The organism is Actinomadura sp. 9N407 (assembly GCF_044326315.1).
Classification (GTDB): Bacteria; Actinomycetota; Actinomycetes; order Streptosporangiales; family Streptosporangiaceae; genus Spirillospora.
In genome coordinates this window covers 1-55,394 of the sequence record NZ_JBIRAW010000050.1, presented here as the reverse complement: position 1 = coordinate 55,394, position 55,394 = coordinate 1, and the positions used below count along the sequence as shown (strand labels likewise).

The window sequence follows — 55,394 nt, the reverse complement described above, 5'->3', positions numbered from 1 at the left end:
TCTGCGCCGGCACGAGGAGAAGGTGCGGCGGCAGATGGCCGACCTGCAGGAAGCGCTGGACGTCATCCATTGGAAGGTCGGCCTGTACGCCGACCACCTCGCCGCCGGCTCCGCCGGCGAACTGTGGCGCGACGGACCGGACTGCACCCCGGCCGATCAGACTCCCTAGCCGTGTGAGGCGGCGCCGGTCAGGCGGGTTCGATGAGCTTCGCCATCGCCCGCAGTCCTTCCAGCACGTCGGCCGAGGTGGGGGCGGAGCCCGGGGGAGCGCTGAGGCACTGGATCATCACGCCCGACAGCAGCGCCGTCTGGATCATCCCGAGGGTCCGGGCGGAACGTTCGGTGACCGCCTCCTCCGGGACGCTCTCCAGGATCGCGGCCATGCCGCGCCATCCCTGATCGATCCCGTCCGCGAGCTGCTCGCGTAGCTCGGGCTGCCGCTGCGCCTGCATGAACAGCTCGACCGTGGCCAGCCACAGGTCCGGATGCTCGGCGAACTGCTCGATCAGCCCGTCCCACATGCGCTCGAAGCCGCGCACGGCGTCGTCTCCGGCTCCGGGAGCGAGCGCGCGGCCGAGGCTGTCGCCCCACTCGTCCAGGAGGCCGAACAGCGCCTGGCTGAGCAGCGCCTCCCGCGACCCGTAGTGGTAGCCGATCGCGGCCATGCTCACCCCCGCCGTGGTGGCGATGTCGCGGACGCTGGTGCGGTCGTAGCCCTTCTCGCGCAGGCACCGCTTGGCGCCGGCGAGCAGGTCCTCGCGGTTTCCCATACGCGGCAACCTACCACCGGATTGGCACGGACGCCTTAGGCGAACGTCTTAGGCGTTCGTCTTGCGCGATCGTGCAAATCCTGGTTAGAGTCCTGCTCGTCGCTTGATCGACAAGGTCTGGCCAATAGGGCCCTGACCAGCAGGGCCTGACCAACTGGGAGAAGGACATGAAGAAGATCGCGCCGTTGGGCCTGGGGCTTGCGCTGTCCGCGCTGCTCGTACCGTTCGCGTCCGCCGTCCAGGCGGCTCCCGACCCCTCGGTCGTGGTCACCGCGAAGGGCGCCGTACGCGGCACGGTGGGGTCGGGGGTGCGGTCGTTCCAGGGCATCCCGTACGCCACGGCCGCCCGCTTCGACCGGCCGCGCCCGGCCGCCGCGTGGACCGGTGTACGGGACGCCACCGCGCCCGGCAAGGTGTGCGCGCAGCCCGCCGGATACCCGATCGGCAAGCCCAGTACCGACGAGGACTGCCTGAACGTCAACGTCACCGCGCCGGCGGGCAAGCGCGGGAAGTCGCCGGTCATCGTGTGGATCCACGGCGGCAGCATGATGTACGGGATGGGCGACCTGTACGGCCCGGATCGGCTCGCCCGTGGTGGTGCCGTCGTGGTGTCGATGAACTACCGCCTGGGCGTCACCAGCTTCCTGACCCACCCGTCCCTGAAGGAGTCGGGCGGTCTCGCGCTGGACGATCAGCGCGCGGCGCTCGGCTGGGTGCGCCGGAACATCGGGGCGTTCGGCGGCGACGCGGGCAATGTGACGATCATGGGCCAGTCCGGCGGCGGCTTCGGCGTCTGCGGCCATCTGGCGTCCCCGGCGTCCGCGGGGCTGTTCCAGCGGGCGATCCTGCAGAGCTCCCCTTGCGACACTCCCGGCAACGCCTCCCGTACCAGGGCCGAGGCCGACGCCGAAGCCGTGGATGTGATCAAGAATGCGGGGTGCGCGAAGCACGCCGACGTGGCGGAGTGCCTGCGCAACGTCGGGATCGAGAAGCTTCTGGAGGCCTACGGCACCGACCGTGAGCCGCGCCCGGTCAGCGGTACGCCCGAGCTGCCGCTCCCGGTCGACGAGGCTCTGCGCACGGGCCGCTTCAACCGGGTCCCCGTCCTCATCGGCGTCAACCACGACGAGGAGAACGGGATGATCCTCGGCCAGGAGCTGGCGACCGGCGAACCCATGCCGGCCCAGGAGTACGAGCGCGAGATCAGGAAGGAGCACGGCACGCGGGCCCACGCCGTACTGAAGCGCTACCCGCTCGGTGCCTCGGCCGGACGGACGCTGGCGAAGGTGAAGACCGACTCGGTCTGGTCGGCACCGACCCTCGACACCGCCCGCGCGCTGTCACGCTGGACTCCCACCCGGATGTACGAGTTCGCCGAGCAGGACACCCCCTGGTTCAAGGGCTACCCGGCGCCGAGCTTCCCCGCCGCCGCCCAGCACATGGCCGAACTGCCGTACATGTTCGACCTGGCCCTGTTCGACGAGCTGACGCCCCGGCAGGCCCGGCTCGGTGACCGGGTGATCGGCGCCTGGGTGCGCTTCGCCGCCACCGGCGACCCCAACGGCGGCGGCGAGAACGCCTGGCCCCGGCTGCGTGACCGTGGCCAGCGCGGATGGCACGTACAGTCCCTGACCTCCGGCGCCTGGACGCGCGCCGACTACGTCAAGGACCACGAGTACCGCTTCTGGAACACCGGCAGGCGCTGACCCCGCCCGGGGATCACTTGGTGAGGTCGGGCCCTTGGGAGTCGAGGCCGTGGGACGGGGTGACGGTCAGGGCGTCGGCGGCCTCGTCGAGGTCGACGACCACCTCGTCACCGTCGCGGATCTCGCCGGACAGCAGCGCGCGGGCCAGCTTGTCGCCGATGGCCGTCTGGACGAGGCGGCGCAGCGGCCGGGCCCCGTACAGCGGGTCGTAGCCGGTCATGGCCAGCCACTCGCGCGCCGCCTCCGTCACCGTGAGGGTGAGCCGGCGGTCGGCGAGGCGGAGCGCGAGGCGCTCGACCTGGAGGTCGACGATCCGGGTCAGCTCGCTGGTGGAGAGGGCGTCGAAGAGGATGACGTCGTCCAGGCGGTTGAGGAACTCCGGCTTGAACGCGGCGCGCACGGCGTTCATGACGGCTTCCTTCTTGGCGCCGTTCTCCAGCGTCGGGTCGACCAGGAACTGCGATCCGAGGTTGGACGTGAGGATCAGGATCGTGTTCCGGAAGTCGACCGTACGGCCCTGGCCGTCGGTGAGGCGGCCGTCGTCGAGGACCTGCAGGAGGATGTCGAACACCTCCGGGTGGGCCTTCTCGACCTCGTCCAGCAGGACGGCACTGTACGGGCGGCGCCGTACGGACTCGGTGAGCTGGCCGCCCTCCTCGTAGCCGACGTAGCCGGGAGGGGCACCGACGAGGCGGGCCACCGAGTGCTTCTCGGAGTACTCGCTCATGTCGATCCGGGTGATCGCCCGCTCGTCGTCGAACAGGAACTCCGCCAGGGCCTTGGCCAGCTCGGTCTTGCCGACGCCGGTGGGGCCGAGGAACAGGAACGAGCCGGTCGGGCGGTCGGGGTCGGAGACGCCCGCGCGGGCGCGGCGGACCGCGTCCGAGACGGTACGGACGGCGGTCTCCTGGCCGATCAGGCGGTGGCCGAGATCGTCCTCCATCCGCAGCAGCTTGGCCGTCTCGCCTTCGAGGAGGCGGCCGGCGGGGATGCCCGTCCAGGACTCCACCACGTCGGCGACGTCGTCCGGGCCGACCTCCTCCTTGACCATGGCGTCGCGGTTCTCGTCGTCGGCCTGCTCGGCCGCCTCGTGCAGCTGCTTCTCCAGGGCCGGGATCTCGCCGTACGAGAGGCGGGCGGAGGTCTCCAGGTCGCCGTCGCGCTGGGCGCGCTCGGCCTCGCCGCGGAGCTGGTCGATCCGCTCCTTGATCTCGCCGACCCGGTTCAGCCCGGCCTTCTCCTGCTCCCACCGTCCGACCAGGGCGTTCAGCTGCTCCTGGCGGTCGGCGAGGTCGCGGCGGAGGCGTTCGAGGCGCTGCTTAGACGCCTCGTCGGTCTCCTTGCCGATCGCCATCTCCTCCATCTTGAGGCGGTCGACCGAGCGCTGCAGCTCGTCGATCTCGACGGGACGCGAGTCGATCTCCATCCGGAGCCGGGAGGCCGACTCGTCCACCAGGTCGATGGCCTTGTCGGGCAGGAACCGCGAGGTGATGTAGCGGTCGGACAGGGTGGCGGCGGCGACCAGGGCCGAGTCGTTGATCTGGACCTTGTGGTGCGCCTCGTACCGGCCCTTGAGCCCGCGCAGGATCGCGATCGTGTCCTCGACGGACGGCTCGCCCACCATGACCTGCTGGAACCGGCGCTCCAGGGCGGCGTCCTTCTCGATCCGCTCGCGGTACTCGTCCAGCGTCGTCGCGCCGATCATCCGCAGCTCGCCGCGGGCCAGCATCGGCTTGAGCATGTTGCCGGCGTCCATCGCGCCCTCGGCCGCGCCCGCGCCGACGACGGTGTGCAGCTCGTCGATGAACGTGACGACCTGGCCGTTGCTCTGCTTGATCTCGTTCAGGACGGCCTTGAGCCGCTCCTCGAACTCGCCCCGGTACTTGGCGCCCGCAACCATCGCGCTGAGGTCCAGCGAGACCAGCCGCTTGCCGCGCAGCGACTCGGGGACGTCACCGGCGACGATCCGCTGGGCCAGCCCCTCGACGACGGCGGTCTTGCCGACGCCGGGCTCGCCGATCAGCACCGGGTTGTTCTTGGTACGCCGCGACAGCACCTGGACGACGCGGCGGATCTGGGCGTCGCGGCCGATCACCGGGTCGAGGCGGCCCTCGCGCGCGGCGGCGGTCAGGTCGACGCCGTACTTCTCCAGGGCCTGGTACGTGTCCTCGGGGTTCTCGCTGGTCACCCGGGCATGGCCGCGGACCTTCTCGAACGCCTCCAGCAGTGCCTGCGGCGTCGCCCCGTACTCCTTGAGCAGGCCCGCGGCCGGACCGCCGTCGGTGGCCAGGCCGACCAGCAGGTGCTCGGTCGAGACGTACTCGTCCTCCAGCTGCTTGGCCCGGTTGGCCGCGGTGTTGATCGCCACGATCGTCTGCCGCGCCATCTGCGGCGAGGCGACGGTCGAGCCCGCCGCCTTCGGCTGGGCCGCCAGCTGCTCCTCGGCGCGGCGGCGGATCGCCTGCCAGTCGGCGCCGACGGCCTCCAGCAGCGGGACGGCCGTGCCCTCGGGCTGGCTGATCAGCGCCACCAGCAGGTGCTGGGGCTCCACCTGGGGGTGCCCCTCGGCCGCCGTGCGGCGGACCGCGACCGACACCGCCTCCTGGCTCTTCTGCGTCAGCTTGTAGTCCATCACGTTCCCCCGTCAGTCCTGCTTCCGGTCGCGTTCCTGCCACACCACGACGCTGGTGCGGCGGATCGGCACCAGATCGGCGCCCGGCACGCCCGGAGCCCCGGCCGCGTCACCGCGCCGCCGCTGCTGAGCCAGGCGTGCCGCGACGGCCCGCGTCGATTCGAGCTCGTTGGCCAGCTCGTCCAGAGCCGCGTGCGCCTTGCCGAGCTCGTCGCGGAGCATGACGTTGTCGCGCTGCAGCTCCAGGATGTGCTTGATGCCCGACAGGTTGATGCCCTCCTCCTGGGAGAGCCGCTGGATCTCGCGGAGCATCACGATGTCGCGCATCGAGTAGCGGCGGCCCCGCCCCGCCGTACGGCCCGGGCAGACCAGCCCCAGCCGGTCGTAGGTGCGCAGCGTCTGCGGATGCAGGCCGGACAGCTGGGCGGCCACCGAGATCACATAGACCGGCGTGTCGTCACCGAAGGGGTCTCTGCTCATCATGGCTCACCCCGCCTCACTCCTCCCGTGCCTGCTGGAGCAGCTCGCTGCGCAGATCCTCACCGGAGTCGGCGGCACGGAGGCGCTCCAGGGCCTCGCGCGTCTGGTCGTCGAGCTTCTGCGGTATCTGGACGTCCACCGTCACCAGCAGATCGCCCTTGGTGCCGTCGCGCCGGGGAGCGCCCCGGCCACGGACCCGGAGCGTCCGGCCGTTCGGCGTGCCCTCGGGCAGCCGCAGCGTCACCGGCTGGCCCTGGAACGTCGGCACCTTGATCTCCGCGCCGAGCGCGGCCTCCGGGAACGTCACCGGTACGGTCAGCGTCAGGTTGTCGGCACTGCGGCCGAACAGCTTGTGCGGCTTGACCTTGATGTTCACGTACAGGTCGCCGGCCGGGCCGCCGTTCTCGCCCGGGGCGCCCTTGCCCTTGAGCCGGATCTTCTGGCCGTCGGCGACGCCCGCCGGGATCCGCGCCTGGATCGTCCGGGTCCCGGTCGCGCGGCCGCTGCCGTGGCAGGTCGGGCAGGGGTCGTCCACCACCAGCCCGCGCCCGCGGCATTCGCGGCACGGCTCCTGGAACCCGAAGTTGCCCAGGTTGCGCGTCTCGTGCCCGGTGCCCTCGCAGTTGGGGCAGACCCTGGGCACGGTCCCGGCCTTGGCGCCGGTGCCGCGGCAACTCGGGCAACCGGCCTCGCTGGTCAGCTTCAGCGGCACGGTCACGCCGTTCAGCGCCCGGCCGAACGACAGCGTCACCTCGGTCTCGACGTCGGCGCCGCGGCGTGCCCGGCGCGCTCCCGTGGTCGTACGGGTGCCCCCGCCGCCTCGGTTGAACAGCCCGCCGAAGATGTCGCCGAGCCGGTCGCTGGTGCCGCCCGTACCGGCGGTACCGCCGCCGCCCTGCTGCCCGAACAGGTCGCCCAGGTCGAAGCCGAATCCCTCGCCCTGCCGGCCGCCCCGGAAACCACCGGGCATCGACCGGACCGAGTCGTACTCCTTGCGGCGCTTCTCGTCCGAGAGGACGTCGTACGCCTCGGAGACCTCCTTGAAGCGGTCCTCGGAGTCGGTGTCGCCCTTGTTGGCGTCCGGGTGGTACTTGCGCGCCAGCTTCCGGTACGACTTCTTGATCTCGTCCTGTGAGGCGGTCTTGGTGACACCGAGGACCTTGTAGTAGTCCTTCTCCAGGTAGTCCTTGGTGCTCACGGCGCCCCGCTCTCCCTCTTCTCGTGCCCTGCTCTCGTGCCCTGCGTCGTGCCCTGCTTCAAGTTTCGCTCCCCGGGGCGGCTCCGGCCTTGCCTCGGCCGGGGCCGCCCCGGGGAGTCACCTCGTTCGGATCAGGCCTCGGCCGGGGGGACTTCGCCGCCCGCCTCGGGCTCGGCCACCGCGACCCGGGCCGGCCGCAGGATCCGCTCGCCGATCCGGTAACCCGGCTGGAGGACGTCCGAGACGCTGGTCTCGGTCACGTCCGGCGAGAAGCCGTGCATCAGCGCCTCGTGCACGGTCGGGTCGAAGGGCTCGCCCTTCTCCCCGTACCGCTCCAGGCCGAGCTTGCCGGTCATCGCCTCCAGTGTCTCGGCGACCGACTTGAACCCGCCGACCAGTTCCTCGTGGTCACGGGCCCGGCCGATGTCGTCCAGGATCGGAAGCAGTTCGTTCAGGACGTTGGCCAGGGCCTGCTCGCGGACCGCGACCCGGTCCCGCTCGACCCGCCGGCGGTAGTTGTCGTACTCCGCCTTGAGCCGCTGCAGGTCCAGGGTGCGCTCGTCGAGCCGGGCCTGGAGCTCGACGGCCTGGGGATCCGCGGCCTCCGGTGCCGTGGCACCGGACGCGGCGGCACCGCCCGGGGGCGGGCCCGGGGCGGCCGGCGTCGCCGCCGGCTCCCGGACCTGCCCCGTCTCGGGATCGATGCGCCGCTTGTCGCGGATCACCGGGCCCTCGCGCTCCTCGCCCTCGCCCTTGTCGGGAGGGGTCGTCACGCGGCACCGTCCTTCTTGTCCTTGTCGTCGTCCACGATCTCGGCGTCGACCACCTCGTCGTCCTGCGGGGTGTCGTCACCGCCCTGCGCGTCGGCCGTCGGACCGGCGTCGGCCTGGGCGCCCTCAGGGTTCTGGGCGTACATGGCCGCGCCCATCTTCTGGCTGGTCGTGGCGAGCTTCTCGGCGCTGGTACGGATCGCGTCGATGTCGGTGCCCTCGAGGTTCTTCTTGACCTCGGCGACGGCCTCCTCGACCTCGGCCTTGAGGTCGGCGGGGACCTTGTCGTCGTTCTCGCGCAGGAACTTCTCGGTCGAGTAGGACAGGGTGTCGGCCTGGTTGCGTACCTCGGCCTCCTCCTTGCGCTTGCGGTCCTCCTCGGCGTAGTCCTCGGCCTCGCGCATCATCTTGTCGATGTCGTCCTTGGGCAGCGCCGAGCCGCCGGTGATGACCATCGACTGCTCGCGGCCGGTGCCCTGGTCCTTCGCGCTGACGTTCACGATGCCGTTGGCGTCGATGTCGAACGTCACCTCGATCTGCGGGACGCCGCGCGGCGCCGGGGGCAGACCGGTGAGCTGGAAGGTACCGAGCTTCTTGTTGTACGCCGCGATCTCGCGCTCGCCCTGGAAGACCTGGATCTCCACGGACGGCTGGTTGTCGTCGGCCGTGGTGAAGGTCTCCGAGCGCTTGGTCGGGATCGTGGTGTTGCGCTCGATGATCTTGGTGAAGATGCCGCCCTTGGTCTCGATGCCCAGGCTCAGCGGGGTCACGTCCAGCAGCAGGACGTCCTTGACCTCGCCCTTGAGCACGCCGGCCTGCAGGCTGGCGCCGATCGAGACGACCTCGTCGGGGTTGACGCCCTTGTTGGGGTCCTTGCCCCCGGTCAGCTCCTTGACCAGCTCGGACACGGCGGGCATCCGGGTGGAGCCGCCGACCATCACGACCTGGTGGATGCCGTCCACGCTGATCCCGGCGTCCTTGAGCACCTGCTTGAACGGAGCCTTGGTCCGCTCGAGCAGGTCGGCGGTCAGCCGCTGGAACTCGCCCCGGGTCAGCTTCTCGTCCAGGTGCAGCGGCCCCTCGCTGGACGCGGTGATGTAGGGCAGGTTGATCTGCGTCTCGCTGGACGAGGACAGCTCGATCTTGGCCTTCTCCGCGGCCTCGCGCAGCCGCTGCAGCGCCATCTTGTCCTTGGACAGGTCGACGCCGTTGGCGTTCTTGAACTTCTCCACCAGCCAGTCGACGACCTTCATGTCCCAGTCGTCGCCACCGAGGAGGTTGTCACCGGAGGTCGCCTTGACCTCGACCACGCCGTCGCCGACTTCCAGCAGCGAGACGTCGAACGTACCGCCACCGAGGTCGAAGACCAGGATGGTGGCCTCGTTCTCCTTCTCCAGGTGGTACGCCAGCGCCGCCGAGGTCGGCTCGTTGATGATGCGCAGGACGTTCAGGCCGGCGATCTGCCCGGCCTCCTTCGTCGCCTGCCGCTGGTGGTCGGAGAAGTACGCCGGCACGGTGACGACCGCGTCGGTGACCGTCTCGCCCAGGTACGCCTCGGCGTCCCTCTTCAGCTTCTGCAGGACGAACGCGCTGATCTGCTGCGGCGTGAAGTCCTTGCCGTCGATCGTGGTCTTCCAGTCGGTGCCCATCTCACGCTTGACCGAACGGATCGTCCGGTCCACGTTGGTCACGGCCTGCCGCTTGGCGACCTCACCGACCAGTACCTCGCCGTTCTTGGCGAACGCCACCACCGAGGGAGTGGTACGTGACCCCTCCGCGTTGGCGATCACCGTGGGCTCCCCGCCCTCCAGGATCGCGACGACCGAGTTGGTCGTCCCCAGGTCGATTCCGACCGCACGTGCCATGATCTCTCGTCCTCCGTGGTGGTCTTGCGTCTTCCGTATGTGGCCCGGCCTGCCTCCGCTCGGCGAGGTACGGCGGGTCGCGTCTGCTGTTGGCAAGAGTGCCGCGAGGCTCTCTCGCTGTCAAATCACTTGAGTCATGGAGACTCAACTTTGCTGACGTTCTCTTCAACAGGACGACTGAGCCCCCTATTCCGGTTCCCGAAGACACCCCACGTGAAGGCAAACCATCGGTACGGATGAGAACGAGGTGACCGGCCTCCCTCACGCGAAGGACCTCCCATGAGCCAGAGCCACCCATGAGCCAGAGCCGACCGGCGCCCCAGGGCCGCCCATGAGCCGGAGCCACGCCTTGGAGTCGGAAGAGGCCGAGTTGATCCGGCGGTCGTGGCAGGAGCCCGAACTGTTCGCGGGGATCTTCCACCGCCACTTCGACGAGATCCATCGCTACGCCGCCCGGCGCCTCGGCACCGACGCGGCGGACGACATCGCCGCCGAGACGTTCCTGGCCGCGTTCCGCCGCCGGGACCGCTTCGACCCGGCCAAAGGAGCCGTACGGCCATGGCTGTACGGGATCGCGACCAACCTCGTCGGCCTGCACCGGCGCGCCGAGCGGCGCCACTACCGCGCGGTCGCCAGGACACCGGCGGACGGCGCCGTACCGGGACACGAGGAACGCGTCACCGCCCAGGTGAGCGCGGCCGAAGTCGGCGGGCAACTGGCCAAGGCCCTGGGCCGGCTGTCACCCGGCGACCGCGACGTCCTGCTCCTGGTTGCCCTCGCGGACTTCACGTACGACGAGGTCGCGGCGGCACTGGACCTCAAGAACGGCACGGTGGCGTCCCGGCTGAACCGGGCTCGAAGGAAGCTGCGCGAGGCGCTGGGCGGAGCCGACCCGATGCTGATCACCGAGGAGACCACGGCATGAACGAGATGAAGATGGTCCGCGAATTCCTCCAGGAGCCCGCGCCGCCGTCCACCGAGGCGACCGGCGAGGCCCTCCAGGCGCTGGAGTCGGAGATCTCCGGCCACGGGACCCGGCGCACCCGGACCCGTCGTCCCCTGATCGGACGGTTCCAACTCGGCCTCACCGGCCTGGTCGCCGTCGGCGCCGCGACCGCCGTGGCCATCGCCATGCTGGGAGGCGGCGGGACGGGGACACCGCAGCCGCAGCAGTCCGACATGTCCGCCCGCTCGATCCTGCTCGCCGCCGCCGAGAAGGCCGCCAAGGAACCGTCCGGCCGCTACTGGCGGCTCCAGACCGTCAGCGCCCAGGCGTACCGCGTCGGCAAAGGCGCCGGCGCCTACACGATCCTGGGCACCCGGGAGCAGTGGGATCGGTGGACGGCCCGTTCCCTCTCCGATCCCGACGTGCTCTATGCCCGTGACCTGGGTGCCCGCCCCCTGACCAAGGTGGACGAGGCGGCCTGGAAGAAGGCCGGGTCGCCGGAGTCGATGCGCGTACGTTCCGGCGGCCGCTGGCTCACGTTCAGCACCGTGCCGGGCAGAACGGCCGAGAGAGCGCCTGGTGAGGCGGCGCCCGCACAGTGGGCCGTCTCCTCCCGCACGTCGCCGGCCGAGAAGAGGAAGCTGCGCAAGCGGGTCGAGGAGTCCTGCTCCGACCTGCCGGAGAAGGGGTCCGTTGAGGCCGAGAGGCGGAGGTTGAGCTGCGGGCTCCTCAAGTGGACGCGAACGCCGGACCCGGAACTGGCGAGCGACCCCGAACGCTACAAGGAGCTCCTCTTCCCCACCGGCAAGCGCGACGACGACCCCGCCGCGACGCTCATGGCGGGGTTCGCCTTCCTCACCCACCTGCCCGCGTCGCCGGAGGTACGGGCGGAGGTCTTCCGGACCCTGGCCGGTACCTCCGGTATCCGGACGATCGGCACGGTGACCGACGAGCGGGGCCGTACCGGGATCGCCCTCTCCGCCCGCCGCACCGCACCGGTGAAGGGCGCCGCGAGCATGGACTTCCAGCTCATCCTGGAGCCGAAGACGTACAAGATCCTCGCCGGCCGCAGCATCGTGGTCCAGGCCGGGGACGAAGCGGCCGGAATGCGCCCCGGCGACGTCTACAACCGGACGCTCGTCCTCGACGCGGGCTGGACGGACGAGCAGTCGCACCACCCCTGACCAGCCGGTGCGTTCCGGACTGTAAGCCGGTTCGTCCCGGAGTGTAAGAAGGGGGCCGTCTCGATCACTTCCCAGTGATGACATCCCCGGGACGAAGGGTTCGACGTGACGGACTCCGATGACAGGGCCCGGTTCACGGCGCTCTACGACGAACACTACGGGCGCGTGTTCGCGTATGCCGTGAGCCGGGCCGGCGGGCAGGCCGCCGAGGAGGTCGCCGGCGAGACGTTCTGCGTCGCGTGGCGCAGGATGCGCGACCTGCCGGACGCCGAGCTGCCCTGGCTGCTCGGCATCGCCCGCAACGTGCTGTACGAGTCGTACCGCGCCCAGGCCAGGCGCGAAGCGCTGGACGCCGAGCTGCGCACGTGGTGCGAGCCGGAAGTGGGCGACATCGGTGACGCGGTGGTCGAGCGCGCCGAGGTACTGAACGCGCTGGCCGCCCTGTCCGACGGCGACCGCGAGGTGCTCACCCTGGTCGCCTGGCACGGGCTGCCGTCCGCCGAGGCGGCGAAGGTGATCGGCTGTTCCAAGGCCGCCTTCTTCGTCCGGCTGCACCGCGCCCGCCGCCGTCTCCGGCACGCCCTGGACACCCCCGGCCCGCGCCCGGCCGGGCATCCCGCGTCCATGCTCACTCCTGGAAGAGAGGCCACCCGATGACCCGCGACGCGATGAGCCGCCTGGCTTCGGCCCGGCCCGTACAGCTGGACCCCGCCGACGACCCCGCCCGTCGCGCCCGCGACCTCGACCGGGCCTTCGTACAGCTGGACCCCGCTCGGCGCGACCTGGAGCGGGCCTTCAGCATGGACGGCGTTCCGGCGGCGCGGCGCCGCCACCCTGTCCGCTGGATGGCCCTGACTTCCGGGCTGCTCGCCGTGGGCACCGCGGCCACCGTCGCCGTCGCCTCGTTGGGGGGCGGCGGAACGGTGGCGCCGGAGACCGCTCCGTCCGCGCGGACGATCCTGCTCGCCGCCGCCGAGAAGGCCGCCAAGGAACCGTCCGGCCGCTACTGGCGGCTCCAGACCATCAGCGGCCAGGCACGGCGCGTAGGCAAGGGGGCGGACGGCTTCACGGTCCTGACGTACCAGACGCAGTGGGACAGGTGGACGGCCCGTTCCGACTCCGACTCCGACCTCATCTCCACCCGCGACCTGGGCGCGCGCCCGCTGACCCCGCGGGACGAGGCCGCCTGGAAGAGGGCCGGTTCGCCGGAGAGGATGCGCGTCTTCGGGGACGGCGCCTGGTTCACGATCAGCACCGTTCCGGGCAAGACCGCCAGTGCGGGATCCGGCGCCTGGTCGTCCGACCGCACCACGCCGGCCGACAAGAAGAGGCTCGTCAAGATGGGGAAGAAGCTCTGCGCCGTGCGGAAGAAGGACGGCGTCGATGTCGGGAAGGCGCTGAAGTGCCGCCGCCTCGACTGGACGGCCGAGGAACGGCTCGTAGCCGACGACCCGGAGCGCTTCAAGGAGTACTTCTCGTCCCCTGGCCTGGCGGACCCGGCGCACGATCTCCAGATGGGCTTCTTCTTCCTCACCGAGCAGGCCGCCCCGCCCGCCGTCCGGTCCGCCGTCTTCCGGAGCCTCGCCGGTACTACCGGCGTCCGGTCGATCGGCAAGGTCACCGACGGCAAGGGCCGTACCGGGATCGGCCTGGCCGCGCGCGACGTCAGGGACGGCACCGAATACCAGCTGATCCTGGAGCCCGGCACGTACAAGATCCTTGCCGGCCGCACGGTCGTGGTCGAGCCCAAGGGCGCGATGACCGGCATGCGCCCCGGTGACATCTTCGACCGCGAGCTGGTCCTGGGGTCCGGCTGGACGAACGAGTCCCCGCACCACCCCTGACCCTGGCCCGATGCCCGGCCGTTCCCGGCCGGGCATCGGTCACGTCCTACGGCGCGTTCGTGGCCGCGACGAGATTGCCCTGCATGTCCTGGCTCCAGGCGAAGAGGTGCTTCGAGCCGGGCATGGGGGTCGCCCGGACGAATCCGGTGAGGGAGGTCTGCACGGGAGTCCAGGTCTTGCCCACCAGCCGATGGACGCCGCTGCCGCCCGCCCAGATCGAGCCGTCCCCCGCCACCACGGGAACGGACGGAACGGACGTGGTGGGCTCGATCAGCTCGGTCCACTCCGTGCCGGTCCACCGCAACTGGTAGATGGTCTCCGTCGCCCGCTTCCCGAACTGGATCACGGGGCCGCCGAGGTCGTAGATCTGGTGGTACCAGCTGTTCGCGTACTTCTCGGGAACGGGAACCAGCGCCCACTCCGTACCCGTCCAGCGGTGCACGGCCGGGACGGTGCCCACCTCTCCGCCGCGGGCGATGGCCCACAACTCCCCGTCACCGACGGTCGTGTAGTAGTTGTCGAACGAATTGCTCGTGTCGTCCGGCAACCGATCGAAGCTGCTCCAGGCGTTGCCGTCCCAGTGATGCACCTTCATGCCACTGAACGCGTACAGATGCCCCGAGGGCGTTTGCAGAACGCTGGGAATGCTCCTGCCGCTCAGCTCGTGGTCGGTCCACTTCCCGTCGGCGAAACGGTGAAGGACGTTCTGGCCCCGGAGCCAGAGCCCCTTGGAATCGGCCCACATCATCGCGCCCCACCGGGTCGTCGGCGAGGTGACCTGGGTCCATTTCGCGCCGTCCCAATGGGCCAGATAGGCGGTGGGGTCCCGGTAGCCGATGAAGCCGGACACCCAGACGTCGTTCGCGGCGATGGCCTCGACCTCGGTGATCTCGCCCTCACCGGGGATGCCCGGCGGCGAGAAACTGGTCCACCTCGTACCCGTCCACCGTTGGAGCAGCGGCTTGGCACCGATGTCGACCAGCTCGATCGGCGGCCGTCCGAGGTCCCCGGGAATGGCGGCGTACACCTTGCCCTGACCGCCCACCGCCCAGACGTCCTTGACGCTGACCGCTTCCACATCGTTGAGGCGGCGATCCGACCACGTCCAGTTGAGCGGCACCGACCGCCAAGCGTCGTCCGCATGCGCCGCATTTCCCGAACCGAGGACCATCACCGTCGCGAGTGCCCCGGCCGCCGCCACCTTGATCCGCATGGCGTGAAGTGTCCGTCCCGCAGATGAGGAGTTCTAGCACTGGCACGCGCAAGACCCATCGCGTTTTTGTCTCGTACGGGCGGGGTCACGACCGCAAAAGCGATAGGCGGCGCCGACCGATGACTCTACGATCACCACCCACCACAGAAAGCCCCGATGTCCCGACAGAGGCTACGAAGCCGGACATACCTGGAACTAGGGACACCATCAGAGCGCGTCAGGCAACTCCCTCTTCCGTGCAAGCTCAGCACCCCTGGCGGAGCCGCCATGCGCGCCGGGTATAGCACCAGTTGCATATAGCACACCATGCATATATGTTGGGTACGTGCAGGCCATCCCCTACACGATCGAAGTCGAGCCAGAGGTCGTGATCTGGCTCGACTCCCTCTCAGATCACGACTATGGACGCGTGGAGTTCTACGCCGACATCCTGGCCGACAACGCCGAGACGCTTGGTGAGCCGTACTCGCGGCACCTTGAAGGCAAGGTGCGCGAGTTGAGGTTCTACTTGTCCCGCCAGCAGACGAGGCTCACTTACTGGCTCGCCCCTGGTCGTCGCGTGGTCCTGCTGACAGTGTTCCGCAAGACCAAGCGATCAGAGCCTGCCGAGGTTGGACGCGCGGTCGCCGCCCAGAAAGAATGCGAAGCGAACCATGGCCCGGCTCACGATCAGTACGACCGGCGGTGAGTGGCCGTGGGCATATCGCACCCATAAGCAGTAAGGAGGTGAACAGCAGGATGGAGGAGACACAGCACAGAACGTGGCGACGCTCCCGCAGCCCTGATGCGGTCGCCGAGGGATACGAAGCCGCTCGTCGTGCCTATGAACTTGGTGAGGTGGTGCGTACCCGGCGTAAGGCGCTCGGGCTATCCCAAACCGAAGTCGCCAGGCGAGCGGGCATGACGCAGTCGGCCCTGTCACGTCTTGAGGCCGGAGGCGCCGGTGTACCGACCATCGGTGTTCTGGAGAGACTGGCCCAAGCTCTTGATGCAGAGCTCGTGGTCACATTGCAGCCAAACGCAGCGTGACGTCAGGCGGGCTGCAGAAGTAGCCGCCCACACTGGTTCTCGTACGTCATCGCCGACCGGGGCCGCGCCAGTGTCGCGGGAGCGTTCGGGTGCGATGGCATGTTCAGGGCTTCCGTGCCGGTGCGACGGTCCGGGAGCGGCGCAGGCGGTGGTCGATGAGGGCGAGCAGGAGCAGTACGCCCAGCAAGAGGGCGGTGTTGACCGCGTATTTGGCCGCGTACGACGTTTCGCCGAGCGGCTCGACCACGAAGGCCAGGGCCGAGTTGACCACGAGCGCGGCTCCGCCTGCCGCCAGGACGTGCCGGTGGCTCCAGCCGTGGCGATCCGACGACCGCAGCAGGCATCCGGCCGCGAGGGTGAGGGCGAGGGCGGCCAGCGTCACCCCCGTCCATGACGCGGGGGCCAGCTGGTTGGCGCCCCATAGCACCACGGCGCCGCATCCCACCAGCCACGGCGGTGGAACCCGGCCCGGTGCGGGTGCGGACCGGCGCGGAAGGGCGAACGCGGCGATGCCCAGCAGTACGGCGATCGCCGCGGTGGTGCCCAGTTGCGCCGGGTCGGCCATGAAGTCCTTGGTGTGCTCCCTGAAGATGATCGCCGCGCCCAGGCCGTACAGCACGATCATCGTCGTGATACCGGCCCGTCCCAGCCATGGACGCTTGGCGTAATGCGGTGCGCACGCTTCGATGACCGCGATGGGGGCGCCGAAACTCCAGATCACGTGGCCGGCGACGAAGCCCAGGAGGTACTTGGCGCTGAGGCCCAGTTCGGAGATGTGGGTCGGTAGCCGGTCGCGGTCCCAGGAGGCCTCGTCCACGAAGTCGGGATTGAACAGGCTCTGGTCGATCAGTCCCGCTTGGACGAGCCCGAACGCCGCGCTCAGCAGCACGATCGTCGGCCAGCCCCTGCCGGTACGGCGGGCGGCCTCACGGATCAGTACCGCGACGGTGCCGTACAGCGGGGCGAGGATGAGCAGGCCGCCGAGCAACTCCAGCGGTCGGCCGATGATCTGGTCGTAGCCGATGAGGTATTCGGCGCAGATCGGTGACAGCAGCATCAGCGCCACCACCAGCGCCATTCGGCGCGGGAGAGGGGGCGGGCCGGGGGCCTCCACATTCATGATCTTGAATGTAGGAGCCCGCCTCCCTCGCCTGCAGCCGTCCAAAGTCGACCGCCGGCCGCTCCTAGGTCGAGATGTGGCCAGACTTCGGTCGGTGCGGCGGCCCGGGGCGTCCACGTTGCGGGGCGAAGGCGGTGTGATGGTGGCAGGCCAGCTCTAGCTAGTCGTGCTTCACGTGGGTGAGGAAGAAGTCCCGGATGTCCTCGGCGAGGAGCTCCGGCACCTCCATTGCGGCGAAGTGGCCGCCCCGGTCGAACTCCGACCAGTGCCTGATGTCGTACAGGCGCTCGGCCAGTGGCCGCACCGACTGCGTGATGTCGTGCGCGAACACCGCCACGCCGACCGGCACCAGGCACGGCTCGGTCCCCAGCTTCGCATCGTGGTGCAGCCGCGCGGAGGAAGCCGCGGTGGCGGTCAGCCAGTACAGCGAGATGTCGGTGAGCATCCGGTCGTCACTGATCTGCGAGCGCGGGTCCGTCCACTGCGCGAAGCGTTCGGCGATCCAGGCCAGCTGGCCGACCGGCGAATCGGTCAGCGCGTAGCCGATGGTCTGCGGGGTGAGAACCTGCAGAGCCTGGTATGGCGGACGGTTCGCCATCAGCTGCCTGACCTTGTCGAGCCGGGCTTCGTCCGTCTCGGACAGTTCAATGCCGGCGTCCGGGACGGGCCGGGTCGGCAGGTAGTTGACGTGTACCCCGACGACCTGTTCGGGTGCCAGCGCGCCGAGCGCCGTTGAGATGCCCGAGCCGAAGTCGCCGCCCTGCGCGCCGTACCGCTCGTACCCGAGCCGGCGCATCAGCTCGGCCCAGGCCCGCGCGATCCGGACGATGTCCCAGCCGCGCTCGTGGGTCGGCCCGGAGAAGCCGTACCCCGGGATGGACGGGATCACCAGGTGGAAGTCGCGCGACAGCGGCTCGATCACCTCGAGGAACTCCAGGAACGAACCGGGCCAGCCGTGGGTGAGGACCAGCGCGAGCGCGTCCGGCTTTGCAGACCGGACGTGCACGAAGTGGATGTTCTGGCCCTCGATCTCGGTGGTGAAGTGCGGAAGCTCGTTGAGCCTGGCCTCGTGCTCGCGCCAGTCGTAGCCGGTACGCCAGTACTCGGCCAGTTCCTTGAGCCGCGCCAGCGGGAAGCCGTAGTCCCATCCGGCGTCGGCGACCTCGTTGGGCCAGCGGGTACGGGAGAGCCGGTCGGCCAGGTCGTCGAGGTCGGCCTGGGGGATGTCGATGCGGAACGGCTTGATCATGTTCTGGCTCCCAGTGGATTCATTCGGCCCGAGGGTGTGTCAGGACACTAGATCCGCACGTTCCCAACTGTCAACAACCCAACTAATTCAGGTGCAACCATCATCGACGCAATCATCAGACTGCTAACATCGCGCCAGGAGGTGAGGCCCGTGCCCGAACAGGCAAGGAACGTCGTCGACGATGAGTCCGGCCCGCTACATGCGACCACCGGACATCTGCTGCGCCGCGTGTTCACCGCTACCACCGCCCATGCCATGCAGGACGGGCAACAGTCGCGCGAGTTCGTGGTGCTCGACGTCCTCGCCGACGAGGACGCCCCCTCGCAGCAGGACCTCGCCCACCGGCTCGGCATCAACCGCACGATCATGGTCAGGGTGCTCGATCGGCTCCAGGCCGCGGGCCATGTCGTCCGTACCCGCAACCCGGCCAACCGCCGCACCTACGTGCTGTCGCTGACCGAGGCCGGCCGTACCGCACTGGACGGCATGCGCCACGCCGTCGCCGAACGCGACGCACGGCTCACCAGCGCCCTCACCGCATCCGAACGGCAGCGCCTCGCCGTGCTGCTGACCAAGCTCATCGCCGACGACGGGCCGTCCGCCATCCAGAGCATCGAGCACTTGATCGCTCAGGCCCACTACCGGCTGCGCCGCCTCGGGGATCACCAGCTCGCCACATATGGCCTGCGCACCCGCCACATCGCCGTGCTGCCCGCCCTGGACAAGCTCGGCCCGTGCCCCCAAGAGCAACTGGCCCGATACCTGCACCTCACCGGACCGGCCACCGCGTCGATCATCGAGGAACTGGTGACGGCCGGCGTCGTGTCCCGCGGCCAGGACCCGCACGACCGGCGCCGCTACGCCCTCCAGCTCACCGATCTCGGCCACGCCCGCATCCCCGTGATGCGTGAGGCCTTGGACGGGATGGAGCGCGACATCGACGACATCCTGGGCCAGGACGGAGCTCAAGAACTCCGCACTCTTCTCACCAAGCTCCTGCCAGAGGACGGATAGGACCGTCCTACTCCGCGCCGTAGCGGACGGTCGGGTCCAGTCTCAGCGGTCACCGTCACCGGTTCCGACGGCCAATCCGAAGAGGACGCCCAGGGCGAAGGCCAGCAGGATCCCGACCGCGATCGGTACACAGACTCCTAGGGTCAACGGGACCCCTCCAGGTCGATGACGGCGCATACCCACTTGCAGCCCCGTTCGGCGGCCCGTTCCGTCCAGACCCGTTCGGCGTAGTACTCGGTGAGCTGGAGCCCCCAGCCGCCGAACGACTCGGACTCGGCGGCGTCGACGGCCTCCACGGACGTGACGGTCCGCCTCCTGAACGGCTGCCGTTCCGCCGCGCCGTCCAGGATCTTCAGCCACAACCCATTGGGCCGGCGGCTCATGTGGATCCGTACGATGCCGCCCGGCGCCGAGACCTCGACCGCATTCGTCATCAGCTCGCTGGTGATCGCCAGCGCGGCCTCCCGGCACCGTTCCAGGCCCCAGGAATGGAGCGTCGCGGCAACGAATGAACGCGCGAGCACCACAGAGGCCCTGATCGCGCGCAGTTCGCAGTTCACCGCCAGATAAGTCGTGTTTGTCTCGGTCATTCCTGTCCCACCCTCCGTTTCCGTCGTTCAGGACACAGAATGCGCTCACTTGATTACTCTGGGGAGTATTCGTTTATGCCGTGTACCCCCGGAGGCTGACGTGGCTCCCCACCCCGGCGTGAACCCGGACGACTCGCTCTGGTCCTGGTTGGCCTTTGACCTGCGCAGGTACCGCGAGTGCAGAGGTATGACGCAACTCGACGTCGCCAAGATCATCAACGTCACAAAACAACAGGTACACAACCTAGAAAGCGGCATCCGAAAGCCGAATAAGAGTCAGACCCAACTACTGGACCTGGCCTGGGACACCGGTGGCCACTTCACCCGTCTCCGAAAGTTCGCCGAGGCCGGCCATGATCCGCACTGGTTCCGGACGTTCGTCCAGTACGAGGCCAGAGCAAAGATCATCAAGACGTACACACTGTCGGTCGTTCATGGACTGCTGCAGACGCCGGACTATGCGCGAGCACTCCTCGTTGCAGGTGGTCTCCAGAACGTGGACGTTGCCGTGGAAGCTCGCATGGCACGCCAGGAGGTGCTGGCTCAGGCCCCCGATATCTGGGCCCTGATCAACGAGGCGGTGCTGGATCAGCCGGTCGGGGGGCCTGCCGTCATGCGGGCTCAACTCGCTCACCTTCTGGAGTTCAGCAGGAGGCCAAATGCATGGGTACGCGTAGTCCCAAGGCGGGTAGGTGCGCATATGGGACTAGATGGCTCGTTTACGGTCATATCAACCCGTTCTGAGACGGTGACCTACCTGGAAGCTTTTGGTGGGGGGAGGCTGGCTCAGGAGACCGCAGAGGTTGAGGAGTTTGCGCTACGGTTCGACCGGATCGGGGCAGATGCGATGTCTCGGGCGGATAGTAGGACGTTGATCGAGAAGGCCATGGAGGCGATGAGGTGAAAGTCCTCGTCTGGCGAAAGTCCAGCCGCAGCAACACCCAGGGCAACGAGTGTGTCGAGGTCGCGGATTTGGGCGGGAACGTCGGCCTTCGTGACAGCAAGGCGCCCGAGGTGGGTCACCTCACGATCGAAGCGGCTGCCTTCGCCGGCCTCGTACGCCAGGTCAAGGCGGGTTGGCCGAACGTCTGACGGGTGACGGGTGACGTGAAGGAGAGGGTGTCATGAGCCTGCCCGATGACCTGGACGAGATGGCGCGGAGCATCATCGATGGGAACCGCTATCTCACCCTTGGGACGGCCGAGTCCGATCATCGGCCGCGAGTGTCGCCCGTGTACTTCACCCACGTCGGCTACCGGACCTTCTACTGGTTGTCCTCGCCGACTGCGCACCACTCCATCAACATCACCGTCCGACCGGCGGTCGCCATCGTCATCTTCGACTCGACCGCGGAGGTCGGCCATGGCAGCGCCGTCTACATCGCGGCCGAGGCCTCGATCGTCAACGACGACGAACTGCCGCGATGTTGTGCCGAAGCGTTCGCCAACGTTGGTCCGGGCGCCAAGCGGTTCCAGCCGCATGAGCTGAGTGGGGATGCCGCGCTGCGGCTCTATCGCGCACATGCGACGAGCCACGAAATCCACGTCCCCGGACGTGATCCCGTCTACGGCAGCGGGATCGACACTCGTCGCGAAGTAAGCCCCTGACCGCGTCGCCGCCTACGTTGACTCGTGGCGTGTTCGCCTCGACGGGCGATGCCAGGGGCGAACACGCCACGAGTCAACGAGGAACGCCGTCCGGGGGTCAGCGGCTAGCATCCGGCGGGTGATCACAGATCTGATTGTCCGCGCGGCGGCGGAGGAGTCCGAGGCCGAGTACGAACTCGAGCGGCTGGCGGACGAGACTCCGTCACTGCTCTCCCCGCACCTGCCGGACCTGTTCGCCGCTGGTGTCCTGTACCCGGTGAAGCTCTACCGCACGGCCGGCGACGACCTGCAACGAGCCGTCGTCGCAATGATCGACGATGGCGCATCGGAACTGAACTCGCTGCTGCTCATCCTGGCGCACACGCGGGGCCCCGTCGCCGAGAGCGCGTTCCGACGCTGGCGGGAACAACCGCCACCCGGCGCCGATGAACTCTTCATCGGCCCGGCCGACTACATGCGGGAAGGCGGCTGGATCCTGGAAAAGGGCCGTGTCCGCGAACTGTGCGGGCAGACCGCCTACTCGCTGGAGCCTGATACCGACAGGACGGTGGAGCCCCCGGCCCAAGGCGAGTGCACCTGGTGCCGTGCCCCGCTGTGGACGGTTATTGACGTCGACACCGGTGACCGGCGAGTCGCGGAGGCGCTCGCCCACACCGGCTGGTCCGGTCGGCTCAGGATCGTCACCTGCCAGGGGTGTCACGCCTACACGACCGTCTACTCCACGGTAAGCCCCGACGGCAGTTCCAGGCTCTCCGACCACTCCGCGGAACCCATCCGCATCCTCGACGACCTGAGCCCACCCGTCACCCTTCGCAAGGTGCCGAAAGAGCTCCTCACGACCCCCGACATGTCCGTTGGCGGCTGGGACATGACCGTCTCGTCCATCGGCGGATACCCCGGATGGATCGACGACGCGGAGTACCCCGCCTGCCCCGTCTGCACGCGAACCATGGACTACATCGGGCTGGAGCAGGCACAGGATCCGGAAGGCGAAATCATCGCCGAAGGCACCACCTACCTCTTCCTCGACGCCTCTTGTGGTCTTGCCGCAACGGTCTACCAACAGACCTGAGTCGCGCGTGACCGTTGTGTGTCCGCCGGGTCTTCGGCACCGTCAGCACAAGGTGGAGTTACCGGGCAGGCGCCATGGTCGGAAGGTCGAGGACCGGGCGGACGGCGGTGAACATGTCGAGTGGGCCCCGTGCGGCCGACAGCATGGCCAGCCATTCGTTGCATCCCTGCCAAGGACTCACGTCCGCGGCGCCACCTCGAATCACCCGGACCTCGCCGCTGCGACGAGCCGCCGCATCGGTCGGCGCTCCGGCGTACCCGGGCACGTACGTGTCGGCGCACAACTCGCCCAGAGAACCCATGGCCGCCAGCCCGAACGCGTTCTCGGCCGCGAGGACGCGTTCCTCCACCACGAAGTGGTCCAGCAGATCGGCTTCGGATGGGACGTGGTCACCCCGATATGTCAGGGTCGTTGTTCCGGCCCGCGCGGCGTACTCCCACTCCGCCTCGCTGGGAAGCCGGAACGGCAGCACGTCCAGCAGATCGTCCAGGTGGTCCTCAAGGCGGGCGGCGTTGCCGTCATTGTCGGCGTAGTCGTCCTCGTAGTCGGCCAGCCAGTGCCGTACCTGCGCCACCGTAAGCGGGTGCCGCGCCATCAGGATCGGCCCGACCGTCACCGAGCGAACCGGACGCATCGCCTCGATGTGTTCCAGCGACGCCTCGATGCCGTCATCGGCCTCGCCACGGGCGGCGATCGCCTGTAGCACCGCCACCTCGGCATCCGACAGGCCCATCTGGAACGTACCGCCTGGGACCAGCCGGAACACCAGATCGGACGAGTCATGCCGCCACGCCGGTCGGTCGCCGACAACCGTACTGGTCCATTCCGAGTCAAAGTCGCTCAGCACGGCGGAACAGTAACAGCATCACCGTAGGACCGCCGTTCCAAAGCGCCGGCTCGGAGGCGTCGCGGCCGGGCGGTATTTGAGAACCTTGGCTTGAGTCCCGCGACCACGGCGGGCCGGAAGCGGAATTCTGAGGGGTGAGCTTGCGGTCCTCGATTGTGGTCGCCAGGTCCCGGTGCTCTGGGACATCGAGCGGAATGTGCGCGTGATCGCCGAGGTCCTGGCCGGTGCGCGGGCGGGTGAGATCGTCCTGCTGCCCGAAGGAATGCTCTCCCCGAGCAGTGGACGCACCTTGCCGACGCGGGCGCGCAGGCGTTCGTCTATCTCACCCACGCGGCCAACCCGTCCGAGCCTCCCGGTGTCTGGCGCAGCCACCTGATCAGCCGCGCTGCGGAGAACCAGAGGTTCGTGCTCGCCTGCAACGTCGCCGATCCCCGGCAGCACTGCCCCAGCATGATCGTTTCGCCGCGCGGTGAGGTCCTGGCCGAAGCGGCGGCGGGCGAGACGTCGCTTCTCCGCGCGGCCATCGACCTGGACGAGACGGCCGACTGGTACCTCGGTCAACGCCGCGATCTGCTGGGGCATTGAGGCTCCACGAAGGAAAGCCGGGATCTGACTCACCTCTTCGAGATGGAAGCTGCACCGCGGTCGCCGTCGACTGAGACGCCTCCGGGAGTTGGATACTGACGAACATGGCGGCTGTTGATGTTGTTCTGGAGACCTACGACGCGATGGACTTCACGGCATGGCCGATCGCTGGGTCCACTGGCGGCGGCCTTCTGGTGCTCTCCGGCCAGATGTCGGCGGCCGAGGTCGGGACGGCCATGGCGGTCATCTTCAGCTACAACGAGATTCCGCTCGGCCCCACCGGTGAACTGAGAGCGGACCTTCTGGAGGAGCGCCTGGCCGAGACCGGAGCCCTGATAGCTCCGGGCGGGTTACGTTTCCGCGACACCAGCACTGACGTCCAGGTCGCGCCCGGTTGCTGTTTTGGCCTGGAGAACTGGCGCGAGTGGTGGGACGTCGTCCGCGGAGAAGACCTCTGGCTCGGGCACGACCCGACGCCCCAGCTCGAACACGGCGATCAGGTCATCCGGCTCAGACAGAGCGATCAGGCTGGTTCCCAGTCAATCGAGATCCCCGTCAACGAACTCCCCGGCCTGCTCATCACGGCCCAACAGCAGCTGAGCGACTTCCTCGGGCTGGTTCGCCAGTGGACGTTCAACACTGCTCCTGAGCTGGACGACAAGCTCGCTGCGGCACTCGATGAATACCTGAGAATCCACCAGTAACCCGCAACCTGTCGCACGCTTGCCCTGGTATAGCGGAGCCGTTTCCATCGCGAGATGCGAGCCGGTTCGGAAAGTGGCCCCAAATCCAATCGCGCGAGCTCCGATCCCTGTCTCGCTTGGGAATTTTACTGAAGCGTGTCCTGGACCAGCAGGTAGCCCAAACTAGGTGTTCAGCCTACTTCGGAGCTGAAACCCCAGAGCCCGTTCTCTTCGAAAGCTTCCTCCAGGCTGCCGTCGAGCGACCTGCCCAGCCATTCAGTGAAATTCATGTTCTGCGAGAAAATGGGGGTGCTGTCTTCATCGGGGTCGATGTTGGGGTCCCAGCCCCACATGGGGCCGGCGGGATCGCGAAAGTCGATGACGGACCAGATCAAGCAGCCCCAGTCGAACAGCCACACCAGCCCGGGGTAAGAGCCGTCGTGGTTGAACGATCCGTGCGCATCGACAATGCCGAGCCATCCATCGGAGTGTTCGTAGCTGCCGTCGTCCACTGCGAGGATGCCCTCGCGTGGGCCGAACTCGCCGTTGGCGACCTCGAGGTACAAACGGCGCAGCAGCGGCGGTATCGGGTAGCCGATGATCCGTTCGGCATCGGCCACCGCTTCCGGTGCGGCAGGAGGCGGAAGACCAGGCAAACGGCGGAGCGTCTCGATGATCTGATCTTCGGTCATCGGCTCATCTTCAGGGCAGGGGTTGCGGCGGTCAATGAGGGCACCGCAAGGCTGAATCGGCTCAGCCCCGCGATGCGCCGGGGCGAGCACGACTTGCGCACCGGCCGCTGTCGCTCGTTCTGTCGCGCGGCGGCCTCCTTGTCGGGACCATGGAGGGCCGCAGCGACTGTGAGGTGTTCTGGTGGGCCTGAACGTGCGAAGGATTCTGGGGGACGAGCCGTTCGCCGACATCGGCGCTCCGGACGTGGTGGCCTCGAACGGAGTCTGGACCCTGGTCGGCGGGGACCTGGGCTGGCTGACCTGGCACGGCGACATGACCTCCAACGCGTGGTGGGAGGGGCGGCGCCTGGGGATCTACTGGGCCGACGACCATCGTCTGGAACACCTGTTGCGGCTGCGATGGCCGGTGAGATCGATCGCCTTCCACCCGAGCCTGCCCCTTGCGGCGGTGGGAACGGGCGGCTACGACGGCGGCTACTGCTTCAACGGCGAGCTGCTGCTCGTGGATCTGGAGTCGGGGCGGAGCAGGTCCATGCTCGACGCGGAGCGGGAGGTCCGCCTGGTCGAGTGGCTGGACGACCGAACGCTGCGCCTGCTGGTGGCTCCGCACAGCGAGGACTGGGATGACGCGCACACTCACGGCCACGAGTTCGTCCTCGAAAGGGACTGGGCCTGGGGAGATGAGCACACGGTCAGCCTTCCTCCCGGCAACGAGCCGCTGGTCGAGGCGCCGGTCCAGCGCACGGCCGAGGCGGAGCTGCTGGAGTTGTTCCCCGGGTGGACGCGGCGGCGGCAGGTATGGGACGTGGCGCGCCTGGCCGACGGGCGTGTCCTGGCCGTCCTGGAGGGAACCGCCCTGGAGGCCTGGTCGGCTTCGGGAGAACGCGAGTGGGCTGTTCTGGACGAGACGGGCGGACGGCAGATCGCGGTCGCCCCGGACGAGCGGTCGGCCATGGTCAACACCTCGGAGCGGTGGCGCCTCGTGAAGGGCCGCTGGACGCGGACTCCTGGGCCGGCCCTCCGCGTCGACCTCGCGGACGGGAACGTCCTGGAAACGCTCGACATCGGGATCTCGATGTTCACGACGCGCACCGATGGGTGGTTGGCGCTGCGCGACGCGCGATACGAGCAGGAACGGCCACAGACCCGGCTCGTCAGCCCCGAGGGGGTGCAGGACGGCCGGATCGTCCTGGGGCGCTACGTCAACAGCCAGCACGTCTTGCGCGTGCGGAAAAGCCGCGAACTGTACTTCCTCCAAGGCCGCAACGACGCCTCCCCTAGTGACGACAAGTGGGTCGTGTCCGTCAGCGTTCCCGATGGAGAGGTCCGGTGGCTGTTCCCGCTCGAATGGGAAACGAAGGTCGACCGGATCATCTTCGGCGGGCCCGCCGTGCACGTGGACGGGGCTCTGGTGCACGGGGGCGGCCTCGCGGCGCGGAGGGGGCGGATGGCCGACAGCGAGTACATCGTCCGGCGGCGGCTGCCGGACGGGGCGGTGGACTGGTTGTTTCGAGGCGACTTCATCGTGACCGCGCTGGAGGCGGACGGCGACACCGTCTATGCCGCGCTCAGATCCGGTGAGATCCTCGCGCTCGATGCGGCCGACGGGACGGTCCGGTGGCGGGCGGGGATCCCGGGCGCACCCCTGTCGATGAGCCTCGACCGGGACGGCCGGCTGCTGATCGGGACGGTGGAAGGCCGCGTCCTGGACTGCGAGGTGACACCCCCACAACGGTACAGACGACCCGAACGGCGGTGAGGACCCCTAGACCAGATCCCGACATGGACGCGCCCGGCCACATCGACGAATGAGCGTCCTGCGACCGGTCAGTGATCTGTCACAGGCCTTGCGTGGGCAAGAAGTGCAACTTCTTGCATCTGAAGAGCAGCAAAGTACACTTGGACCATGGCTGCAGAGACACGGAACCGCAAAGCGAGAGCGCCGCGAGGTCATGGAAAACCGCAGGCGCAGACCCTCGGCTTCTCCGTCCAAGCCGAGGACCGGCCCACACTGGACGAGCTCGTCGACTACTTCGGTGGCGGCAACAGGTCTGCCTACCTGCGAGAGACCTACCGGGTCATGAGGTCGATCATGCTTGCGGAGCAGATGCGCGACCTTCAGTCCTACGGTCAGCAGCGCACCGCTGAGTTGGGGATCGAGTCGGCCGACGTACCCGACCGGATCCGAGAATTCCTCAAGGGCAAGGGCAACGCCTGATCGTGCCGACGCCCGTGGTGTACGACATCAACGTTCTGGTCACGGCTGTGGTCGGGGGCAACAGCCCGTTCCGATCCTGGCCCTCGCCTCCGCCCACCTCGGGCAACGCTTCAGCGGACTGTATGGGCGTTGCCAACGACGCGGCAGAGTTCTCGCTATGGCTCTCTCCGCACATTCTGGGCAACGTTGATCGAATCCTCGTAGAGCTGTTCAAGTGGGAAGAGACTCAGGCCGAGGACTACCTGACGGCATTGGTCGCGATCGTTGAGCACAGTGAGGGCCAGGTGATCGACCCGCCTCGTACCGTGCATGACTGCTCCGACCATGAGGACAACCTGATCCTTGACCTGGCGGCCGAGGTAGGGGCTTTGCTGGTGGTGAGCAACGATGTCGGCCTGATCTCCATGTCGCCATGGCGCGGTACTCCGATCGTCACCCCAGAGGTCTTCCGGCAGAAGGTGGACGGGATGCGCCGTCAAGCTCGCCGAAGGCATTGACGCCTGGTTCATGGGGTGTGGGCGCGGGTGCGGGACGTCAGGCCCGGGCGGGAAGGTCTGGCGGGTAGAGCGGACCGGTGAGGTCGTTCAGCGCCCCGAGATGGGATGTCATCTACTGCTCCCTGCCGTGCGGGCCGGCTGTCGCGTCGGCCGAACTACACGTGGTAGCTGGTCTTCGGCCCTCGGACAAGTGTACGAGGCCTTGGAGGAACGGCTGCTGAGTCGTTCCTCCAAGGCGATGCTGCGTCCGGTCAGGGCGCGGCGTGCGTACGGGTGGGTGTACCGGATTCGAGGGCTTGGCGGATGGCCGCCGAGCCGTGCTCGACGAACTCGCGGATCGGGGCGGCCAAGGCATCGGGAAGGACGTCGGTGTGCCAGATGAATCTGGTACGGCCTCCGGGTTCGGCGAGGACCTGCATCGAGGCGTGGTGGTGGGACGCGTGAAGGCTGCCGCCGACGACCGTGTACGCGACGCGCCTGGTCTCCTCGTCGAGGTCGACGAGCCGTTCGTGGACGATCGTGCCGTCGGCGAACGTGACGACGCGGGTGTCCGAGGTGATGTGGGTTTCGGCGAAGCCGGGCGCGAGGCTGTGGTGCACCGCGCCGTAGTCGCGTACGACGGCCCAGACGCTTTCCGGGTCGGCGTCGATGGTGAATTCCTTGTGGATGGAGGCCATGGGTGCTCCCGTTCAGCCCGCGGCGATGCAGAAAGGGTGTCCTTCGGGGTCGGTGAGGACCGTCCACTCGCCCTCACCGGGCTGGAAGTCGGGCTTGGTCGCGCCCAAGGCCAGCAGTTCCTTGGTGGCGACGTCCGGGTCGGCGACCTTGAAGTCGAGGTGGGCGTGCTTGGCCTTGTCGGGCCATCCCGGTCCCTGGTAGCCGGGGACGCGCTGGAAGGCGAGCTGGATCGGGCCCTCGCCGAGGTAGGCGGAGTCGTCGTCGCTGTCGGTGATCTCCCAGCCGGTGACCTTCCGGTAGAACTCGGCGAGCGACCTGGGGTCGGCGCAGTCGATGATGATCGCGGTGGGTTCGGCGATGGCGTTCATGGGTGAATCCTCGGTCCCGGCGGCATCCGAGGTCTTGAAGATCCTTGCGGGCCGTTTCGTCGGTCCCCCGGCGTAGCGTCGGAGGCGTGCTGTCAGCCGCGCCCCTCGTCGTCCGGCCCGAGTTCGCCGTGCGCACGGTGTCCTGCCGCGCCGACCACATCCGGTGGTCGGCGCCGGACGTACGCGATGACCACCGGATGGTGCTGGTACGGAGCGGACGGTTCCGGCGGAGCGCCGACGGGATCGACGTCGACCTGGATCCGACGGTGGGCTATCTGGGGGCGCCGGGCCAGGAGGAACGCTTCGCGCATCCGGCTGGGGGAGATGTCTGCACGTCGGTGAACTTCACGGCGGGGTTCTGGGAAGGCCGCACGGACCGGACGACGGTGTACGTGGACGCGCGGGTGGACATGGCACACCGGCGCCTGCTCGCCGCCGCCGGTGACGGGGACGTCGACTACGCGCTCACCGAGGAGTTGCTCCGGCTGATCGCGGCTGCCGCAAGGCTCACGCCTGGACGATCGAGGCCCGCCGACCAGGCGCTCGCCTCGGCCGCCCGTGAGGCGATCAACCAAGGGGCTCCGGAAGCGGTGGGGCTCGTCCCGCTGGCCGGGCTGCTGCAGGTCTCGCCGTACCGGTTGAGCCGTGTGTTCTCCCGGGAGATGGGAGTGTCACTGACCCGCTACCGCAACCGGGTCCGGGTCGGCCAGGTGATGGAGCGCCTCGAACGCGGCGAGCGCGGCCTTGCCGGGCTGGCCGCCGATCTCGGCTTCTCCGACCAGGCGCACCTGACCCGTACCGTCCGCGAGCACCTGGGCCACACCCCCACCGCGCTCCGCCGCCTGCTCGACCCGAGACCGCGGCACTGAGCCTGCCCGATGGGTATCGGGGTGCTATCTGGTGGCCAGGCCGCGTAGCGCGAGTTCTACGTGGTGTCCGACCGCCTCTGGTCCGGAGTCGGGGAGCAGTTGTGCGATGCGGATGAGGCCGAGAAGTTGATAGGCGATGTCGCTGGCGGTCACATCGGGGGCGAGGGTGCGATCGGTGCGGGAACGGTCGACGGCCGCTCGGCCGATCTCGGTGAGATGTTCGAGGCAGCGTTCGAGGTCCGCGTCGGACGGTGAGCCGGCGGCGAGCAGGTCGACCATCGCCTGGTTGCCGGTGAGCTGGGTCAGCGTCGCGGTGAAGAACTGGCGCAGAGCGGCGATCGCGGTCACCCGTCCGGGCAGGGCCGCTTGGGCGAGGTCGGCAAGGTCGGTGCCGGTCACGGCCTGCACGAGGTCCTCGCGGGTGGGGAAGTGCCGGTAGAGGGTGCCGATGCCGACACCGGCCGCGGCGGCGATGGCGCGCATGTCCACGGCCATGCCGCGTGCCCGGAAGGCCTCCTCCGCGGCCGTCAGGATCCGTTCCCGGTTGGCGGCGGCGTCCCGGCGCTGCTTGCGATCCTCTGCCACCCCCTCACTATAGCGATGCGGAACCTCCGTTCCGGTTGATGCTAGGTTGTTTCCGGAACACATGTTCCGGAACGGTAGAGGGGAAGCCATGCGGACGATCGTGATCACGGGCGGGACCGACGGCATGGGAGCGGCGCTGGCGCGTCATTCCCTGAGGGCGGGCGACCGGGTCGTGGTGATCGGGCGGAGCCGGGCCAAGTTCGACGCGCTGGTGGCGAGCGTGACCGGTGACGATCGTTCAGCCGCGTCGCGGGCGGAGTTCCTGGCCGCAGACCTGTCGCTCGTCGCCGACAGCCGCCGCGTCGTCGAGCATCTACTGGCGCATTGCGAGCGGATCGACGTGCTGGTGCTGGCGGCCTCGTTCATCCGGCAACGCCGGCACATCACGGCCGAGGGGCGTGAGGCGTCCTGGACGCTGTTCTTCGTCTCCAAGTACCTGCTCGTCACCGGACTCGCCGCGCTTCTCGGTGCGGCCGAGCGGCCGGTCGTGGTGAACACGGCGGTTCCGGGCGCGCGAGCCGATGCCCTCGACTTCGATGACCTTGAGCTGAACGAGCGGTTCACCTTCGCCAGGTCCAACGCGCAGCAGCGTCGTGCCAACGAGTTGCTCGGCATTCTCGCCACCGATGACAACCCGGAGCTGGCGTACGTGACGTGGGGGCCCTCGCGGCTCGCCCGTTCCAGCTTCGCCGGCGATGTCGGTACGGGCATGAAGGTCGGCGCCGCGATCTTCGGGACGCTGCTGGGCCAGCGTCCCGATGCCGCGGTCCGCCCGATCATCGACCTCATCGACGCCCCGGCCCCGGCCCCGGGAAGGGCCGCCTACCGCGGCGCCAAGAAGGTCACACTCGTCGTCGGCGACCACGATGACAAGGACGCCGCACGTCTGTCGACGGCGGTCGACGACCAGCTTCGATGACCGCGCGAGGAGTGCCTGGGTGCCGAAATCGGTGGTCGTGAAGGCGATCAAAGCGTGGCCAGGGCGCTAGTAGGGTCGCGGGCATGCCTGCTCGTACCTCGGTCAACCGGCCGCCCAGGGAGCCCAAGGCTCCCAAGATCCCCAAGACGCTGACGGAGGCGGGCGAGGCCGACACCGAGCTGGTCCATGACGGCAAGTACCTGTCGCTGGAGTACGGCGCGGTCCACCTGTCGGGAGCCGGCAGCGAGGACGTGGAGTTCGAGCGGTGCCGGTTCACCGACACGGCGTTCGCGGGGGTGAGCCTGCGGCGGGCCGGATTCGGGGACGTGGCGTTCAAGGGCTGTGACCTGGCCAATCTGCGGCTGTCGGGGTCACGGATGCTCAACGCCACGGTGTCCAACTGCCGGATGACCGGTACGCACATGGTCGAGGGCGTCGTACGGGACGTCACCTTCGACGGATGCCGAGCGGACCTGGCCGGGTTCCGGTTCTGCAATCTGCGGGACGTGGTGTTCCGCGACTGCAACCTCTCCGAGGCCACGTTCCAGAACGCCGAGCTGACCAATGTGCGGTTCGAGAACTGCAAGCTGGTGGCGACTCAGTTCAGCCACGCCACGATGAAGGCGGTGCGGTTCTCCGGCTGCGACCTCAGCGGGGTCGCGGGCATCCAGAGCTTCGCCGGGGCGACGGTCAGCGGCGCCGACGCCACAGGCCTGCTGACCGCCATGGCGTCGGCGCTGGGCATCAAGATCGAGGACTGAGCCGTACTCCGAGAAAGGCCCGCCGTACTCCGAGAAAGGTCCTAAGAGGCCGGTTCGTAGCGGAGGCGGACGGTTCCTGAATCGAACGTGCGGCTGTCGATGAGGCGCAGGTTGAGGTCCCTGCCCTTGGGGAAGTACGGCTTGCCGCCGCCGATCAGGACGGGGGCCAGGTAGAGCCAGAACTCGTCGATCTGATCCAGCAGGGAGGCGGCCAGTTCGGGGCCGCCGAGGTTGAGGGGGCCGTCCGTCTCCTTCTTGAGGCGCGCCACCTCGTCCACCGCGTCCTTGCTGCGGACGATCGTGACGCCCTCGGGGACGGTTTCGAGGGTGTCGGAGAAGACGTACCTCGGCGTGTCCAGATAGATCTGGGCGAACTCGGCTTCGACCGGAGAGGCGTCGTCCTGGGCGTGGATCGTCCTCCAGGGGTCCTCCATCACCTCGTACAGGCGCCGCCCGAAGAGGAACGCCGACGCGCTCCGCACCAGGTCGTTCGACGTCTGGTGGACTTCCTCGGACGGGGTGGTGAACCCGATGCCGCCGTCCGGATCCTCGACGAAGCCGTCGAGTGACGCGCTCATCGAGTAGATGACTTTGCCCATTTCCGCTCCCTCAGGTGTGAACGTCACTTGGTCAGACCGGCGGGCGGAGGGAAACTCATCGGCGCGTTCGGAAGAGATCGCGTTCAGAACAGATCGGTGGGGGCGGTGCCGAGTTCGGAGAGCGGGAGGCCCAGGGCGGCGCGTTCGGTCAGCCAGAGGCTTGGGCGGTAGCGCGGATCTCCGGTGGCGTCGTGCATGCCCCGGAGGATGCGGAGGATGGTGGCGGCCCCCACACGGTCACCCCACTCCAGGGGACCGTACGGGTAGCCCAGGCCGAGTCGTACGGCCGTGTTGATGTCCTGGGGACGGGCCAGGCGTTGTTCCGCGATGGCGGAGGCGACGTTGACGATGGACGCCAGGAGCCGTTGGGCCACCGGGGCGGGCGTGTCCCGGACGACGGTCACGGAACGTCCCGTAGCGGCGAGGGTGGCCAGCGCGGCTTGTCCTGCGGACGGGTCCACGCCGGGGTGTACGGACAGCGTGAGGCGTCCCTGGAAGTCGCCGAGTGGGTCGACGCCAAGGGTTCGTTCGGCGGGGAGGCCGTTCGCGTGGGCGCAGTCAAGCGCGCTCTGGCCGTACGGGGCGACGAGCACGATCGCCTCCGAAGTGGGCCGGGCCCCGGTTTCCACATTCGGCAGGAGGCTGCGCAGACCCTCGGAGTCGTGGACCCAGACGGGACGGGTCGTCGCTGACGGGACGGGCGGATCGGAGAGCTCTTCCTTGGCGCCGTCCACGTAGCGGTAGAAGCCCTCGCCGGTCTTGCGGCCGAACAGGCCCGCGTCCGCGCGGGTACGGGTGATGCGGGACGGGCGCAGCCGGGGATCCCCGTAGAAGCCGTCCGAGATGCTCTCCATGACGGGGTGCGAGACGTCCAGGCCGGTCAGGTCGAGCAGCTCGAACGGGCCCATCTTGAGGCCGAGGGACTCGCGGGCGATGCGGTCGACTCCGGCGGGATCGGCGACGGATTCGGCGAGGATCTGCAGGGCCTCGGTGACCAGGCCGCGGCCGGCGTGGTTGACCAGGAAGCCGGGGGTGTCGGGGGCGAGCACGGGCTCGTGGCCGAGGCGCCGTACGAGGTCGAGCAGCGCGCCGGGGATCCACGAGGCCGTACGGGCGCCGGGGATCACCTCGACCAGGCGCATCAGCGGGACGGGGTTGAAGAAGTGCAGGCCGGCGAGGCGGCTCGGGTCGGCCAGGACGGACGCGATCGCGGTCACCGACAGGGAGCTGGTGTTGGTCGCGAGCACGGTGCGCTCGCCGCAGACCTTCTCCAGGGCGGCGAACAGCTCGCGCTTGGTCTCCAGCTCCTCGCGGACGGCCTCGATGATCAGTTCGCAGCCGGTGGCGGGCGCCAGCGGGTCGCCGACCGGGCGGAGCCGCGCGGTGGCGGCCTCGGCCTCGGCGGCGGTCATCCGGCCCTTGGCCACCAGCCTGCCGAACATGGCGCCGACATGGTCGATGGCGGCGCCCACCGCCTCGCTGCGCATGTCGGCCAGCTCGACCGTCAGGCCGCCCGCCGCCGCGAGCTGGGCGATGCCGCGTCCCATCACACCGGTACCGATCACCCGGATCGTCCCGGCGCCGCCGGCCGTCCACCGCTCCATCAGTCGCCCTGCCGTCTCCGTCGGTCGTCGTGCCGGTCGCCACCCGGCCGGCACGCTGGTCGCTTCGATGGAATCGTATTCGGGGGAGGGTTTTCAAGATCTGTGGATACCGGATGGCTCGTTCATTCATACGTATCGCGTCATAATCAAGGGTATGGAGTTCCGTCATCTGGCCGGGTTCGTGGCCGTGGCCGAGGAGTTGCATTTCGGCCGGGCCGCCGCGCGGCTGCACATCGCCCAGCCGCCGCTCAGCCAGCAGATCCGCCAGCTGGAGAAGGAACTGGACGTCCAGCTCTTCGAGCGCAGCACGCGCTCCGTACGGCTGACGTCGGCCGGGCAGGCGTTCCTGGATCCGGCCCGGAAGGTGCTGGCCGACCTGGACGTCGCGCGGCGGGCCGCGCAGGCCGGCGGGCGGGGCGAGGTCGGCCGGGTGAGCATCGGGTTCGCGGGGGCCAGCAGCCACGAGACCCTGCCGGTGCTGACCAAGGCCGTACGGGCCCGGCATCCCGGCATCGAGCTGGTGCTGCGCGGCCAGACGTACTCGGGCGAGGCGCTGGCGAAGGTCGCCGACGGCGCGGATGACCTGGGCTTCGTCCGGCTTCCGGTGCACCGTGAGGGCGTCGAGGTGCGGCTGATCGAACGCGAGTTCCTGGTCGCCGCGCTGCCCGCCGAGCATCCGCTGGCGCGCCATCACGAGATCCGGCTGCCCGATCTGGCCGGGGAGTCGTTCGTGACGTTTCCCGGTACGCGGGGCTCGGCGGTACGGGACGCGCTCGTCCACGCGTGCGTGGCCGCCGGGTTCCAGCCGCGGATCGTCCAGGAGGCGCCCGACTCGTACACGATCATGGCGCTGGTCGGCGCCGGGGTCGGGGTCACGCTGACGGTGTCGTCGGTCCAGCACATCCGCATCCCGGGCATGGTCTACCGGCCCCTGGCGGGCGAGCCGAGCGTGCTCGAGATGGCCCTGGCCTGGCGTACCGACAACCCCTCGGCGGCGCTGCGTTCGGTGCTCGCGGTGGCCGAGGAGGTCCTGCCCACACCCGACATTAAGTAGAGCCGCCTCTTACTGCATGCGTGATCCGGTCTGAGTGGAGATCGGACCCGGGCGCCTATCCTCGGGAGGTGGCCAAGGCTGAGGAGCGAATGATGCGCGAAGCGGTGATCTGCGAGCCGGTACGGACCCCGATCGGCCGGTTCGGCGGGGTGTTCAAGACGGTGCAGCCGGTGGATCTGGCGGCCACCGTGATCCGGGCCCTGCTGGAACGCACCGGGCTGCCGGGCGAAGCCGTCGACGAGGTGATCCTCGGCCAGTGCAACCCCAACTCCGACGCCCCCGCCATCGGGCGGGTGGCCGCGCTGGACGCCGGGCTCCCGATCGAGGTCGGCGGCAGCCAGCTCGACCGGCGCTGCGGCTCGGGCCTGCAGGCCGTTCTGAACGCCGCCATGCAGGTCCAGACCGGCGCGAGCGACCTGGTGATCGCCGGTGGCGCCGAGAGCATGAGCAACGCGCCGTTCTATACGACCGAGGCACGCTGGGGGATCCGCGGTACGGGCCTTGAGCTGCACGACGCCCTCGCCAAGGGCCGGGTCACCGCGGGCGGCGCGAACCACCCCGTTCCCGGGGGGATGCTGGAGACCGCCGAGAACCTGCGCCGCGAGTACGACATCACGCGCGAGGAGCAGGACCGGCTCGCCGTCATGTCGCACGAACGGGCCGTGGCCGCCCAGAGCAGCGGACGCTTCGCTGAAGAGATCGTGCCCGTGACCGTACGGTCCCGTAAGGGCGACACCGTGGTCGACACCGATGAGCACCCGCGTCCCGGGACGACCGTGGAGAGCCTGGGCAAGCTGCGTCCGGTACTCGGCAAGAACGACGACAAGGCCACCGTGACGGCCGGCAACGCCAGCGGGCAGAACGACGCGGCCGCCGTGTGCATCGTCACCACGCCCGAGCGCGCCGCCGAGCTGGGCCTGCGCCCGCTCGTACGGCTGGTCTCCTGGGCGCAGGCGGGCGTGCCGCCCCGCACGATGGGGATCGGGCCGGTGCCCGCGACCGCCAAGGCCCTGGAGAGGGCCGGGCTCACCCTGGCCGACATCGACCTCATCGAGCTGAACGAGGCGTTCGCCGCGCAGGTGCTCGCCGTCACGCGCGAGTGGGGCCTCAAGGAGAACGACTTCGACCGGGTCAACGTGAACGGTTCCGGTATCTCGCTGGGGCATCCCGTAGGCGCGACGGGTGCGCGCATCCTGGCGACGCTGGCGCGCGAGATGGAGCGCCGCGAGGTCCGGTACGGCCTGGAGACCATGTGCATCGGGGGCGGCCAGGGGCTCGCGGCCGTCTTCGAACGCGTCCAGGCATAGAAGCCACCGAAGCTCTAGAGGTCACGCGGAGTTCTGGAAGCGACGGACCTCTAGAAATCAGCGAAGCTCTAGAAGTCACCCAAGGTTCTCGGTAACGATCGGCCTTCTCGTTCCACTTCCTGGTGTCAACACACCAAGGCGAGGGACGGACGGAGGTGGCGGGCGATGACCGATGAGGTCGGAGAGCCCGGGGAGTCCGGGGACGCCGGACGCTTCACCGCGGTCTACGACGCGTGCCGGCAGCGCGTGTGGGCGTACGCGGTCAGCCGCGTGGGGCGGCAGGCCGCGGACGAAGTGGTGAGCGAGACGTTCACGGTGGCGTGGCGCCGGCTGGGGGAGATGCCCGAGCCGGCGCTGCCCTGGCTGATCGGCGTCGCCCGCAACGTGATGCGCGACCGCTACCGCGAGGAGGCGCGCCGCGCCGCGTTCACGGCCGAACTGCGCGGCTGGGAAAGCGGCCTGGAACGCTCGGCGGAGCGCGACTTCGCCGAAGGGGTGGCCGAGCGGCTCGCCGTGCTGCGCGCCATGGCCGCGCTCACGGAAGGCGACCGGGAGATCCTGATCCTGGTCGCCTGGCAGGGCCTGTCACCCCGCGAGGCCGCCCGCGTCGTCGGCTGTACGGCCGCGACGCTGCGCGTACGGCTGCACCGGGCACGCAAGCGGCTCATGCAAGCCGTCGAGGGCACGCCGTACGAAGCCGCAGTGCCCGCTCCTTCCCGCGCCGGGATCGTCAGTAGGGAGATGTCATGAGCCGAGACGTACTGCGGACGCTGGCGGAGGCCCGTCCCCACGAACTGGACCCGGACGCACCGGTCGACCCGGGCGTGCGGGGCGCGGAGCTGGCCCGCGCCATGCGAGGACCCGGCGGCGTCGACGCGCGTGCGCGTACGAGGCGTCGCGTACGGCCGGTCTGGGGCGGGCTCGGGCTGGTCGGAGTGGCCGCCGCCGCGACGCTGGTCGTCACCACGATGACGAGCGGCCAGGGCGGCGTCCCCACAGGGCCCGAGCAGCCCCCGGAGGCCCTGGACGCCCGTACGGTCCTGCTCGCCGCCGCCGTGAAGGCGGAGCAGGCCCCGGCCACGGGGAAGTTCTGGCGGGTCAAGCTGGTGCACCTGATCCCGGTGAAGGTCGGTCCGAAGGCGCGGCCCTACACGGTCGAGGACGCGCGCATCAGCGAGACGTGGCTCGCCAAGAACGGGATGAGCTGGACCGGCTACCGCACGGCGGGGGCCAAGCCGATGACGCCGGCGGACGAGAAGGCGTGGCGGCTTGACGGTTCCCCGGCCCGGTGGAGTCTCGGGGTCGGCGACACCGTGGACAAGCGGCAGCTGTACGTCCAGACCAAGCCGGGTCAGGGAAACCTGGTGAAAATAGCCGGGAAGCCGGGCCTGCACGTTCCGATCGCGGGCTCCAAGCCCTCGTTCGAGGACCTGCGGAACCTGCCCACCGATCCGGACAAGCTGCGCGCACTGGCGGACGAGCACGCGCTCTCGGACGGCTCCGGCGCGTCGCTGGAGGCCGGGAACGCGCAGGTCCGGGAGGCGTTCGCGGCCGGCAAGCTGGTCAGCCTGCTCACCAACGCCCCGGTGTCGCCCCAGGTACGGGCCGCGGCGTTCCGGGCGCTGGCGGGGATGCCGATCGTCCGTTCCGAGGGCAAGGCCACGGACGGGCGGGGCCGGACGGGCGTCGCGTTCTCGATCGTGGCCCCGCACGCGTCGGGGTCGACCGCGACGCGCCTGATCATCGACCCGGCCACCTCGCAGGTCCTGGCGGAACGCGTCGCCAGCAAGGCGGGCAAGACCGGCAAGGGCAAGGAGCGGAAGACGCTCTACCTGGGCGCGGGCTGGACGAACCAGGCCCCGACCCCCCCGGCCCTCCCGTAAGTAGGCCTTGGCGGGTCGCCGGTGCCACCTCCTGGCACCGGCGACTCGCCGAACGCGTTTTCTGCTGCCAGCTCGCAATATCCCCATCGTCCGGGAGTTCCGCCGTCTCATTTACGGTCCGCATGTGTCCATTCGGACACCCGAAAAAGGAGGGATGGGAGGCTGTTTCGACGGCCGCCGGGTGTAGCGATAGCGCCTTACCCTCGTTCTGTCCACGGGTGAATCGAAGGTCTGCACTTCGCACCTGGCGGTGGTTGACAGGCCCATCCCCTCTCTGGTGATCTAGGAACGCAGCGGAGGGAATCCGTTGATACGCGATGAGGATGACGTGGCTCTGTCTGAAATTCCCCCCTCCGGTTGCCCGGCATTTCCACTCGCCCCTGGACCCGATCCGACCAGGCCCGCGGATCCTGGATATGACGGTCGGCCGGTTGTCAAGGTCATGCTCCCCGCCGGACAGGAAGACACGTGGGCATGGTGGGTGCGTGACCACGAGACCGCGCAGCGCGTATATCGCGACGACTCCACATTCCTGCGCGGAACGGCCGACGGCGTTCTGCCTTTCCTCCGGCTGGCGCCGCTCATCCTCGTTCAGGACGGACCCCACCACAAGAAGCTCCGAAGCCTGGTCAATCGTGAATTCACGCGCCCCCGCATCGACCGGTTCCGGCCTGCGATCGAGGCTCTCGCCGACCGCCGGCTCCAGGCGCTCATCGCGGCCGGTGAACCCGGCGATCTCGTCGACCTGCTCGCCTGGCCGCTCTCGCTCCATGCCATCGCCGAACTCCTCGGCGCTCCTGAGGAGGGCCGCGAGCAATTCGGGGCCTGGGGCGACATGCTGCTGTCCACCGGTCCCGACCGTGCGGCCCAGAACGCCACCGCCATGGCCGAGATGGCCGGGTACGCCGCCCGCCTCATGGACGAGCGTTCCGGTGACCCCGGCCAGGACGTGGTGTCCGCCGCCGTCGCCAACGCCGAACACCACGGCATCGACAAGCAGGAGGCCGCGCTGCTGATCGCCAGCCTGGTCATCGCCGGTTGGGAGACCACGGCCGCCGCAATCGGTGCCAGCGTGTACAAACTTCTGACCACTCACGACACCGATGGCTCCACCCTCTACCAACGGCTTTGCGCCAGCCCTGGCCTCATCCCCACAGCCGTTGAGGAATTGCTGCGGGTCATCCCCAACAGTTGGATGGAGACGGGACAGCCCCGCCGCGCCGCACGCGATGTCGAACTCGCCGGCGTCCTGGTGAAAGCACAAGATCTCGTCCTGGTCGCACATGACGCCGCCAACCGGGACGCGGCCGTTTTCGACGATCCCCACAGCATTGACCTCGCACGCACGCCCAACCCGCATCTGGCGTTCGGGTCAGGAGTCCACTTCTGCTTGGGCGCCCACCTGGCACGCCTGGAACTCAATGTGGCGTTGGAGAAACTGACGCAGGAAATGCCGGGCCTGCGGCTTGCCGCGGACGAGATATCCTGGAACAGGGATACGCCGATCCGGCGCCCGGAGGCGCTCCCGGTCGCATGGAGTCTTTCAATCTAGGAAAGCCATAGGGAAGATGCCGCCACTCGGCCGCGTGCCAGGGTGCGCGCTGCTACGCGAGCGTCCGTCGATGAACACGTGGTGGAGCGAGGGATGGAGCCCGGCCGCGAAGCTTGCGTTTCTTCTCGATGACCACATCGTGTCGCTCCTGCCCGACGGTGGACTGAAGGCGCCTGGTCGCGTGGCACAGCGGTCCGACGATCACTGCGGTGCCGTCCCGGCGGGACGAGCATGCAGTCGCGCGGGCGCGCCCGGGAGCAGTGATCGCCGGACCGCTGTGGTGATGGGGCGCTGCCGTACGGTCGCGGCAGGCGGCAGGCGGCAGGCGGCAGGCGGCAGGCGGCAGAGGTTCCGTCGGCGATTCCGGTGTGTGGGCCGGCACCGGCGACCCGCCGTGTTCGTTGTTTCGTGTCCCAGTGAGTGACCGGATGTTTTCTCATCGTGCGGGCAGGCGTATAAATAGCGATCTCAGGCCGATGATCCCGGACCCCACTGGACCGTGGACGGCAGATAAGCTACTACCGAGTAGTATTCGGGACCCGGATGAAACGCGCTCGGTCGCGAGCCCTACGCTGACACCCGACGCCCGTACCTCAGGAGGACGGAACCTTGCAGTACACGGTTACGTTGATCGTTGGGCTCGTCGGAGCGGCCGTGGCGCTAGCGCTGGCCGGCCGGCGGGTGAAGTTCCTCGCGGACCTGTTCAAGATAGGCCAGCCGGATCCCGAACGGGTCCTTCAGGTCAAGCGTGACCCCAAGGCCGACATCGAGGGACAGGTCGTCGAGGTCATGGGGCAGCGCAAGCTGCTCAAGTGGACCGTGTCCGGCGCCGCGCACTTCGCGGTGATGTGGGCGTTCATCCTGCTGATCACCGTGTACGGCGAGGCGGCCGTGCAGTTGCTGTTCGGGCTGCACGCGCACATCCCGTTCCTGCAGACCTGGGGTCCGATCGGGTTCGTCCAGGACACCATCGCGCTGGCCTGTGCGGCCGGTCTGCTGGTGTTCGCGGTCATCCGGATCAAGAACTCGCCGAAGAGGCTGGACCGGCAGTCGCGGTTCAAGGGCTCGCACAACGGCGGCGCGTGGCTGATCCTGTTCATGATCTTCCACGTGATCTGGACGATGTTCGTGTTCCGCGGCTTCGAGGTCGCCAACGAGAACTTCGCGTACGGCAAGGCGGCCTACGCCTCGTACGGCACCGGCCAGCTGCTGAAGAACATCGGCGCCCCGGAGACGGGGCTGATGGTCGCGCTGGAGGCCGGGTTCCTGCTCGCGCACATCGGGGTCGCGCTGATCTTCCTGGTCATCGTCGTGAACTCCAAGCACCTGCACATCTTCATCGCGCCGCTGAACGTGATGTTCAAGCGCCGCCCGGACGGCCTGGGCGCGGCCCAGCCGATGATGAGCAAGGGCAAGCCCCTCGACTTCGAGGAGGCCGACCCCGACGAGGACACCTTCGGCCGCGGCAAGATCGAGGACTTCACCTGGAAGGGCTTCCTCGACATGGCCACCTGCACCGAGTGCGGGCGTTGCCAGTCGCAGTGCCCCGCCTGGAACACCGGCAAGCCGCTGTCGCCGAAGATGCTGGTGCTGGAGCTGCGCGACCACGCGTTCGCCAAGGCGCCGTACATGCTGGCCTCCGAGGAAGAGCGCGAGAAGTTCACCGACGAGCAGAAGCTCGAGATGCAGGTGGACAAGGAGCTGGTCGGCGAGAACGGGGTCATCCACCCCGACGTGCTGTGGTCGTGTACCAACTGCGGTGCGTGCGTCGAGCAGTGCCCGGTGGACATCGAGCACATCGACCACATCCTGGACATGCGCCGCTTCCAGGTGATGATCGAGTCCTCGTTCCCGTCCGAGGCCGGCGTCATGCTGAAGAACCTGGAGAACAAGGGCAACCCGTGGGGGATGTCGGAGTCCAAGCGCCTGGACTGGACCCAGGAGCTGGACTTCGAGGTCACTGTGGTCGACGACAAGATGCCCGAGGACACCGAGTACCTGTTCTGGGTCGGCTGCGCCGGCGCGCTGGAGGACCGGGCCAAGAAGACCACCAAGGCCGTCGCCGAGCTGCTGCACATCGCGGGCGTCAAGTTCGCCGTGCTCGGCGGGATGGAAGCCTGCACCGGTGACCCGGCCCGCCGGCTGGGCATGGAGTTCGTCTTCCAGATGCTCGGCCAGCAGAACGTCGAGACGCTGAACGACGCGGGCGTGAAGAAGATCGTGGCGACCTGCCCGCACTGCTTCAACACCCTGGCGAACGAGTACCCGCAGATCGGCGGGACCTACGAGGTCGTCCACCACACCCAGCTGCTCGCGCACCTGGTCGAGGAGGGCAAGCTCACTCCGGTCACCCCGATCGAAGAGAAGATCACCTACCACGACCCCTGCTTCCTGGGCCGGCACAACAAGGTCTACAAGCAGCCGCGCGACATCATGGCCAAGGTGCCCGGCGTCAAGACGCAGGAGATGCACCGGCACAAGGACCGCGGCTTCTGCTGCGGCGCCGGCGGCGCGCGGATGTGGATGGAAGAGCGCATCGGCAAGCGGATCAACACCGAGCGGGTGGACGAGGCGCTGACGACCGATCCCGACACCGTCTCCACCGCCTGCCCGTTCTGCCTGGTCATGCTGGGCGACGCGATCAACGAGAAGAAGAACTCGGGCGAGGCCAAGGAGTCGCTGGAGGTCGTCGACGTCTCCCAGCTTCTGATCCGTTCGATCAAGGGCGAAGGCGCCGCTCCCCAGAAGGAGCCGGTGGCCGCCGAGTAGGACGTTCACCCTGAACGACCGGGTCAGCCCCTGAGCGGCTGAGCAGCACGGAGAGCCCCTGGCGCGCGTACGTGGCGCCAGGGGTTCTCCATGCTGTCAGTGGGGCGTGTCCACAGTGTCCACAGGCTGTGGAACGGCGACGAGGATCTCGTGCAGGGCCCAGATCACGTACGCCGGGACGATCCCCCGGCCGACGAGGTCGTCGATGGACGCGTACGGGCCCTGGGCCTGCCGTACGGTCACGATCAGCCTCGCGGAGTACGGATCGAGGCCGGGCAGCCCGGCGAGGACCTGCTCGGGTACGGCGTTGACATCGATCAGGCCCCCGTCGTCGAACGTCCGGGGCAGGTCGGGGCGGCCGACGCGCAACTCGGCGGCCATGGCCGGATGGTGCAGCAGCAGGACGCGCGCCTGCTCGCGGCGGGTCCTGCGTTCGATCAGGACCACCACGGCGGGTTCCGGCTCGGCCATGGCGCCGTGCCGCGGCCAGGGCTCGGCCGTCAGCAGCGTGGCGTGCACGCTGCCTCCGAACAGCGTGATCAGGGCCGCGACCGTCGCCGGGACGTCCCAGGGACCGGCCAGCTCGGGGTCGAGCCGGAACAGCGCGATCCACTCGACGAGCGACAGCAGGAAGTAGCCGAGCGACGCCAGCGCGAGCGCGCGGCTGCGGCGCAGGCCGGCGAACACGGCGATCAGTGCCCAGGTCAGGCTTCCGCACGTGATGATCGGGGTCAGGATCGCGATGATCCGTACCGCCAGGGGGAGCCGGAGCGCCCGCGGGATCGTCCCGTACGGAACGGAGCCGTGCAACGGCGCCAGCATCGGGACGGGCGCGGCGACAGGCCGGGTGAGCTGCGGCGATGCCGTCACGGGAGGCAAGGCCGCGGCTACGCCGACGCCCGCACCCCCGCCCGTGCCGTCGTCGTCCGCCGACACCCAGGCGAGCAGCGCCGGATCGGAGCGCAGGATGCCCATGTGGAGGCTCTGGAGCCGTTCGCCGGGCTCGACGCCGAACTCCTCGGCCAGGAACGCGCGGGCGTCCCGGTAGGCGGCCAGCGCCTCGGCCTGCCTGCCGCACCGGTAGAGCGCCAGGATCAGCAGGTAGCGCGGCCCCTCGCGGAGCGGGAAGTCGGCGACCAGCCGGAACAGCTCCGGGACGAGCCGCACGTGCTGCCCGAACTCCAGTTCGGTCTCCGCGCAAGCCTCAAGGGCCGCCACGCGCTCTTCGACGAGCCGCCGCCTGGCCGCGTCGAACACCGGGCCGCTGAGCCCCGCCAGCGCCTCCTCACGCCACATGGCCAGCGCCTCGCGTAACCTCGCGGCGGCCTCCGCCGCGCCGCCTCCCGAACGGACGGCCAGGGCGTGCCGTACCCGGTTCTGGAAGACCTCGGCGTCCAGGCCGTCCGGCGGAACGTGCAGGACGTAGCCGGCGCCGGTCAGCGCGAGCAGCCGCGAAGGGGCGCGGGGCGAGCGGTCGGGCTCCAGCACGCGGCGCAATCCGGCCACGTACTTCTGGACGACGTTGGCCCCGTTGTCGGGCGGCTCGTCACCCCACACCGCGTCCACGATCGCCGTCGAGGTCACCGGCCGGCCGGCGTTCAGCAGCAGGACGGCCAGGACCGCCCGCTGCTTGCCCGGGCCCAGCTCGAGCTCGTGATCGCCGCGCCAGGCCCGCAGCCGTCCCAGGATCTCGAAGCGCAGTGAGGAAGTGTCGTCCGGCACGGGTCACCACCTCCACTCACCCCTGTGGCCGCGAGAGCGCAGTGCCCCGGCAGCTTGAGCGCAGTGACCGCAGCATAACGACAGAGCTTTCGCATCAGCACCCATCACGCTGCCTGTGGACAGACGGGTACTGAGACAGGGGGTCTGGGATGCGTACCAACAAACTGGCGCTGGTGGTGCCGGCCGCGCTCGCGCTGACGTTCATCGCGGGGTGCGGGACGGGCACGGGCGACGCGGGCGCGGATCAGGGGAAGAAGGCCGCCGCTTCGGCGACGCCGTCGGTGGCGTCCAACGGGGTGGACGAGCTCGCCGCGGCCGAGATCATGTCCCGGGCGCGCAAGGCGACGGCGGGGGCGCCGTCCGTACGGCTGACGGGCAGGTTCAAGGAGGGCGGCGACGACCTGGGGCTCGACTTCCGGTTCGCGGGACGCAAGAAGGCGGCCGGTACGGTCCAGATGGGGAACCAGCACATCAAGCTCACCCGGATCGGCTCGACGGTGTACTTCAAGGGCAATGACGCGTTCCTGCGCAGCATCGGTGACAAGAACGCGGTGACGCTGATGTCGGGCAAGTACGTGAAGACGACGTCGAAGGACCCGGACTTCGCCGAGATCGCCTCCTTCTCCAACCTGTCGGGGCTCCTCGGCGAGTTGCTGTCGGCCAAGGGGAGCGACTGGGACAAGGGCAAGGCCGGGACGGTCGCGGGCAAGCCCACCGTGACGCTGTCCGGCCCGGACGGGGAGCAGGTCCACGTGGCGACCCAGGGGCAGCCCTACCTGTTGCAGATCGACGCCGGCCCGCAGGGCAGCCTCGACTTCGTCTCGTACGGCGAACCCGTCGCCGTCGAGGCGCCGCCCGCCAACACCGTGCTCGACCTCGGATCGATGCAGTAGGGCCGCAGGCCTCAAGGCCGGCGGGCCCCGGCGGCGTCCCCCGGTCAAGGGATCTTCACGCTCTGGCGCGCGAACGTCACGTACGCCCGGAGGCCTGATAGGACCAGTGCATGGCGTTGGTCCTGTCCGTGGTGGCGTTCCTGATGACCCTGACCGGGGGCCTGGTCGCGATGCGGGTACGGGACCGCCGGCACCTGGTGCTGGGGCTGGCGGGCGGGCTGATCCTCGGCGTGGTCGCGTTCGATCTCGTACCGGAGTCCCTGGAGGCGTCGCACGCGAGCGTCCTGGGCGTGCCGGCGCCCATGATCGGCTTCGCCGTCGGCTTCCTGCTGCTGCACGTGATCGAGCAGGCCGCGGCGATCCACCAGGCGCACGAGTCGGAGTACGCGCCGCATGATCACCCGCACGCCCACGCCCCCGGCGCGGGCCGGGCGGGGATCCTGGCGGCCTGCGCGCTCGTCGCCCACAGCTATGTGGACGGGCTCAGCATCGGCCTGGGCTTCCAGTCCGGGACCGACACCGGGATCTTCGTGGCGCTGGCGGTGATCGCGCACGACTTCGCCGACGGCTTCAACACGTTCACGGCCGCGTCACTGCACCGTGCGGACCGCCGTCCCGCCGTCCTGCTGCTGATCGCCGACAGCCTCGCGCCGATCGTCGGTGCCCTGACGACCCTGCTGGTGACCGTTCCGGAAGCCGTCCTCGGCCCGTACCTCGGCTTCTTCGCGGGCGTGCTGCTCTACCTGGCGGCCGCGGAGATCCTGCCCGAGGCGCACAGCCGGCACCCCCGTACCCTCACGCTCTGCTCCACCGGCGCCGGCGTCCTGGCCGTGCTGTTCATCGTGGGCCTTGCCGAGTGAGAGGACCGACAGAGTGAGTCGGCTGGCAGGATGAGCGGCTTGGCTGAGTGAGTGGCCTGGCTGGGTGAGTGGCTCAGCAAACTGAGGGCCCGGCAGCGTGAAAGGGCCGCCCGAACGGATCGGACGGCCCTTTCAACGAACGGCGTGTCAGCCGGTGATGCCCTTGGCGAAGTCGGGGTTCGCCTGCATCCACTCGGTGACGGCCGCTTCGGGCTTGCCCTTGTGCTTGTTCTCCATCAAGTCCTCAAGGGTGCCGAGCTGCTTGTCATCCATCTTGAACTTCTTCAGCCAGCCGGCGACCTCCGCCTGCTCCTTGCTGAAGCCCTTGTGCCCGACGATGTTCATCGCGTCGGGCTTGCCCATCGCGCCCTTCGGGTCGGTCAGGTCGCGGATCGGGAACTTCGAGTACGCCCAGTGCGGGCGCCACAGGGTGACGACGATGTCCTTCTTGGCGTCGGTGGCCTTCTTCAGCTCGGTGAGCATGGCGGGCGTCGACGAGGTGGTCACCTCGTACTCGTCCTCCAGCCCGTACGCCGGCAGCATGTCCTCCTTGGACACCCGGTAGAGCCCGGAGCTCTTCTCGATGCCGATGATCTTGCCGCCGTACGTGGAGCCCTTGCCCTTGAGGTCCTCGAGCGACTTCAGCGGCGAGTAGTCCGGCACCGCGATGGTCAGCGGGGCGCTGTCGTACCAGATGCTGATCTTCTCGAGCTTGTCGCCGTACTGCTGCCAGTAGTCCTTGTGGGTACCGGGCAGCCAGGCGTCCAGGTACAGGTCGATGTCGCCCTTCGCCATACCCGCGTACAGCGGGCCGGCGTCGAGGGTCTTCACGTCGACCGTGTAGCCCTTGTCCTCCAGCATCTTCTCCCACAGCGCGGTGGCGGCCTCACCCTCGGCCCAGCCGGCCACCGAGCCGATGGTGATGCTCTTGTCGGCCGTGCCGGTGTCGGCGTCGCCGCCGCCACAGGCGGACAGGCCCAGCGACAGCGCGACGGCCGTGGCGGCCACACCCATCAACTTGAAACGCATGCTCGGAACGTTCCTCTCTCTAGATCGTCAAGCCATCTGGGCCATGGCGCGGGACACGGCCGTACGGTCGCCCAGCGCGCTGGTGAGCCGGTCCAGGAAGATGGCCAGCACCACCACGGCGAGGCCGCCCTCGAACCCCTGGGAGATGTCGACCCGGTTGATCCCTTCCAGGACCTCGCCACCGAGACCGCCCGCGCCGACCATTCCGGCGATGACCACCATCGACAGCGATAGCATGATCAGCTGGTTGATCCCGGCCATGATCGACGGCATCGCCAGCGGGATCTGGATCCGGGTCAGGATCCGTCCCGGCGGCGTACCGAAGGCCTCGCCGGCCTCCACCATCTCCGGGTCCACCCCGCGGATGCCCAGCTCGGTGAGCCGCACCCCCGGTGGCAGCGCGAAGATCACGGTGGCCACCACGCCGGGCACCACCCCGATGCTGAAGAAGAAGATCGCCGGGATCAGATAGACGAACGCCGGCATCGTCTGCATCAGGTCCAGCACCGGGCGCAGGATCCGGCTCACCATCTCGTTGCGGGCTCCCGCGATGCCCAGCGGGATCGCGATCACCACCGCCACCACCGCGGCGACGATCACCAGCGCCAGCGAGTCCATCGACGGTTCCCACAGCTCCATGCTGTCGATCAGCACGAAGCCGACCAGCGTGAACAGGCCCAGCTTCCAGCCGCTCAGGAACAGCGCGATCAGCGCGCAGATCCCCGTCATCAGCAGCGGGGGCGGCGCCATCAGAACGCTGGTCAGTCCCTCGACCGTCCCTTCGACCCCGGTGCCGATGGCATCGAAGACGAAGCCCAGGTTCTCGGTCAGCCACGTGACGAGGCCGTCGAACCAGTCGCCGACGGGAACGCGGGGCAGTTCGATCTCAAGCCTCAACGGCACTGCCCTCCTTGCGCGCGTCGTCCTCGACGATGTCCGTCTCGGTGATCACGTCGGTCACATGAGTGTTGATCGCACCCAGCGCGGCCAGCAGCGTCACCCGCGGGATCACACCGAGCAGCACGCCGTCCTCGTCGGTCACCGGTACCGGGAGATCACTCTCCGCGCACCGGGCGAACAGATCGGCCACCGGAGTGTCCGGCGCCACCGGCTCGAGCGTCTCGGGATCGATCAGCTCGCCCAGGGTCTGCACCCCGTCCTGGACGGCGTCGGCCACCGCCGTGCCGGTCACTTTCCCGATCAGCTTGCGGTCCCGGCTCACCACGAAGGCGGCCGAGGTCTGGTGCTCGCGCATCGTCCGCAACGCCGTCCGGGGGCCCGTGTTCGCGGGCACCGTGACCAGTGGCTTCTCCATCACGGACCCGGCCGTCAGCACCCGCGTCCGGTCCACGTCCGCCACGAACTGGGCGACGTAGTCATTGGCGGGATCGGTCAGGATCTCCTCGGCCGTACCGATCTGGACGATCCGGCCCTCCCGCATCACGGCGATCCGGTCGCCGATCCGCATGGCCTCGTTCAGGTCGTGCGTGATGAACACGATCGTCTTGTCGAGCCGGGCCTGCAGATCCAGCAGCAGATCCTGCATCTCCCGGCGAATGAGGGGGTCCAGAGCACTGAACGCCTCGTCCATCAAGATGATGTCGGTACCGGCGCACAGCGCCCGGGCAAGCCCGACCCGCTGCCGCATACCGCCCGACAACTGTCCGGGAAGCTTGTCCTCCCAGCCGTCGAGACCGACCAGGACCAGGAACTCCTGGGCCTTCTTGGCACGTTCCTCTTTGGAGAACCCGCGGACCTCGAGTCCGTACGCGGCGTTCTCGAGAACCGACCGATGGGGGAACAGGGCAAAGTGCTGGAACACCATGCTGACCTTGTCCTGCCGCAGCGATCGCAGCGGCTTCCCCGACAGCTTGGCGATGTCCCGGCCGTCGATCTCGATGACGCCCGACGTCGGCTCCAGCAGCCCGTTCAGCATCCGGATCAGCGTCGACTTGCCCGATCCCGACAGCCCCATGACCACGAAGATCTCGCCCTGCTCGACCTCGAACGTGGCGTCCACCACGGCCGCGGTCACGCCCAGGTCGCGGATCTCCTTCGGCGCCGCACCGGCGCCGATTCTTCGCTGTGCCTCCGCGGCCTTGCGGCCGAACAATTTGGTAACGCTTTCCGCGCGGAGTATGGACACGTTCTCCTTCCGGGTTCCCGCTATCAAGCGGAAACGTCTTGTTGAACGTCCTGCCTGTGGGGCGGGCGCCCGGAAGGGATGTGCAGCACACAAAGAGAAGGTCAACCGGACGTCAACACCACGCGTCGAATGAAACTACCTGCACTCGGAGGATGTTTCATCTTTTGGTGATTTGCGTCACACTGCCCGGATCAGAATCGGGTGCGGTGGAAGTTCAGATACGACCGCGACGGCGTGGGCCCCCGCTGATCCTGGTACCGCGACCCGTACTTCTCCGACCCGTACGGATACTCCGCCGGCGAACTGGTCCTGAAGAGGCACATCTGCCCGATCTTCATCCCCGGCCACAGCATGATCGGCAGCGTCGCCACGTTCGACAGCTCCAGCGTCACGTGCCCGCTGAACCCGGGATCGATCCACCCCGCCGTCGAATGCGTCAGCAGCCCCAGCCGACCCAGCGAGCTCTTCCCCTCGAGCCGCGCCGCCAGATCCTCGGGCAGCCCGAACACCTCGTACGTCGAGGCCAGCACGAACTCCCCGGGATGAAGCACGAACGCCTCGTCCCCCTCGACCTCCACCACCCGCGTCAGCCCAGGCTGCTCGACCGCAGGATCGATGTGCGGATACAGGTGGTTCTCGAACACACGGAAGTATCGGTCCAGTCGCACGTCCACACTGGACGGCTGAACCATGCCCGGGTCGTAGGGGTCGATCTTCACCCGCCCGGACTCGAGCTCGAACCTGATGTCACGATCGGAGAGCAGCACGTCAGAAAAGCTACCGGCTCCGAACCCGTCCCGCCGACCTCGCACCTTCCGGTACGATGTCCGAGGCGTGGTACCCACCAGTCACCACCACGCGGGTGTAGTTCAATGGCAGAACTTCAGCTTCCCAAGCTGATAGCGCGGGTTCGATTCCCGTCACCCGCTCCACCACGAAGGCCCAGGTCTGGGATGCCGTCCCCGACGCTGGGCCTTGATCGTTCAGGGCTTGGAAGCCCCACGGGCAATTAGCGGGCAATTAGGCCACCGGCACCAGCACCCCGGCCGCCCCGTCATCTCCCTCGTCCTGGTCGTCCTGCCGCTCAGCCCGCACGAGGGCATCGAGCCCATTCGCGATGGTCCGGTCAGCGTTGCTCGACTGGTGTTGGTACCGCAGCGCGGCCCGCTCGTTGTCGTGCCCCATCCGCGCCATCAGGTTCCGCAGCGAGACGCCCATGTCAGCGGCGAGCGTGTTCCCGGTGTGCCGGAGGTCATGGAAGTGCAGGTTCGGGACGCCGAGCGCCCGGCTGGACGAGATCGAGGAGAAGACGAGGGATCTATGAACCGTGCAGTGACAGCGATACCCGCCGTACTGCCACCAAGACAGCATCTGTGCAACGACGAACCCCGCCCCTCCGTCCAGAAGACGGCAGGAACGGGGCAGTGAGGGCGCGGACCCTCACGGCAACGACTGGCCGGAACGACTTTCATAGCTGCGCGGCCACGGCCAGCCCTCTGGGTGAGCGATTGCGTCGCCCAACTCCCCGCGACTGATCGCCTCTACGAGCCGCTTGCGAACCGGCCCCCGGCCCCTCCTGGGCAGCGGCACAAGGGCCCACCATGAACCCGTGGCGTGGCCGTACCACACGAGAATTCCGGGCTGAATCTGCTCGCCGCGAGCACCCATCACGTTTCCCCGTCCGCCGGCGATGGGATGGGCGAGCTGGTGAACGGGACCGCCAGCACATGCGCGATGCGCCGAGAGGCTGTCTCGGTCTCGCCGAGCGGGCATAGCGGCTCTAGTTCCGGCGGAGTCCCACGGGTCGGCCCTGACCAGACCCAGAACCACCACAGCGAATTGTCATCGTAGTGACGGCACGCCACCTCTTGCTGCAGGTTGGCACTGAGCACCTCGTCGCGCCGGTCATCTTCTGATGCTTCAATGGCGGATTCCGCACACGGACGGCTCCATGCCCCAAGCTGTCGCCTCTAGGCCACGCGCCTCCAGCGTCGCAACCAGAGCCAGGGCCCCGCTTCTCCAGCCAGCCGCGCTAGAGCGGAGGTAAGTCCCTCTCGTCATTGATCACTCCAGGGGATGCGAGGAGCGCTTGACCGCGCCCTCTGGGCCTATGCCGTCCGAGCGCGTTCGGTGGACGCGGTGTGGAGGACACGGGGCGCGATCTCCATCGAGCGGGACTGGATCTCGTTAAGCTGCGCCGTTACTTCAGCCAGTTCATTGAGGAGCACTTGACGCTCTTCCTCGGTCAGCCTGACCGCCCTTTTTGTGGCGTTTCCCCGTGTACGCGGTATGTCCAACCGCACAACCTTGCTTCCCGCACCTCCACGACCGCTCATGGCACCCAGCGTGCTCGCTGATCAAGGGCTTTCCCATGTCCCGCCACCTCCTCAGCACTGAACTTGCACTGCACTCGGGTCTGTGATCAGCCCATACGTACTGCCACACTGGGCGCATGGCGGAACTCAACGGCGCACCCGTGGGCCCGGATGAACTGAAGGCCCTAGCGCTTGTCAACTACGGGCACTTCACGTCCATGCGTATGGAGAACCAGCGCATCAGAGGGTTTTCGCACCATATCGAGCGCCTTGTCCGCGATTGCCAGATTCTCTTTGGCGGGGAGCTGGACCGCGAGCAGGTTCGCGGATATGTGCGGCAGGCCACCGCCGGACGGGAAGGTCAGTTCGTTGTCCGGGTGACCGTCTTCGACCCTGATCTGGAGCTGGGCAGGCCCGGAGCCCCGGCCGAGCCGAAGGTGCTCGTCACCACGAGGTCGGCGGGTACCTGGCCGATGGCCCCCATGCGGGTGCAAACGGCCCAGTACACGCGGGAGCTGCCGGAGACGAAGCACGTGGGTCTGCTCGGTGCGCTCTGGCACCGCCGTAACGCCCAGCTCGCCGGATTCGACGATTGCGTGTTCGTCGACCGGGAGGCGTACATCTCCGAGGGGGCCACGTGGAACGTCGGCTTCTTCGATGGCCAGCAAGTCATCTGGCCTAACGCCGAGGTTCTGCCCGGCGTGACCATGCGTCTCTTGCAGCAAGTACACGACGCCGCCTCGCTGGGCCCAGTGAACATCGCCGATCTCCCACGTATGGAAGCGGCGTTCGCGACCAACACAGCGATTGGCGTACGGGCGATCACAACAATCAACGATGTCGAGTTCCCCGGAGACCATCCCGTTCTCAAGACCCTCCGCCAGGAATACGAAGAGATCCCCGCCGAAGCCGTCTGAACCGCTCGCTCCGGAGACCACGAGATGCCCCCCACAGTCCAACGCTGGACAGGTCTGGAATCCCGCGCGCTACGCGAGGCAAAGCGAGCAAGTCGGGTCGACTTCGCCGCCGAACTGGGCGTGAGTGAACGCATGATCGTCAAGTGGGAGAAGGGCGGGGAGAAGATGGTTCCGCGCCCGGCCAACCAGCAGGCCCTGGACACCGTTCTAGCAGCGGCCAGCACCGAGGTTCAGACCCGCTTCGCCGAGATGATCGGCTTGACGACACGGGCCGCCCACGCACAAGATCCGGGCGTGACCTCCCTCTGAGCAGCCCACGGGCCCCGAGCAAGAGCCGTCCCTACCTGTCGGAGACGAAGACCAGGTCAGGCACCCCATCGACGGCAAGCTGATGACCCTCGTGCCGTCAGGCGTCTACTTCGCCGGCGTGAACAACGAACCGGCGTTCCTCCCGGCGTTCTACATCGATGTGTTCCCGACCACGAATGCCGACTACGCACGGTTCGTTGCGGCGACCGACTCCAAGCCGCCGCAGCACTGGGAGAACGGGGAGGTCCCGGAGGGGCTCTCAGACCACCCGGTCGTCTTCACCACGTGGCATGACGCGACCGCTTACGCCGAGTGGTCCGCCAAGAGCCTGCCCAGCGCTCAGCAGTGGGAGAAGGCCGCCGAGGAACGCGAGGCGACATCTACCCCTGGGGCAGTCAGCGCACTCCCGCCAAGGTCAACAGCCGCGAGGGCGGGAAGCGGAGCACGACGCCCGTTGACTGCTACGCCAGCGGCGTGAGCCCGTATGGCGTCTACGACATGTGCGGCAACACCTGGGAGTGGTGCTCGACCGAGTCCAAAGCCCGGACGCTACGAACTGAAAGGGAGCGCGTTCACGAGCCCGTTCCTGCGCTGCACACCGTCAACATTCAACGACGCATCAGCCGACATGCTCGACGACGACACCGGCTTTCGCTGCGTCACCCCAGCCGAGACAATGCGAGCCCTCCTCAACGTGAGAGACCGCCCAGGCCAGACCTGACAACGAGCCCAGATTGCCGGGGTGTCGGGTCTCAGGACGTCCGTGACAGATCGATCTCGGGACGTGCATGACACGTCTGGCTAGACGATCTTCGCGCCCAGTTCCTGCGCCGACGAGAGGGCTGCGATCATCAGCAGATGGAGTTCGTGTTGGATCCGGCGCACGGGGTCGGCCCGCTGCGGCTCGGGATGACGATCGACGAGGCCCGTGCCGCGCTCGGGACGCTCGGTCCGCTGAGTTCGACCGCCTACGGCGAGGTTGCCCTGCACCTGCCGAGCGGGCTTGGGTTCAGTCTGGGCTTCGGTGCCGGTCCGGCAAGGGATCGGATCAATGGGATCGAGGTGTGGCGTCCGGCCGAGCGGGACGTCGTGCGATACCGGGACGTAGACCTTTTCGGCCTGCCCGCGCTTGAAGTCGTGGAACGCCTACGTCGCCATGTGGACCTCAGACCGAATGAGGACGACGACGGCTTCACCGCGCGGGAGTTGCACCTCGCCCTGTGGCGGCCGTTCGCCTCAGATGATGACCCGGACGAGGAACAGGGTTACTTCTTCCAATCGGTACTCCTGGCCCGGCCCGGCTACGACGACACACCCGCCGAGGCAGCAGCACGCCTCGCCGCCGGCGGCCAGGCGGGCTACTGATCTACCTGACCGCTTCACCGACGTCCGCGAGGCTTGAGGCGGGCAAGCACGTCCCGGAGGGCTCGACACCGCTGTTCCATCACCCTCATCGCCACCAATGCCAGGCGGAGTGTCACGCAGGTCCTGATACCGATCTGTCACGCAGGTCCCGAGACCGGACACCCAGGTCGCCGGGGCAGGATGAGAACTTTCATTACGGTTTCAAGGGCGCCCGCTCCGCGGCCGCCGCCGGTCGGTCCGGGCCGGGCATGCGGCCTCTCCGGGCCGTCCCGCCCCGGCCGCCCGGCCGCCTTGGAGGGGGCTGCTTATCCATGATCAGTTCAACGCGACAGAGCGCCTAGATCCTAATGCGACGACACCACCAGGGGACGTCGGCGCGAGCGAAGGGATCGTTCACCGTTCGTGCCATGTGACGAGCGTCGAGAGGCTCGACAAGCGTGGATAGTTCACGCCGAGCCTTCTTTCGCATACTCCGGACGGCAGCTTCAAGCAGAGTGCGGCAATGCGAGTCCCGCCAGCCAGTTGTGCCGTAGCCGAGAGAGGAAGTCATATCCCCTTGTGGTCTCCGTGTACACCCGGTCCATGCGCGGAGGGCATGAGCGACCGCTCCAGGAAGCAGGCCGTTCCTGCGCTCGAACGCATGAATCTGACGGTTGGTGGAGGCGGACAGCCCAGAAATCACAGTTCGTGAGCCACGATGTATCCGATAGGGCAGTTGTGCCCTGATCTCGCCCGGCGATCGGCGAGGCATGTGTACTTCCAGGTGTTCAGGTGATCGAGCGCTAGCCTAACGCGACGGTACAGCCGACACCACAGGCGCCGTGGACACGAACTCATGTGTGGTCAGACGCGGTCGCTGACCGGACAGGTTGAGCAAGCGCTCGCCAGGGGGGCTCCGCCGCCCCCTGGACCCCGCGGGCCGGAGGATACTCCCGCGCGAAACCCTCCGTCTCTAGTGTCCTGAGTCATTAGTTTGTTGTTACTCGGTAGGGTGTGGGGATGCCGAGCCCGAAGCTTGAGCCAGTGGTGTTGTCCGATGAGGAACGGTCGGCGCTGGCCGGCTGGGCCGGGCGGGGTAA

The 55,394-nt window shown here is 68.5% G+C and carries 54 protein-coding genes, 1 tRNA gene and 2 pseudogenes (1 of these 57 running past the window's edge); 34 read left to right on the top strand and 23 right to left on the bottom strand.

All coding sequences use genetic code 11. The annotated features are described in order from the left end of the window. Nucleotides 1–169, top strand: the final stretch of a protein-coding gene (locus ACH34Q_RS44235; RefSeq protein WP_395989242.1) for a MerR family transcriptional regulator. 275 nt of this gene lie to the left of the window's left edge; only the last 169 of its 444 coding nucleotides appear in the window; its start codon lies off the left edge, out of view; its stop codon occupies nucleotides 167–169. A 19-nt stretch (nucleotides 170–188) separates the two neighbouring features. Here ACH34Q_RS44235 and ACH34Q_RS44230 read toward each other — a convergent pair whose 3' ends face one another. Continuing rightward, on the bottom strand, nucleotides 189–770 hold the full coding sequence (locus tag ACH34Q_RS44230; protein ID WP_395989241.1) for a TetR/AcrR family transcriptional regulator: 582 nt from the start codon (nucleotides 768–770) through the stop codon (nucleotides 189–191). A 167-nt stretch (nucleotides 771–937) separates the two neighbouring features. Between ACH34Q_RS44230 and ACH34Q_RS44225 the strand changes: the two genes are divergently transcribed. Beyond that, a complete protein-coding gene (locus tag ACH34Q_RS44225) occupies nucleotides 938–2,476 on the top strand; it encodes a carboxylesterase/lipase family protein (RefSeq protein WP_395989240.1) in 1,539 nt (512 codons plus the stop codon). A 13-nt stretch (nucleotides 2,477–2,489) separates the two neighbouring features. Here ACH34Q_RS44225 and clpB read toward each other — a convergent pair whose 3' ends face one another. The 5 genes from clpB to dnaK form a co-directional block, all read right to left on the bottom strand. Beyond that, nucleotides 2,490–5,108, bottom strand: a complete 2,619-nt coding sequence (gene clpB / locus ACH34Q_RS44220) for an ATP-dependent chaperone ClpB (RefSeq protein ID WP_395989239.1) — start codon at nucleotides 5,106–5,108, stop codon at nucleotides 2,490–2,492. Nucleotides 5,109–5,120: 12 nt separating this feature from the next. Next, nucleotides 5,121–5,588 carry a heat shock protein transcriptional repressor HspR gene (locus ACH34Q_RS44215; RefSeq protein ID WP_395989238.1) on the bottom strand — a complete coding sequence of 156 codons (468 nt, stop codon included), beginning with the start codon at nucleotides 5,586–5,588 and terminating at the stop codon, nucleotides 5,121–5,123. A gap of 16 nt (nucleotides 5,589–5,604) precedes the next feature. Beyond that, nucleotides 5,605–6,786: a molecular chaperone DnaJ gene (gene dnaJ / locus ACH34Q_RS44210; protein WP_395989237.1), complete on the bottom strand. Its 1,182-nt coding sequence runs from the start codon at nucleotides 6,784–6,786 to the stop codon at nucleotides 5,605–5,607. 131 nt (nucleotides 6,787–6,917) lie between these two features. After that, nucleotides 6,918–7,559, bottom strand: coding sequence for a nucleotide exchange factor GrpE (grpE, locus tag ACH34Q_RS44205; RefSeq protein ID WP_395989236.1), 642 nt, complete (start codon nucleotides 7,557–7,559; stop codon nucleotides 6,918–6,920). Next, entirely contained in the window at nucleotides 7,556–9,421 is a 1,866-nt protein-coding gene (gene dnaK, locus ACH34Q_RS44200) for a molecular chaperone DnaK (RefSeq protein WP_395989235.1), read from the bottom strand. The genes grpE and dnaK overlap by 4 nt, the downstream gene beginning before the upstream one ends. 331 nt (nucleotides 9,422–9,752) lie before the next feature. Here dnaK and ACH34Q_RS44195 point away from each other — a divergent pair, with 331 nt between their 5' ends. From ACH34Q_RS44195 to ACH34Q_RS44180, 4 genes are all read left to right on the top strand, one after another. Beyond that, nucleotides 9,753–10,346, top strand: coding sequence for an RNA polymerase sigma factor (locus tag ACH34Q_RS44195; protein ID WP_395989234.1), 594 nt, complete (start codon nucleotides 9,753–9,755; stop codon nucleotides 10,344–10,346). Then, complete coding sequence (locus ACH34Q_RS44190; protein WP_395989233.1) at nucleotides 10,343–11,551, top strand: hypothetical protein; 1,209 nt, start codon at nucleotides 10,343–10,345, stop codon at nucleotides 11,549–11,551. Before ACH34Q_RS44195 ends, ACH34Q_RS44190 begins: the two co-directional genes overlap by 4 nt. A 105-nt stretch (nucleotides 11,552–11,656) precedes the next feature. Continuing rightward, on the top strand, nucleotides 11,657–12,208 hold the full coding sequence (locus ACH34Q_RS44185) for an RNA polymerase sigma factor (RefSeq protein ID WP_395989232.1): 552 nt from the start codon (nucleotides 11,657–11,659) through the stop codon (nucleotides 12,206–12,208). Next, entirely contained in the window at nucleotides 12,205–13,395 is a 1,191-nt protein-coding gene (locus ACH34Q_RS44180) for a hypothetical protein (protein WP_395989231.1), read from the top strand. The genes ACH34Q_RS44185 and ACH34Q_RS44180 overlap by 4 nt, the downstream gene beginning before the upstream one ends. A 46-nt stretch (nucleotides 13,396–13,441) precedes the next feature. Here ACH34Q_RS44180 and ACH34Q_RS44175 read toward each other — a convergent pair whose 3' ends face one another. After that, nucleotides 13,442–14,608, bottom strand: a complete 1,167-nt coding sequence (locus ACH34Q_RS44175) for a hypothetical protein (RefSeq protein WP_395989230.1) — start codon at nucleotides 14,606–14,608, stop codon at nucleotides 13,442–13,444. Nucleotides 14,609–14,933: 325 nt separating this feature from the next. Between ACH34Q_RS44175 and ACH34Q_RS44170 the strand changes: the two genes are divergently transcribed. Both ACH34Q_RS44170 and ACH34Q_RS44165 read left to right on the top strand, forming a co-directional pair. Further along, nucleotides 14,934–15,296, top strand: a complete 363-nt coding sequence (locus tag ACH34Q_RS44170) for a type II toxin-antitoxin system RelE/ParE family toxin (RefSeq protein ID WP_395989229.1) — start codon at nucleotides 14,934–14,936, stop codon at nucleotides 15,294–15,296. After that, entirely contained in the window at nucleotides 15,248–15,637 is a 390-nt protein-coding gene (locus ACH34Q_RS44165) for a helix-turn-helix domain-containing protein (protein WP_395989228.1), read from the top strand. The genes ACH34Q_RS44170 and ACH34Q_RS44165 overlap by 49 nt, the downstream gene beginning before the upstream one ends. A gap of 103 nt (nucleotides 15,638–15,740) precedes the next feature. Here ACH34Q_RS44165 and ACH34Q_RS44160 read toward each other — a convergent pair whose 3' ends face one another. Then, nucleotides 15,741–16,757 carry a hypothetical protein gene (locus ACH34Q_RS44160; protein WP_395989227.1) on the bottom strand — a complete coding sequence of 339 codons (1,017 nt, stop codon included), beginning with the start codon at nucleotides 16,755–16,757 and terminating at the stop codon, nucleotides 15,741–15,743. A 160-nt stretch (nucleotides 16,758–16,917) separates the two neighbouring features. After that, complete coding sequence (locus tag ACH34Q_RS44155; RefSeq protein WP_395989226.1) at nucleotides 16,918–18,006, bottom strand: epoxide hydrolase family protein; 1,089 nt, start codon at nucleotides 18,004–18,006, stop codon at nucleotides 16,918–16,920. A 150-nt stretch (nucleotides 18,007–18,156) separates the two neighbouring features. Here ACH34Q_RS44155 and ACH34Q_RS44150 point away from each other — a divergent pair, with 150 nt between their 5' ends. Continuing rightward, nucleotides 18,157–19,020, top strand: coding sequence for a MarR family winged helix-turn-helix transcriptional regulator (locus ACH34Q_RS44150; protein ID WP_395989225.1), 864 nt, complete (start codon nucleotides 18,157–18,159; stop codon nucleotides 19,018–19,020). Between the two features lie 143 nt (nucleotides 19,021–19,163). On the opposite strand, the gene ACH34Q_RS44145 is transcribed toward ACH34Q_RS44150, so the two are convergent. Then, on the bottom strand, nucleotides 19,164–19,610 hold the full coding sequence (locus ACH34Q_RS44145) for an ATP-binding protein (RefSeq protein ID WP_395989224.1): 447 nt from the start codon (nucleotides 19,608–19,610) through the stop codon (nucleotides 19,164–19,166). Nucleotides 19,611–19,710: 100 nt separating this feature from the next. On the opposite strand from ACH34Q_RS44145, the gene ACH34Q_RS44140 reads away from it, so the two are divergent. The 4 genes from ACH34Q_RS44140 (at nucleotide 19,711) to ACH34Q_RS44125 (ending at nucleotide 22,289) form a co-directional block, all read left to right on the top strand. Beyond that, on the top strand, nucleotides 19,711–20,514 hold the full coding sequence (locus tag ACH34Q_RS44140; protein WP_395989223.1) for a Scr1 family TA system antitoxin-like transcriptional regulator: 804 nt from the start codon (nucleotides 19,711–19,713) through the stop codon (nucleotides 20,512–20,514). Further along, nucleotides 20,511–20,702 carry a DUF397 domain-containing protein gene (locus ACH34Q_RS44135; RefSeq protein ID WP_395989222.1) on the top strand — a complete coding sequence of 64 codons (192 nt, stop codon included), beginning with the start codon at nucleotides 20,511–20,513 and terminating at the stop codon, nucleotides 20,700–20,702. The genes ACH34Q_RS44140 and ACH34Q_RS44135 overlap by 4 nt, the downstream gene beginning before the upstream one ends. A gap of 32 nt (nucleotides 20,703–20,734) precedes the next feature. Then, nucleotides 20,735–21,217: a pyridoxamine 5'-phosphate oxidase family protein gene (locus ACH34Q_RS44130; RefSeq protein ID WP_395989221.1), complete on the top strand. Its 483-nt coding sequence runs from the start codon at nucleotides 20,735–20,737 to the stop codon at nucleotides 21,215–21,217. Nucleotides 21,218–21,335: 118 nt separating this feature from the next. Continuing rightward, the gene (locus ACH34Q_RS44125; RefSeq protein ID WP_395989220.1) at nucleotides 21,336–22,289 is read left to right on the top strand and encodes a hypothetical protein; all 954 of its coding nucleotides are present in this window, start codon (nucleotides 21,336–21,338) and stop codon (nucleotides 22,287–22,289) included. 58 nt (nucleotides 22,290–22,347) lie between these two features. Here ACH34Q_RS44125 and ACH34Q_RS44120 read toward each other — a convergent pair whose 3' ends face one another. Further along, nucleotides 22,348–23,136, bottom strand: coding sequence for a formylglycine-generating enzyme family protein (locus tag ACH34Q_RS44120; protein ID WP_395989219.1), 789 nt, complete (start codon nucleotides 23,134–23,136; stop codon nucleotides 22,348–22,350). A 276-nt stretch (nucleotides 23,137–23,412) separates the two neighbouring features. Here ACH34Q_RS44120 and ACH34Q_RS44115 point away from each other — a divergent pair. Beyond that, a pseudogene (locus tag ACH34Q_RS44115) lies at nucleotides 23,413–23,721 on the top strand (nitrilase-related carbon-nitrogen hydrolase); the annotation flags it as partial. Nucleotides 23,722–23,825: 104 nt separating this feature from the next. Then, a complete protein-coding gene (locus ACH34Q_RS44110; RefSeq protein WP_395989218.1) occupies nucleotides 23,826–24,425 on the top strand; it encodes a hypothetical protein in 600 nt (199 codons plus the stop codon). A 170-nt stretch (nucleotides 24,426–24,595) separates the two neighbouring features. Here the strand turns inward: ACH34Q_RS44110 and ACH34Q_RS44105 are convergent, their stop codons facing one another. Beyond that, nucleotides 24,596–25,096, bottom strand: a complete 501-nt coding sequence (locus ACH34Q_RS44105) for a hypothetical protein (RefSeq protein ID WP_395989217.1) — start codon at nucleotides 25,094–25,096, stop codon at nucleotides 24,596–24,598. Between the two features lie 181 nt (nucleotides 25,097–25,277). Here ACH34Q_RS44105 and ACH34Q_RS44100 point away from each other — a divergent pair, with 181 nt between their 5' ends. From ACH34Q_RS44100 to ACH34Q_RS44090, 3 genes are all read left to right on the top strand, one after another. Beyond that, on the top strand, nucleotides 25,278–26,855 hold the full coding sequence (locus tag ACH34Q_RS44100; protein WP_395989216.1) for a hypothetical protein: 1,578 nt from the start codon (nucleotides 25,278–25,280) through the stop codon (nucleotides 26,853–26,855). Between the two features lie 147 nt (nucleotides 26,856–27,002). Then, entirely contained in the window at nucleotides 27,003–27,314 is a 312-nt protein-coding gene (locus ACH34Q_RS44095; RefSeq protein WP_395989215.1) for a hypothetical protein, read from the top strand. 2 nt (nucleotides 27,315–27,316) lie between these two features. After that, nucleotides 27,317–27,811 carry a putative toxin-antitoxin system toxin component, PIN family gene (locus tag ACH34Q_RS44090; RefSeq protein WP_395989214.1) on the top strand — a complete coding sequence of 165 codons (495 nt, stop codon included), beginning with the start codon at nucleotides 27,317–27,319 and terminating at the stop codon, nucleotides 27,809–27,811. Nucleotides 27,812–28,062: 251 nt separating this feature from the next. Here the strand turns inward: ACH34Q_RS44090 and ACH34Q_RS44085 are convergent, their stop codons facing one another. Together ACH34Q_RS44085 and ACH34Q_RS44080 are read right to left on the bottom strand one after the other, a co-directional pair. Beyond that, on the bottom strand, nucleotides 28,063–28,488 hold the full coding sequence (locus ACH34Q_RS44085) for an SRPBCC family protein (RefSeq protein WP_395989213.1): 426 nt from the start codon (nucleotides 28,486–28,488) through the stop codon (nucleotides 28,063–28,065). 12 nt (nucleotides 28,489–28,500) lie between these two features. Further along, nucleotides 28,501–28,857, bottom strand: a complete 357-nt coding sequence (locus tag ACH34Q_RS44080; RefSeq protein ID WP_395989212.1) for a VOC family protein — start codon at nucleotides 28,855–28,857, stop codon at nucleotides 28,501–28,503. An 86-nt stretch (nucleotides 28,858–28,943) separates the two neighbouring features. Between ACH34Q_RS44080 and ACH34Q_RS44075 the strand changes: the two genes are divergently transcribed. After that, the gene (locus tag ACH34Q_RS44075; RefSeq protein WP_395989211.1) at nucleotides 28,944–29,726 is read left to right on the top strand and encodes a helix-turn-helix domain-containing protein; all 783 of its coding nucleotides are present in this window, start codon (nucleotides 28,944–28,946) and stop codon (nucleotides 29,724–29,726) included. Nucleotides 29,727–29,750: 24 nt separating this feature from the next. Here ACH34Q_RS44075 and ACH34Q_RS44070 read toward each other — a convergent pair whose 3' ends face one another. Beyond that, nucleotides 29,751–30,311, bottom strand: a complete 561-nt coding sequence (locus ACH34Q_RS44070; protein ID WP_395989210.1) for a TetR/AcrR family transcriptional regulator — start codon at nucleotides 30,309–30,311, stop codon at nucleotides 29,751–29,753. An 88-nt stretch (nucleotides 30,312–30,399) separates the two neighbouring features. Here ACH34Q_RS44070 and ACH34Q_RS44065 point away from each other — a divergent pair, with 88 nt between their 5' ends. After that, nucleotides 30,400–31,230 (top strand): SDR family NAD(P)-dependent oxidoreductase, encoded by an 831-nt coding sequence (locus ACH34Q_RS44065; protein WP_395989209.1) that lies wholly within the window; start codon nucleotides 30,400–30,402, stop codon nucleotides 31,228–31,230. 83 nt (nucleotides 31,231–31,313) lie between these two features. Further along, on the top strand, nucleotides 31,314–31,991 hold the full coding sequence (locus tag ACH34Q_RS44060; protein ID WP_395989208.1) for a pentapeptide repeat-containing protein: 678 nt from the start codon (nucleotides 31,314–31,316) through the stop codon (nucleotides 31,989–31,991). Between the two features lie 41 nt (nucleotides 31,992–32,032). On the opposite strand, the gene ACH34Q_RS44055 is transcribed toward ACH34Q_RS44060, so the two are convergent. After that, on the bottom strand, nucleotides 32,033–32,590 hold the full coding sequence (locus tag ACH34Q_RS44055) for a dihydrofolate reductase family protein (protein WP_395989207.1): 558 nt from the start codon (nucleotides 32,588–32,590) through the stop codon (nucleotides 32,033–32,035). An 83-nt stretch (nucleotides 32,591–32,673) separates the two neighbouring features. Continuing rightward, the gene (locus tag ACH34Q_RS44050) at nucleotides 32,674–34,194 is read right to left on the bottom strand and encodes a 3-hydroxyacyl-CoA dehydrogenase (RefSeq protein ID WP_395989206.1); all 1,521 of its coding nucleotides are present in this window, start codon (nucleotides 34,192–34,194) and stop codon (nucleotides 32,674–32,676) included. A 154-nt stretch (nucleotides 34,195–34,348) separates the two neighbouring features. Between ACH34Q_RS44050 and ACH34Q_RS44045 the strand changes: the two genes are divergently transcribed. From ACH34Q_RS44045 to ACH34Q_RS44020, 6 genes are all read left to right on the top strand, one after another. After that, nucleotides 34,349–35,248, top strand: coding sequence for a LysR family transcriptional regulator (locus ACH34Q_RS44045; RefSeq protein ID WP_395989205.1), 900 nt, complete (start codon nucleotides 34,349–34,351; stop codon nucleotides 35,246–35,248). Between the two features lie 92 nt (nucleotides 35,249–35,340). Continuing rightward, nucleotides 35,341–36,555, top strand: a complete 1,215-nt coding sequence (locus tag ACH34Q_RS44040) for an acetyl-CoA C-acetyltransferase (RefSeq protein WP_395989251.1) — start codon at nucleotides 35,341–35,343, stop codon at nucleotides 36,553–36,555. A gap of 165 nt (nucleotides 36,556–36,720) precedes the next feature. Then, nucleotides 36,721–37,305, top strand: a complete 585-nt coding sequence (locus ACH34Q_RS44035; protein ID WP_395989204.1) for an RNA polymerase sigma factor — start codon at nucleotides 36,721–36,723, stop codon at nucleotides 37,303–37,305. Continuing rightward, entirely contained in the window at nucleotides 37,302–38,438 is a 1,137-nt protein-coding gene (locus ACH34Q_RS44030; RefSeq protein ID WP_395989203.1) for a CU044_5270 family protein, read from the top strand. Before ACH34Q_RS44035 ends, ACH34Q_RS44030 begins: the two co-directional genes overlap by 4 nt. 442 nt (nucleotides 38,439–38,880) lie before the next feature. Next, complete coding sequence (locus ACH34Q_RS44025) at nucleotides 38,881–39,990, top strand: cytochrome P450 (protein WP_395989202.1); 1,110 nt, start codon at nucleotides 38,881–38,883, stop codon at nucleotides 39,988–39,990. A gap of 627 nt (nucleotides 39,991–40,617) precedes the next feature. Then, nucleotides 40,618–42,759, top strand: a complete 2,142-nt coding sequence (locus ACH34Q_RS44020) for a (Fe-S)-binding protein (protein WP_395989250.1) — start codon at nucleotides 40,618–40,620, stop codon at nucleotides 42,757–42,759. A gap of 96 nt (nucleotides 42,760–42,855) precedes the next feature. On the opposite strand, the gene ACH34Q_RS44015 is transcribed toward ACH34Q_RS44020, so the two are convergent. Then, nucleotides 42,856–44,481 carry a BTAD domain-containing putative transcriptional regulator gene (locus ACH34Q_RS44015; RefSeq protein WP_395989201.1) on the bottom strand — a complete coding sequence of 542 codons (1,626 nt, stop codon included), beginning with the start codon at nucleotides 44,479–44,481 and terminating at the stop codon, nucleotides 42,856–42,858. A gap of 149 nt (nucleotides 44,482–44,630) precedes the next feature. Here ACH34Q_RS44015 and ACH34Q_RS44010 point away from each other — a divergent pair, with 149 nt between their 5' ends. Further along, nucleotides 44,631–45,374 carry a hypothetical protein gene (locus ACH34Q_RS44010; protein WP_395989200.1) on the top strand — a complete coding sequence of 248 codons (744 nt, stop codon included), beginning with the start codon at nucleotides 44,631–44,633 and terminating at the stop codon, nucleotides 45,372–45,374. A gap of 110 nt (nucleotides 45,375–45,484) precedes the next feature. After that, the gene (locus tag ACH34Q_RS44005; protein WP_395989199.1) at nucleotides 45,485–46,234 is read left to right on the top strand and encodes a ZIP family metal transporter; all 750 of its coding nucleotides are present in this window, start codon (nucleotides 45,485–45,487) and stop codon (nucleotides 46,232–46,234) included. 147 nt (nucleotides 46,235–46,381) lie between these two features. On the opposite strand, the gene ACH34Q_RS44000 is transcribed toward ACH34Q_RS44005, so the two are convergent. The 4 genes from ACH34Q_RS44000 to dcd form a co-directional block, all read right to left on the bottom strand. Then, nucleotides 46,382–47,263 carry a glycine betaine ABC transporter substrate-binding protein gene (locus ACH34Q_RS44000; RefSeq protein WP_395989198.1) on the bottom strand — a complete coding sequence of 294 codons (882 nt, stop codon included), beginning with the start codon at nucleotides 47,261–47,263 and terminating at the stop codon, nucleotides 46,382–46,384. A 27-nt stretch (nucleotides 47,264–47,290) separates the two neighbouring features. After that, complete coding sequence (locus tag ACH34Q_RS43995; RefSeq protein WP_395989197.1) at nucleotides 47,291–48,160, bottom strand: ABC transporter permease; 870 nt, start codon at nucleotides 48,158–48,160, stop codon at nucleotides 47,291–47,293. Then, complete coding sequence (locus tag ACH34Q_RS43990; RefSeq protein WP_395989196.1) at nucleotides 48,150–49,409, bottom strand: glycine betaine/L-proline ABC transporter ATP-binding protein; 1,260 nt, start codon at nucleotides 49,407–49,409, stop codon at nucleotides 48,150–48,152. Before ACH34Q_RS43990 ends, ACH34Q_RS43995 begins: the two co-directional genes overlap by 11 nt. Nucleotides 49,410–49,600: 191 nt before the next feature. Continuing rightward, on the bottom strand, nucleotides 49,601–50,176 hold the full coding sequence (dcd, locus tag ACH34Q_RS43985) for a dCTP deaminase (RefSeq protein ID WP_395989195.1): 576 nt from the start codon (nucleotides 50,174–50,176) through the stop codon (nucleotides 49,601–49,603). Nucleotides 50,177–50,267: 91 nt separating this feature from the next. Here dcd and ACH34Q_RS43980 point away from each other — a divergent pair. Continuing rightward, nucleotides 50,268–50,341 (top strand) — tRNA-Gly (locus ACH34Q_RS43980). Nucleotides 50,342–50,429: 88 nt separating this feature from the next. On the opposite strand, the gene ACH34Q_RS43975 is transcribed toward ACH34Q_RS43980, so the two are convergent. Next, nucleotides 50,430–50,780 carry a tyrosine-type recombinase/integrase gene (locus ACH34Q_RS43975; protein ID WP_395989194.1) on the bottom strand — a complete coding sequence of 117 codons (351 nt, stop codon included), beginning with the start codon at nucleotides 50,778–50,780 and terminating at the stop codon, nucleotides 50,430–50,432. Nucleotides 50,781–51,861: 1,081 nt separating this feature from the next. On the opposite strand from ACH34Q_RS43975, the gene ACH34Q_RS43970 reads away from it, so the two are divergent. The 4 genes and pseudogenes from ACH34Q_RS43970 to ACH34Q_RS43955 all read left to right on the top strand — a co-directional run bounded on the left by ACH34Q_RS43970 (nucleotide 51,862) and on the right by ACH34Q_RS43955 (nucleotide 54,315). Then, on the top strand, nucleotides 51,862–52,641 hold the full coding sequence (locus ACH34Q_RS43970; RefSeq protein WP_395989193.1) for an aminotransferase class IV family protein: 780 nt from the start codon (nucleotides 51,862–51,864) through the stop codon (nucleotides 52,639–52,641). A gap of 132 nt (nucleotides 52,642–52,773) precedes the next feature. Then, nucleotides 52,774–52,950, top strand: a complete 177-nt coding sequence (locus ACH34Q_RS43965; RefSeq protein ID WP_395989192.1) for a hypothetical protein — start codon at nucleotides 52,774–52,776, stop codon at nucleotides 52,948–52,950. A gap of 82 nt (nucleotides 52,951–53,032) precedes the next feature. Next, nucleotides 53,033–53,742: pseudogene (locus tag ACH34Q_RS43960) on the top strand (formylglycine-generating enzyme family protein). 78 nt (nucleotides 53,743–53,820) lie between these two features. After that, nucleotides 53,821–54,315 (top strand): hypothetical protein, encoded by a 495-nt coding sequence (locus ACH34Q_RS43955; protein ID WP_395989191.1) that lies wholly within the window; start codon nucleotides 53,821–53,823, stop codon nucleotides 54,313–54,315. The last annotated feature ends 1,079 nt before the right edge of the window (nucleotides 54,316–55,394 follow it).

Excerpts from the sequence above, each read along its gene's own strand:
- ACH34Q_RS44230 (WP_395989241.1), bottom strand. The coding sequence starts at position 770 with ATGGGAAACCGCGAGGACCTGCTCGCCGGCGCCAAGCGGTGCCTGCGC.
- ACH34Q_RS44225 (WP_395989240.1), top strand. The coding sequence starts at position 938 with ATGAAGAAGATCGCGCCGTTGGGCCTGGGGCTTGCGCTGTCCGCGCTG.
- clpB (WP_395989239.1), bottom strand. The coding sequence starts at position 5,108 with ATGGACTACAAGCTGACGCAGAAGAGCCAGGAGGCGGTGTCGGTCGCG.
- ACH34Q_RS44215 (WP_395989238.1), bottom strand. The coding sequence starts at position 5,588 with ATGAGCAGAGACCCCTTCGGTGACGACACGCCGGTCTATGTGATCTCG.
- dnaK (WP_395989235.1), bottom strand. The coding sequence starts at position 9,421 with ATGGCACGTGCGGTCGGAATCGACCTGGGGACGACCAACTCGGTCGTC.
- ACH34Q_RS44195 (WP_395989234.1), top strand. The coding sequence starts at position 9,753 with ATGAGCCGGAGCCACGCCTTGGAGTCGGAAGAGGCCGAGTTGATCCGG.
- ACH34Q_RS44190 (WP_395989233.1), top strand. The coding sequence starts at position 10,343 with ATGAACGAGATGAAGATGGTCCGCGAATTCCTCCAGGAGCCCGCGCCG.
- ACH34Q_RS44180 (WP_395989231.1), top strand. The coding sequence starts at position 12,205 with ATGACCCGCGACGCGATGAGCCGCCTGGCTTCGGCCCGGCCCGTACAG.
- ACH34Q_RS44175 (WP_395989230.1), bottom strand. The coding sequence starts at position 14,608 with ATGCGGATCAAGGTGGCGGCGGCCGGGGCACTCGCGACGGTGATGGTC.
- ACH34Q_RS44165 (WP_395989228.1), top strand. The coding sequence starts at position 15,248 with ATGCGAAGCGAACCATGGCCCGGCTCACGATCAGTACGACCGGCGGTG.
- ACH34Q_RS44160 (WP_395989227.1), bottom strand. The coding sequence starts at position 16,757 with ATGAATGTGGAGGCCCCCGGCCCGCCCCCTCTCCCGCGCCGAATGGCG.
- ACH34Q_RS44155 (WP_395989226.1), bottom strand. The coding sequence starts at position 18,006 with ATGATCAAGCCGTTCCGCATCGACATCCCCCAGGCCGACCTCGACGAC.
- ACH34Q_RS44145 (WP_395989224.1), bottom strand. The coding sequence starts at position 19,610 with ATGACCGAGACAAACACGACTTATCTGGCGGTGAACTGCGAACTGCGC.
- ACH34Q_RS44130 (WP_395989221.1), top strand. The coding sequence starts at position 20,735 with ATGAGCCTGCCCGATGACCTGGACGAGATGGCGCGGAGCATCATCGAT.
- ACH34Q_RS44110 (WP_395989218.1), top strand. The coding sequence starts at position 23,826 with ATGGCGGCTGTTGATGTTGTTCTGGAGACCTACGACGCGATGGACTTC.
- ACH34Q_RS44105 (WP_395989217.1), bottom strand. The coding sequence starts at position 25,096 with ATGACCGAAGATCAGATCATCGAGACGCTCCGCCGTTTGCCTGGTCTT.
- ACH34Q_RS44095 (WP_395989215.1), top strand. The coding sequence starts at position 27,003 with ATGGCTGCAGAGACACGGAACCGCAAAGCGAGAGCGCCGCGAGGTCAT.
- ACH34Q_RS44085 (WP_395989213.1), bottom strand. The coding sequence starts at position 28,488 with ATGGCCTCCATCCACAAGGAATTCACCATCGACGCCGACCCGGAAAGC.
- ACH34Q_RS44080 (WP_395989212.1), bottom strand. The coding sequence starts at position 28,857 with ATGAACGCCATCGCCGAACCCACCGCGATCATCATCGACTGCGCCGAC.
- ACH34Q_RS44065 (WP_395989209.1), top strand. The coding sequence starts at position 30,400 with ATGCGGACGATCGTGATCACGGGCGGGACCGACGGCATGGGAGCGGCG.
- ACH34Q_RS44060 (WP_395989208.1), top strand. The coding sequence starts at position 31,314 with ATGCCTGCTCGTACCTCGGTCAACCGGCCGCCCAGGGAGCCCAAGGCT.
- ACH34Q_RS44055 (WP_395989207.1), bottom strand. The coding sequence starts at position 32,590 with ATGGGCAAAGTCATCTACTCGATGAGCGCGTCACTCGACGGCTTCGTC.
- ACH34Q_RS44050 (WP_395989206.1), bottom strand. The coding sequence starts at position 34,194 with ATGGAGCGGTGGACGGCCGGCGGCGCCGGGACGATCCGGGTGATCGGT.
- ACH34Q_RS44045 (WP_395989205.1), top strand. The coding sequence starts at position 34,349 with ATGGAGTTCCGTCATCTGGCCGGGTTCGTGGCCGTGGCCGAGGAGTTG.
- ACH34Q_RS44040 (WP_395989251.1), top strand. The coding sequence starts at position 35,341 with ATGCGCGAAGCGGTGATCTGCGAGCCGGTACGGACCCCGATCGGCCGG.
- ACH34Q_RS44035 (WP_395989204.1), top strand. The coding sequence starts at position 36,721 with ATGACCGATGAGGTCGGAGAGCCCGGGGAGTCCGGGGACGCCGGACGC.
- ACH34Q_RS44030 (WP_395989203.1), top strand. The coding sequence starts at position 37,302 with ATGAGCCGAGACGTACTGCGGACGCTGGCGGAGGCCCGTCCCCACGAA.
- ACH34Q_RS44025 (WP_395989202.1), top strand. The coding sequence starts at position 38,881 with ATGCTCCCCGCCGGACAGGAAGACACGTGGGCATGGTGGGTGCGTGAC.
- ACH34Q_RS44010 (WP_395989200.1), top strand. The coding sequence starts at position 44,631 with ATGCGTACCAACAAACTGGCGCTGGTGGTGCCGGCCGCGCTCGCGCTG.
- ACH34Q_RS44005 (WP_395989199.1), top strand. The coding sequence starts at position 45,485 with ATGGCGTTGGTCCTGTCCGTGGTGGCGTTCCTGATGACCCTGACCGGG.
- ACH34Q_RS44000 (WP_395989198.1), bottom strand. The coding sequence starts at position 47,263 with ATGCGTTTCAAGTTGATGGGTGTGGCCGCCACGGCCGTCGCGCTGTCG.
- ACH34Q_RS43975 (WP_395989194.1), bottom strand. The coding sequence starts at position 50,780 with ATGCTGTCTTGGTGGCAGTACGGCGGGTATCGCTGTCACTGCACGGTT.
- ACH34Q_RS43970 (WP_395989193.1), top strand. The coding sequence starts at position 51,862 with ATGGCGGAACTCAACGGCGCACCCGTGGGCCCGGATGAACTGAAGGCC.
- ACH34Q_RS43965 (WP_395989192.1), top strand. The coding sequence starts at position 52,774 with ATGATCGTCAAGTGGGAGAAGGGCGGGGAGAAGATGGTTCCGCGCCCG.